Origin of the sequence: Psychrobacter sp. APC 3426 (assembly GCF_030408035.1) — a bacterium.
In the GTDB taxonomy this organism is placed as follows: domain Bacteria; phylum Pseudomonadota; class Gammaproteobacteria; order Pseudomonadales; family Moraxellaceae; genus Psychrobacter.
Genome location: NZ_JASDCF010000001.1, coordinates 115,344 through 173,014, shown reverse-complemented (window position 1 = coordinate 173,014; position 57,671 = coordinate 115,344). Strand labels below are relative to the sequence as shown.

Here is a 57,671-nt window from a genome sequence, read left to right as displayed (position 1 = left end):
ATGTGCAGCGCTTAACTTATATACCTTCCTTTATAGCGATACCCTTTTATGTCTGATGTTACGCCTAATTTTTCTAGCGCCACTTATCAATTGACGTCTGACGCAGTAGCAGCGACGTTTCATGCCACCGGCGAGCACACACAGCCACTGAGGGTCGCTATCAATGGTTTTGGTCGTATAGGGCGCAATGTACTGCGTGCATTGATAGAGCGCTTTGAGGTGTTAGGTAGAGCCATTCATGTGGTGGCAATTAATGATTTGGCACCGCCTGATATTCTGCTGCATTTGCTAAAATTCGATAGTACCCATGGTCGTTTAACCAGATTGGGTGTTAGCGCTGATCTTGTGATGAGTGACGTCAATGCTAGTAAAGATGATAGCAGCACCATTATTAATAACGACACTCAGCTGTGTCTGACGAACAACAATTTAACGTACTGTATTAAGATGCTCTCAGAGCCCGATCCAAAAAACCTACCGTGGCAGGAGTTGGGCGTGGATGTAGTGCTAGAGTGTACAGGGCACTTTCGCTCTTATGAGCAAGCGCAGCTGCATATTGAGGCGGGCGCTCAGCAAGTCATCATCGGCGCAGCGCCCTTTGATGATGTTGATGCTTGTATCGTCATGGGCGTCAATACCGATGAGCTCGCGCGTGAGCTGCCGATTATATCGAGCGTTTCTTGTACCACGCAGGCATTGGTGCCGCTGATTGCTACCCTTGATAAAGTGTTCGGCGTTAAGTCAGCGATGATGACTGAGATTCATGCCGTCACCGCTGATCAGACCGTGCTCGATCAAGCGCATCGCGACCCAAGGCGGGCGCGAGCCTCTGGCCACAATATTATTCCTACGACTTCCAGCAGTATCGCGGCCACTGAGCGCGTATTGCCAGCGATGGTCGGCAAGATAAACGGCCACTCAATCAGAGTGCCAACCATTGATGTGGCCGCTATTGATGTCACTTTTGTCTTTGATATCCCTGATGTCAGTATAGAAGCAGTTCGAGACGTGCTTAAAGCGGCGAGCAAGGGTCATTTGCTCGACATCATGGCCTATACCGATGAGCCATTGGTCTCAAGTGATTTTATTCATCAAACAGAGTCGCTCATCATTGACGGGCAACAGCTTATGCACGTGGGTAATCAGTATAAAGTTTTTGCGTGGTATGATAACGAATGGGGCTATGCCAACAGGTTGCTTGATATGTGCTTACATTTAGCTTCGAGTAAATAATACGGCTTCATGTGAATAGGTTAAGCTGAAAAGCTGATTAAAAAGTTGCGAGCAAACGGTAAGTCATTGATTTAAAACCATCGGCAAATTAATTTCATTTTTTTAATATGAATCGCTTGCATTATGAGATGATATCTATATAATGATGCACCAATGGAGACGTGGCAGAGCGGTTGAATGCACCGGTCTTGAAAACCGACAAGGGTTCATAGCCCTTCGAGAGTTCGAATCTCTCCGTCTCCGCCAAATTCGAAAAAGCCCCAATCAGTAAATGATTGGGGCTTTTTTTATAGATGTTTTTTAGCGGCTTGAGCGAGTTGATTTACTTCATTAGTGACTCATCAAATTCAACTCGTTGTCCGTCTTCTAAAACGAGCATGCCTTCGCTAATATTTATCGTCACGTCGTGGGCGTTTCTGATAGCGCGCATGACGTTGATGTCCTCAATACTACTTTCGATAACTATCTTGCCAGATTGTTCAGGCTTTATAGCTGGCTCGAATTGTGTGAGCGGTATATTGAAGCGTTTACCTTTTTCCAGTTTTGCATCTTGCATGGTCAATGTGCCTTTGAAACTTTGAATAGCAACCTTGCCATGATTTGAGAGCATAAATTGTAGTTTTACTTGGTTTAAGCTGTCGCTATCACTGGTTTTGACAGGTAGTAGGGCAACCGGATAGTTCTGTGCATTGGCTGATGCAGCTTGCTGACTTTTAATAATAGGGCTTTTTTTACCAGTTGGATTATTGGGATGTAAGCGCTCGTATTCACGTTGTTGTATCAGCGCTTGCTTGATAGTAATACGCGGCATAGCACCTGATTCATAAGCGCCGCTCAACTTCATACGTAGCATATATCGGCTCAGCAGTTGTTGGTCGGACTTTGGTAGCTCCTCAAAAGTCGCTCCAAGTTTCTTTTGCCATTGGTCAGAGTTGGTCGGAATGGTTTTTTTACTGGGATCCGCTTGCGGCGCTGAGCACCCAGCGAGTGGCAATGTTAAAGACAGGGTTAAAGGCAGTCCTAATAGCCAAGTGCATAAAAAGGCTTTGCTGAAATACTGATGTAAACCACTCATTGTGTACCTCCTTGTCGGCCATAATGAATAACAACGAATAATGACTATTATTAATATACCTCGTTTAATTGTCTTTTGTGTTGAATTATGGCTAATGACTGTATTCAAATTCACAGACAGAAAAATAGGGATTTATCAAAGCCAAAAAAAGACTGAGCGCTATTAAGCAGACTCAGTCTTTTTTTGGAAATCAGTAAACTTTAACGGTTAAGAGTCACGCGCTTAGTCGTCGTTTTGCAGCTCAGACAATGGGTGAGTGATGTTATTGTTATGGGTCACCACAATGGCTTCATCGATGATGCGTTGGCTCACACCGCGCTTACGTAGGCTTTCGATAAACACTTCGTCATGCGCTAGGGTATAGTCCTGATGGTCACGGTCAAGCCCTTGACGAATGTATAGACGAATAAGTCCCTGAATGCGTTTAAAACCCAACTCTTCTGACGTTGTTTCTAATAGCGCAATCATCTCTTCAGACAAACGAATACTGACCGGGCGCATGATTTTTTGCGGATGGTCAGAAAATTTATTTTTTACACGTACAGGTATCATAATAAACCATTACTTTTAGTGAGTAGGAGTAAAGCACTCAGACGAAAACTAACCCAATCAAAACTATCCTTACCATACAACAAAATCGCCCAAATGAACACCACGGCCGCACTAATATCTAATATTGTAATCATCAAACACAAAAGCGGCAACCATAAAAAAACCTTCATCAAATAATGATGAAGGTTTTTAGTATATGGCTCTCCAACCTGGGCTCGAACCAGGGACACACGGATTAACAGTCCGTTGCTCTACCAACTGAGCTATTGGAGAATAAGCTGTCATAACGGTAATTCTGCAAACTTTATAAGAGTTGATTACTTACGTTGTTTGCGTTATGTGGGGCACATTTTAGCCAAGTCGCCATAGGCTGTCAACCTTATTTTGACATTAATGACAAATATTGTTTTAGCTGACCGAAAATCGACCGCTATTCTACGTGAATCGGGCTGTTTCAGTAAATATGCTTATATTAAGTTGCTCTTGGTTCAGACTTTAGCTTTCTAAACATGAATCCATATCCACTCAAAAATGCATATCGGCTTACAGACAAGACGACTTAGTCTCCAACTTTATAATCAGTAGCCTGCAGTTACTTAACTATAATCATAGAAGCAAAAATATTTAGAGTATGAGTCACATCCAACCGTTACTTTGTCTTATGGTTAGTGCAATCACTTATTACCGTTGGTTATCAAGCTCTGTAGCGATATTTGGTTAAATAGATAGGCTATGCTTTGAATAATAAGACAATCATTTGTATGCAATGAAACAAAATAGCATAAACCAGCCCTTCACATTGCTAGAATATTTCTATACAATACCGACCGTATGGTTTCTTTACTACGTACTTTAAAACTTTATTCTTATTAACTTATGCTTAATCAAGAAGTTATGCTTGATTTGAAAAAACTATGTTTGTTTTGAATAGGTATCCTAAATATGAGTCCTACTACTATCGCTTACGGTTACCTAGCCATTGCTATCATTTGTGAAGTGATTGGCACGACGTTTTTAGTAAAGTCAGAGCAGTTTACGCGTTTGGTGCCGACCCTGATTATGGGCGTGCTTTATGCGATCTCATTTTACTTGTTGACGCAAACCATCAAGACCATACCGCTTGGTATCGCTTATGCGCTGTGGGGCGGACTAGGTATCGTTTTAACTTCGCTTGTGGGCATCGTGTTATTCAAGCAAAGCCTCGATACAGCAGCGGTAGTGGGCATTGCGATGATTGTTGGCGGTGTCATTGTAATGAACTTACTGTCTAATTCTGTGGTGCACTGACAGATAGGTAAAAATGAACATGGAAATAAAGATGGAAACAGAAAACCCTTATAAACGTAAAAAACAGCCAGAAGTAGTACGTCGTGCACTACTAGATCAGGCGGCACGAATCACGCTAGAGCAGGGGCTGTCAAAGGTAACCTTTCAAGCCGTTGCTGATGCGGTTGGGGTGACCAAAGGTGGCGTCATGCATCACTTTACTACTAAGAACGCGCTCATCCTTGAGGTGTTTCATGATGCGATGGCCAAGTTTGAGGCAGAAGTGAATCAAGCTATGGCGAGAGACCCTGTGCGTTATGGCTCTTTTACCCGCGCTTATATTGATGCCACGATTAGTTTAGGCGAAAAAGGGCAGGAAGAGTTTGATAATCAAGCCACTTTATATGTGTTGATGCTAGGTGATAGTGAGCTGCGTCAGCTATGGGCTGCGTGGTCGAATGAGCAATTGGAAAAGCATAAAGCAACCGATAATACCGAAACGCTATGTATGGTGCGTTTGGTCGCTGATGGGATTTGGCTCTCTGATTTTTCAGGAATTAATATATCGGACAAAAAATCATTACGCGCGCGTTTGATAAAAATGACGCAACCTGAGGATGATTAAAACGCCGCTCTCAAATAACTCATTAAAGAAACCTTAAGAAAGAACCACGTAAATTTTATTTTTTGAAACTTAAACCATGACGAAATTATTCGGTATTAGCTTTTGTATAAAGCTGTTGCCAGTCGTCGATAGGAGAACTCATGACAGATTCAAAGACAAACCCAAACCCAAATCCGAACCCAAATCTAAATAACTTAACAGACATTATCGATTTAGAACAAGTACAAACTGCCTATATTAACGGGCGTTATCTGGCTGTCGATGATTCATTAGCTACCTTTGAAGATATTAATCCAGCGACGGGTGAAGTGCTTGCCACCATTCAGCAAACGAGCACTGAGCAGATTAACGAAGCGGTAAAAGCGGCGCAAAAAGGTCAAAAAGTTTGGGCAGCGATGATGCCAGTTGAACGTAGTCGCATTCTACTAAACGCAGTAGCCATCCTGCGCGAACGCAATGATGTACTGGCATTACTTGAGACCAAAGACACGGGTAAAGCTTACTCTGAGACCAAATATGTCGATATCGTCACTGGTGCCGATGTCGTTGAGTATTATGCAGGTCTGGCGCCAATGATTGAAGGTCGTCAGATTCCGCTGCGTGATAGCAGCTTTGTTTATACTCGTCAGGAGCCGCTTGGCGTAGTCGCTGGTATTGGCGCGTGGAATTATCCTATTCAAATCGCTATGTGGAAGGCGGGTCCTGCGTTGGCTGCGGGTAATGCGATGATTTTTAAACCATCAGAAGTCACGCCATTAACCGCCTTAAAACTGGCGGAAATATTTACCGAAGCGGGTTTGCCAGATGGCGTCTTTAACGTCGTGCAAGGTAATTATGAAGTGGGCGAAGCATTAACCCAGCATCCTGATATTGCCAAAGTATCGTTTACTGGCGGTGTGCCGACTGGTAAAAAAGTCATGTCGAGCGCGGCATCATCGTCTCTTAAAGATGTGACCTTAGAGCTTGGTGGTAAGTCGCCATTAATCATATTTGATGATGCCGATATCGATACCGCTGCTGACATTGCGATGATGGCGAACTTCTATAGCAGTGGTCAGGTCTGTACCAATGGCACGCGCGTGTTTATTCCTAAAGCGCTACAAGCCAAATTTGAAGAGGCTATCTTGAAGCGTGTGGAGCGTATCAAATTGGGCGATCCAATGGATGAGAACATCAATATGGGTCCAATGGTCAGCTTTACGCATATGGAAAGAGTGCTTGGCTATATCGAGCAAGGTAAAGAGGGCGGCGCGCGTCTATTGACTGGCGGCGAACGTATCACGTCAGGCGAACTTGCCAATGGCGCGTTTGTCGCACCGACTGTGTTTACGGATTGCAGCGATGATATGACTATCGTACGTGAGGAAATCTTTGGCCCAGTGATGTCGATATTGACTTATGAGACCGAAGAAGAAGTCATTCGCCGTGCCAATGATACCGAGTATGGCTTGGCAGCAGGGGTCGTGACCGCTGATTTGACTCGCGCGCATCGAGTGATCGGTCAGATTGAAGCGGGTATCTGCTGGTTAAACACGTGGGGTGAATCACCAGCGCAAATGCCAGTTGGCGGCTATAAGCATTCGGGTATTGGCCGTGAAAATGGAATTGAAGCCCTTGAGCATTATACTCAGACCAAATCTATTCAAGTAGAGTTGGGCGCGTTTGAGTCTGTATTTTAATAATTTGTATTGAGAAGATTCTTAATCAGTAAGATTGATTCATTTGGGCTAATTTGTCCTTTTGATTCAATCTTACTGATATTAAATGATTTATTTTCAATATTATGGAGCATTTTATGACAACAACCACACCTGAGTATGACTACCTCATTGTTGGTGCAGGCTCAGCAGGAAACGTGCTGGCCACGCGCTTGACCGAAGATGCCAACATTAAGGTGTTGCTGTTAGAAGCGGGTCGTCCAGACCATCGCTTAGACTTTCGCACCCAGATGCCAGCGGCGCTCGCCATGCCGTTACAAGGAACGACTTATAACTGGGGATACAAAACCGATCCCGAGCCGAATATGAATAATCGCGTGATGGACTGCGGTCGCGGTAAAGGACTTGGCGGCTCATCGTTGATTAACGGTATGTGCTATATCCGTGGCAATGCGTTAGATTTTGACGATTGGGCGAAAATCAAAGGCTTAGAGGATTGGACTTATTCGGACTGTCTGCCTTATTTTAAAAAGCTAGAAAACTGCGATGCTGGCGAAAACGATTATCATGGCGTCGGTGGTCCGGTTGAGATGACCACTTCAAAGCCAGGAGTCAATCCGCTGTTTGAAGCGATGATTGAAGCGGGCGTACAAGCTGGCTATCCAAGCACAGATGACCTAAATGGCTATCAGCAAGAAGGATTTGGGCCAATGGATCGCTTTGTGACACCCAATGGTCGCCGCGCATCAACGGCTCGTGGTTATCTTGACCGTGCCAAACCGCGCAGTAATATCACCATTTTAACGGGTGCATTGACCGATGTGATTCTCTTTGATGGTAAGCGCGCTGTCGGTGTCAAAGTAGAACACCAAGGTCAAACCAAAAAATTCTACGCGTCTCGTGAAGTGATTGTTTCATCGGGCGCGATTGCGACACCGCAACTATTGCAGCGTTCAGGTATTGGTCCTGGTCAATGGCTTAAAGATTTGGGTATCAACGAGGTTTTAGAGTTGCCGGGTGTCGGTAATAATCTACAAGACCATTTAGAGCTGTATATGCAGTACGAATGTAAGCTACCGGTCTCAATTGCGCCTGCCAATAAATGGTGGAATAAGCCAGCAATTGGTGCTGAATGGTTGTTTATGGGTACCGGTCTTGGCGCGTCTAATCAATTCGAAGGCGGCGGCTTTATCCGTACCGATGAGAAGTTTACCCATCCTAATATTCAGTATCATTTCCTACCATTAGCGGTGCGTTACGATGGTCGCAGTGCGGTGAACTCCCATAGCTTCCAAGCACATGTCGGTTCATTGCGCTCGCCAAGTCGTGGTCGCGTTAAGCTGACCTCAAAAGACCCAAGCGCGCATCCAAGTATCTTATTTAACTATATGTCGCATGAGCAAGATTGGCAAGAGTTCCGCGCGGCGATGCGTATCACGCGTGAGATTATGCATCAGCCAGCGCTTGACCCTTATCGCGGTCGTGCTATTGCGCCGACCGATGATTTGGTGACCGATGCGCAGTTGGATGAGTACGTTCGTAACCACAGTGAGACGGCTTATCATCCTTCTTGTACTTGTCCGATGGGCGAAGACAATGATTCAGTGGTTAATGGTGAAGGGCTGGTACATGGTATCGATGGCCTACGCGTGGTCGATGCTTCGATTATGCCAAATATCATCAGCGGCAACCTAAACGCCACCACCATTATGCTGGCAGAAAAAATCGTTGATAAGATGCGCGGTGTGCAGCTGCCACGCTCAACAGCAGACTATTATGTTGCCAATGGCGCGCCGCTCAGAGCGGAGCCGATGCGTAATTACAGTTCTGTTGTCTAAACGACTGTCTAAGCTATTGGACAATGAATAATATAAGACAATTTCAATAAGAAGGCCTTTCATAGTAAAGGTCTTTTTTATCAGCACTACTCTGCTCACGCTTTATTTCTTCTATCTTTATCGGATTATAGCGTGACAGTTATCTCAGTTTGTATTATTGGTTTTTGAGGTTTTGCTAAAGGTAGATTTCATTGCTTAGCAAATTGTTATTGATTGGTACTGCTTTGTGCGTCATGCGCTCATGTATATATGACGTGGTGCTCCTTCATCATGTTATGACGGACAAAGCAATATCAGACTGTGTTTCATTTACCTATTGAGGTCTTTTATGTACAGTTCGCCATCAGAAGATGCGACGAAATCCCTGACTCTAAATAAGACGGTTTTTTTAGGCTCAGCTATTATTTCTATTTTATTGATAATCTGGACGATCATGTTTCCAGATTATAGCGAGACATTATTAAGCGCTGGCATGGCATGGGTATCAGAGAGTTTTGGCTGGTACTACATGCTGGTGGTAGCCGCTTATAGTATTTTTGCCTTGTTTGTTGGCTTCTCTAAATATGGCGATATCAAGCTTGGGCAAGACCACGAAAAAGCCCAGTTTCCTTTTTTAGCATGGGCAGCAATGCTGTTCTCTGCTGGTATCGGTATTGATTTATTGTTCTTTGGTGCATCTGAGCCGTTGATGCATTATTTGACGCCGCATACAGGGCTTGAGCCTGGTAGTGAGGCGGCAATGCGTGAAGCACTGTCGCAGACCTTTTTACATTGGGGTCTACATGGTTGGGGTATTTATGCCTTAATCGGTATGGCATTGGCGTACTTTGCTTATCGTAAAAACATGCCATTGGCGCTACGCTCACCGCTGACGCCTATCTTTGGCGAGCGCCTAGTCAAAGGCTGGCTGGGTGATGGCATTGATACCTTTGGTGTAGTCTGTACCTTGATGGGGATTGCCACCAGCTTAGGCATCGGGGTGTTGCAGGCCAATGCAGGCTTAACGCATGTCTTCGGTATCGAGTCGAGCAAGATGGTGCAGAGCTTGATCATATTAGGCGTAGTAGCTGCTGCGGCTATCTCTGCCATGACCGGTGTAGAGCGAGGGGTGCGCCGCCTGTCTGAGTTCAATATGCTCTCGTCGATATTGCTATTAATCGCGATACTGGTGATGGGCAATACGGTGTACTTGCTCAATACCTTTACCCAAAGTATCGGTCAGTATTTCCAAACCATCGTTTTCAAAACATTCGACGTCTATGCCTATGACGGCAGCGCTGGTGCCGATTGGAAATCAGGCTGGACGATATTTTTCTGGGCATGGTGGGTGGCTTGGGCACCGTTTGTCGGTTTGTTTATCGCGCGTATTAGCCGTGGCCGTACCTTGCGTGAGTTTGTCTTTGGTGTGATGTTTATCCCGCTGGGCTTTATCTTTGCTTGGTTTTCGATCTTTGGTAATTCAGCGATAGACTTAGTCGCCAATGGTGCGACAGAGCTTGGTGAAATCGCTATCAATGACGCGGCGATGGGCATGTTTGCCTTGTTTGAGTACTTCCCTTTTAGTGATGTTTTATCATTCGCTGGCGTGGTCATTGGTCTTATATTCTTTGTGACCTCAGCTGACTCAGGCGCTTTGGTACTCGCGAACCTAAGCTCAAGAGGCATGACCAATGATACTGACGCGCCTGTATGGCTGCGTTTGTTTTGGGCGGCAGCAACGGGTTTGATTACCCTAGGCTTGCTGTTCGCAGGTGGCTTTGCATCACTACAGTCAGTATCTGTGATTGCCGGTTTGCCGTTCTCGCTTATTTTAGTGCTTTACATGATGTCGATGTGGAAGTCGCTAAAAGAAGAGGGTAACAAACGCAAAGCCAGCACCCTTGGCACTGCAAACGTGCTCGATAGCGGTAAGAGCTGGAAAGCGCGTCTGCAACGTATTGTCAGCTTTCCAGGACATGCACAAGTGGAAAGGTTCTTGCAAAATACTGTCATGCCAGCGATGACCGAGGTTGAAAAAGAGCTGAAAGCAGGCGGTCTTAACACTTCTCTAGACATTCGTAATCTTGATAATATCAGTGAAAGTATAGATGCTGGTAAGGGTCAAGATGAGGGTCAGATAGATGGCGTAAAACTGCGTGTCGGTCATGGCGATGAAGATGACTTTGTGTATGAAGTTAATCTCATCAAAGCTGAGCGCCCTAACTTTACGCTAAATACTTCGACCAAGCATGCAGAATTTTACTACCGTGCTGAAGTGTTCTTGAGTGATGGCTCGCAAGAGTATGACTTGGTTGGCTACACCAAGGAGCAAGTGCTGGTCGATATTCTACATCAGTACGAGTGCCATCTTCAGTATCTACATTTAGAGCGTTAATTGATTCATGAACATGCTAGCGTTATATTGTGCGAATGATATTGAGCAATCGCTTTAAGCTTATAAATAAAATTTTCATAATCGAAAACCCCATAAGTTACATATAACTTATGGGGTTTATTTATGAACTGGCTATAGGTCAATAGGAGATATAAGATAGAATCGATAAAGACAAGCTGCAGAATAGTGGCAAACAAGGTATTAGAAAAATAAGCATTAGCAAAGGATAAATTTGTGACCACACTCAAGTACATCGCTCATTACTCTGAGCAAATTCAAACTCAAGCGGCACTGCTCATTAATGATGGTAGGCTAGGAGAGTATCTAGAAAATAAATACCCTGATCGGCACCAAGTGCAAAGCGATAAGGCGCTGTATCAATACATAAATGACATAAAAAACCAATCCATGCGTAAGATTGGTCCATTATCGAATGTCAGTTATAGCAGTAAGTTAAAAGTTCTTAAGCATGCGCTGGGCATTCATACTACGCAATCTCGTGTACAAGGCAGTAAGCTAAAATCCCATAACAGCATCACCGTGGCGAGCTTATTTAAAGAAGCGCCGCCTGAGTTTTTACGTATGATAGTTGTACATGAATTGGCGCATTTTAAAGAGCATGAGCATAACAAGGCTTTTTATCAATTATGCTGTCACATGGAGCCAGATTATCATCAGTTTGAGTTGGACACACGCTTATGGTTGCACTGGCGAGAGTTGTGATTTGGTTAGATTAGCTTAAGTAATTTTAATTTAAGAAGGCAAATAATAATAGCAAGGAAGCAAGTTATGAAAGTATTAGCAATTGGCGGTAGTGGCGGTATGGGCCGTGCCACTGTGCGTGCAGCATTGACGTATGACTTTGTCAGTGAGATTGTCGTTGCAGGGATTGATAAGGAGTTGGCTGAGCATTTTGTTGATTCGTTAAATGATGATCGGGTGCGCTCGATATATTTAGACGTAACAGATGATAATTGTTTGCGACAGGCTATTCGTGACGTGGATGTGGTGCTAAATTCAGCAGGGCCTTTTTTCCGTTTTGGTGTGCCAGTTTTGACGGCAGCGATTGATGAAGGTAAGCACTATAGTGATATCTGTGATGACTGGCAGCCTACTGTTGAAATGCTGAAATTAAGCAGCCGCGCCCAGCAAAATAATGTCACGGCAGTCATAGGGTTGGGTGCCAGTCCAGGCATTGCAAATTTGCTTTGTGTAAAGGCGGCCACTGCGTTAGATGAGGTTGATACTATCGTATCTGCATGGAGGCTTTCTGGCGCAGTTAATGCCAACGATGGGTTTAACCGACCCGCTAAATCAGGACAGGTGGATGCGGCAGCGGTGCACTTAGTACACTGTTTGTCAGAGAAGATCAGAGTGTTGCAGGATGGCGAGATAATTGATACGACACCCTTGGAACATTCACAAATCGCTTTCCCCAACTTCGGTGCTCTCGATGTTTGGTCATTAGGACATCCTGAAGCCATCACACTCAGGCGCCGTTTTCCTGCATTAAAAAACAGCTACAACGGTATGTTGGGTATGCATAATATTGTTGACAGTTTGCAGCAGATAGCGGGTGCGGTGGCAGCGGGGCAAATGAGTGTCGATGAAGCCGCGCTCATGTTGACTAACAAAGGCGATAAAAAGGACAGTAATGAAGGGTCGGTTAACAATGAGTTGGTTAATAAGGAGTTGGCTAATAGACAAGTCCAGCAATCTCATGATACTGAAGTTAATATAACAGAGGGTTTTCACGAAGAGACTCCAGCTCTCTTGGCTTATGCTAAGGGGTGTAAAGACGGTCAAAACATGACATCTGGCGCTTTTATTAGACACTATCCGACGGGCGGTATGGCGACAATCACAGGGATACCACATGCTTTGTTTTTGCCACTATTACACCATGGTCACTTAAAAGAAAACGGCGTATTTGCGCCAGAGGAAGTGATTGACCCTGATGTATTTTTTGAATGGTTTGATTCCTTTTGCGGCGCTAAGGGGGCTGGTTTGACGGTATTAACATCGAGTTAGCGATGGCCATACTATCCAGTCATATCTTGACTATCTGACGTGGGCAAAAAAGTATTACGGTGATTGTCTGTCTAGGGCGTGTCCTCAATTCAATCGATAATAACCTAAATGGGTTAAAAATGACTAATTCTTGCCAAATAGCGTCAAATAGCTGACTAATATATCGATATTATCTGCGCTATTTTTCTTGTTTGACCGCAATTTATCTCATTTTTATCACCATTTTTAACATGAGGACACGCCCTGGGTCAAAGGTTAAAAAAGAGGACGTGATGTCGATTATCGTGTCCTTTTTTTGTGCCAATCATTATAGCTTATCGATTTGCGTTATAATCCCAATCAAGCACTATATGCCCTCGTAAATAAAAGGTTATAAGCAATGATTAATACCAAAATTTATAAAGCCATTTACACCTTAGCTGAAGACTTGCTAGAGGCTGACCGTAAAGGCAATCAAGAAGAGTTCGATGCACTATATGCAGAGCTAAAAGCAATCTGTACCGATAATGAAAATAGCGATAAAGACCATCCAGAGCAATGGGAAACACTGGCTGATTTTACGGTGGATTTAGATGAAGCCCTAGTTATTTACGAGAAGGCGCTCGCGAAAGCCACTGCCATCAATTCAAAAGACCATATGTCATCGATTGCGTTCTCTATGGCGGTGTTACAAGTTGAGATGGGTGAAAAAGACGCTGCTATCCAAAACCTACAGAATGCCAAGATCACAGCCAATAAAATCGAAGATAAAGAGTTTAAGGTTGAGATAGACGAATTGCTTGCTAAGCTTTTGGCTGAATAACCTTTATGATGAAAGTCAGTATTGTTAGCAAATGGCAGCTTAAGCGGTAAAAGAGGGTTTTGACATGCAACAGGTCCCTGTGGTGATTGTCGGTGGTGGCTTAAGCGGCTTATATGCAGCGTTTTTGTTGCAGCAAAAAGGTATTGATTATATCTTGCTAGAGGCTCGTGATAGATTGGGTGGACGTATCGCTACTGCCAAGTCGTCAGTAGATAAGGCAATAACCGATAAGTCGTCAACAGAGATGCCTATTAAAAGCTCGAGTTCTGGTGAGCAAAAAACAAATGAAGGCTTTGACTTAGGACCATCTTGGTTTTGGCCAGAGTATCAGTCGCAGTTAAGCCAAGTTATTGATGCGCTTAATCTGTCATGTTTTGCGCAGTTCGAAGAGGGCGAGATGATGGTTGAACGCACTACCCATCAGCTGCCGATGCGTACGCAAGGTTATCAGAGTGCGCCACCTTCTATGCGTCTTGAAGGTGGTATGGCATCACTCATTGACGCTTTATATGCTCATTTGGATGGGAGGCGTATCATGACCAATCAAACGGTACGGCGTTTAACATTTTCAGCGCAGAAATCCCCTACTTCTAAAGTAGAGGGATGAATGCGTCAGACTTTTGATATGGTACAATAGCTTCATGCCAAAACAAATCCTAAAAGCCCATAAAGTAAGATTATACCCCAATGAAGAACAGCAAACATTCTTTGCTAAATCATTTGGTTGCACACGCTTTATTTGGAATAAAATGCTTAATGATAAGATTGAGCACTATAAAAAAACCAAGACCGAATTAAAAAATACTCCTGCTCACTATAAAAAAGAATTTGAATGGCTCAAAGACGTCGATAGCTTAGCACTGGCTAACGTCCAGCAAAACCTAAGAGCCGCTTATAGTAAATTCTTCAAAGGCTCAGGCTTCCCTAAGTTCAAGAAAAAAGGCCATCGTGACAGCTACACCACCAATAACCAAAAGGGCACAGTAGCGGTCACAAACAATACCGTTAAACTGCCTAAAATTGGTCATATCCCCGCTAAGTTCCCAAGTAAGGTAAGTGGCTTAATCAAGTCAGCGACAGTATCCAAGACCACATCAGGCAAATACTACGTCAGCCTATTGGTTGAAACTATCGTAGAGCCGTTGCTAAAAACCCACTCTAACATCGGCATTGATTTAGGACTGACAGACTTTATCGCCCTATCGGACGGTACAAAAGTTGCCAATCCTAAGTTTCTATCGAGGCTACAAGATAAGCTTGCACGTGAACAGAAAATACTGGCCAAGCGTAGAGCAGTGGCCAAAGCGAATCAACGCAAGCTGTCTGACAGCCGCAACTATCAAAAGCAAAAAGTTAAAGTCGCTAAGGTCTATGAGAAAATAACCAATATCCGAAAAGACTTTCTACACAAACTCTCATTCACTCTCATCAAAAACCACGATGTGATTGCGATTGAGGACTTAAACGTCAAAGGCATGGTTAAGAATAGAAAGCTTGCTAAAGCCATATCAGACAGCTCATGGTCAACCTTTGCCGCCATGCTGAACTACAAGGCTGAATGGTACGGCAAAACGCTTGTCAAAATAGACCGATGGTATCCATCTTCTAAGACCTGCTCAGGCTGTGGGCACTTACTGACTAAGGCTGAGCTACCATTACAGGTGAGGTCATGGAATTGTCCGAGTTGCCAGCAAAAGCATGATAGAGACATCAACGCCAGTATCAACATCCTCAACGAAGGACTAAGGCTGGCAACAATCAAAACCGTCGGTGCGACGGGGTTAGCTTAGTCCATTTGCCTAACCGCTGATACAAAACATCGTATCAAGTATGGGTATTACCTAAGAAACCGCCACCTCTTTAGGTGGTGGGTAGTTCATACAAGACTGAGCACTATATAGAAATCGAGAGCGAAAACAATTCTACAGATATATCAACTGGTCAAATGACCGCTTATCACGCGCAGCATATATTGCTGGCAATGCCGCCGCGCTTGGTGACTCATAGTATAGCGTTTGAGCCGGCCTTGCCGATTGATTTAGCAAAACAATGGCAGCAGACGCCCACATGGATGGCGCCACATGCCAAGTATGTGGCGGTATATGAAACACCGTTTTGGCGAGAAAAAGGATTGTCAGGATCAGCGCGCAGTGGGGTGGGGCCTTTAACAGAGATTCATGATGCCTCGGCACTGTATGGAGAGGGTGCATTGTTTGGATTTTTTGGTATTCCTACTCACGTGCGCCAAAGTGTCTCTGCAACAGGGCTAAAAGCCCATTGCCGCGCGCAATTGGTGCGATTGTTTGGTGAGGCGGCAGCTGCGCCAACCGCTGAATATATTAAAGATTGGGCGACTGACATATTCACAGCGACTCCTGCGGATGCCAACGGTGATGGTCAACACGCCGTAGCACCTGCTACTATGCCAGAGACAGGCGTCTGGCAAGATTGTTTAATAGGTAGCGCAAGTGAGTGGTCAGTGGCCTTTCCTGGCTATATCGCAGGTGCCATCGATGCAGCAACGGTTGCAGTCACCCGCTTACCTGAAACAATCAAGCCGCGCTGAAGCAATGAGTGAATGAAAGGCGAGCATAGCCAAAAAACGGTTTGGTTTTTCATATATACGTTTGAATTAGTTTAGGCAGAAATCTCCACCTCTATAGGTAGTGGGCGGTTTATTTTTGTTTATATCATAACAATCAATAGGTGAAACATGGATGTGTTCTCATATTGGCAAGGGTTTTATAATGACCCTTGGTTTTGGCAGTTTCCGATGGCGACACTTGCCATCAGCATGGCAGCTTTTTTGACAGTGGCGATTCCATGGACGGTGGTTGCTTGGTTGGACCCTGTATCGTTGCGTAAATATAAGATTCAACAAAAACCGTTTGAGATGAAGAAGTTTTTACTGCCTTCTATCGGACGCATTGTCATCAATAATATTATTTTGGCATCCTTGTTGGTTATTGGCTGGCCTCTGCTAAAGCTGACTGGTGTGCACAACGGGGCATTGCCCGCTTGGTACATTATCATCGCGCAATTGCTGTTTTTCGTGCTGCTAGATGATTTTTTGTATTATTGGATGCATCGGTATATGCATGAAAATAAATGGCTGCTCAGAAACATTCATAGCGTACATCACCGTATCCGCAACACGTGCGGTATCAATGGTAACTATATGCATTGGGTAGAGTATTCGCTAACGGCGACCCTTACCTTGGTTGGGCCAATCGTCATCGGTGCGCATATTTATGTGATTTGGATTTGGGTGATTTTGCGTCAAATCGAAGGCGCGGATGGGCATATCGGCTATGACATTCCATGGAATCCTGCGCACTTATTCCCCGTCTATGAGGGCCCTGTCTATCACGATTTTCATCACGCCAAATTCAAAGGCAACTATGCTGGGTTTTTACCTTATCTCGACAAGTATCTGGGTAAAACGCATATACCTGCTTACTTGCGCTATCTTCAGCAAAAGAAAAAAGGACTGACGCCACTAGAGATAGAACAGATTGAGCAAAATGAGCTGCTGGTTCGTAAGCGAAAAAAGCAGCCAGGTAAGCCAACATGAGTATCGCCACTGCATAGAATCCTCTCTATAGAGCTACCCCTCATAGGACAGTTAATGAGTAAATCCACAGTGCAGCAGGTATTTCATAGTAAGAATGCATGGTTCATACCCATTGCTTGCTTGGTAGCTGGGGGAGCACTGATTGGCATATCTACCAACTTAGCAAAGTATGCTGGTGACATTGGTTTGACACCATTAGCGTTTCTGTTTTGGTCGATTGTGGGGGCTGCCATTATATTATTGGTTGTCGCTCTGATAAGACATGAGCTGCCCCCTTTCAACAGACGCAGCGTTGAGTATTACTTTGTCGCCGCCTTGGTCAGTGTGGCTGGTTCCAACTTATTGCTGTTTTCTGCTATTCCGCATGTAGGTGCAGGTTTTGTCGCGCTCATTATCTCGCTGCCGCCGTTACTTACTTATCTTGCTGCACTGACTTTGCGGATGGAGCGCTTTACCATCATTCGTGCTGCTGGTGTAGCAGCAGCGCTGAGCGGGGCAGGTGTATTGGCGGTGCATAAATTCTCTGCCCCAGATGCCAGTATGTTTTGGATTTTGATGGCGCTTTGTGGTCCCGTTTTATTAGCCATTGGTAATATCTATCGAACCCTACGCTGGCCTAAGGGCGCATCTCCCAATGCACTTGCACCGGGGATGTTGATTGCAGCGGCGTTACTGTTATTGATGTTTGCTATATTATCCAACTTCTCCGTGGCTGTACCGCGAGGAGAGTGGTTACCGATTGCTGTGATTGTCATGCAAGCTTGCGTATTTGCTGGGCAGTTTTTGTTGTTGTTTTTGCTACAAAAGACAGGAGGGCCTGTACTACTAAGCTTGCTGGGGGCAGTAGGTGCAGTCGTCGGTGTGCCAGTGGCTATCTTTTTGCAAGGTGAGGCGCCACCTGAGGGATTATTCTTGGGTGCCTCGTTGATAACGGTTGGTGTCGTTTTGGTGACTTATGGCGGCGTAAAAATGACGACACGAGCAATAGAAGGTGACTCGCTATAGAAAATAATTAGCTATTAGCTATCGTTTTTAAAATGAGCACGCGCCCTAATCAGAAAAGTGGGTAAGCCAATAATAAGGACAGTTAAATACAAGGAGTATGTATGTCGGCAACTAAAGAAGAAATCATCGCCTTTATGGCAACAGAGTTTCCCCAAACCAAATGTGTGGTCGAGGCAGTAGACGATAAGGGTGCGACCTTATCCCATGATATTGGCATAGATGAGCTGCGTCCAGGCGGTACAGTATCTGGACCTGTGTTAATGAGTATCGCTGACGTGGCTATCTATGTGGCAATTCTAGGCAGGATAGGCATAGTGCCATTAACAGTGACGACCAGTCTGACGATTAATTTTTTACGTAAGCCCTCAGCGGACGCACGCATCATGGCTGATTGTACATTGATGAAAGTAGGGCGCACGCTGATAGTAGGTGAGGTTTCTCTCTATTCGGAAGGCACAAGCGACATAGTCGCTCACGTGGTAGGAACTTACTCTGTGCCGCCTGCACCTAGAGAGGCAATATAAAATAGATTTTTAGTATATTATTAATCTCATATACAACCACAGTTATATATAGTCAGTGAAAAGCAGTATCAATACATCACGCACTGCTGATATCAATTTTCCTTGCTTGCTGTGCCTGCGCAGACAGAGGCTACAAAAAATTGATATCAGCAATACTGTAGCGTTTGAAGGGTATTTTGACTATACAAGCAAAAAAAGCAGATACTGTAAATAGTATCTGCTTTTTTACAATCTAAAAATCTATTATTTCTACAGCCACTAGCTTTGTGGGGTGATTAAATATTTCTCGCCTGTCGCTTGTTTAGAGTAAGCTGCTATCGAATCTAATTGTAGCGCCTCTGCCAATGACACTTCATGGGTGTAGCGACTAGCAAAGGTGGTGGTGATTTCTTCTGCTACACGTTTACGCATCGACATGACCGTTTCAGTGCCTAGTTTGCCTAGTGCATTGAATAACAAGAAGCCGTTAACACCCCAAGCAAAACCGAAGTTACGATTTAGCGTAATAGGGCCACGGTTTAATCCGCCATAAACATAAACTTGTTTGAATGTATTAGAGCCATACACATTGTATTCTTCGACATCGCGAGTGATTGCCGCTTCCATACAGTTCAGGATATCGCTGGCTAGTTTACCGCCACCGATAGGGTCAAATGCAATCGTGGCACCTGTTTCAACAATTGCTGCCGTTAAGTCAGCAAGGAAAGAATCTTTGCTTGAGTTAACCACGTATTTTGCGCCCATATTACGTAGCAAGGTTTCTTGTTCTTCTTTGCGTACGATGTTGATTAAATCAATGCCATCAGCCATACAAATACGGTTGAGCATTTGACCCAAGCTAGAGGCAGCTGCCGCATGAATGATGGCTTTGTGACCTTCGGCACGCATGGTTTCAACCATTGCCAGTGCAGTCAGCGGATTCACAAAAGAGGAAGCGCCTTCTTTAGCGGTTGTGCCGTCTTTTAATACTAAGCAGCTTTGTACATTAGCAGATAAATATTGACGATAAGTACCGCCGCCAATCACCGCTACTGTTTTATCCATCAATGCTTGTGCTGCAGGTGATGAGCCCGCTGCAACCACGGTTCCTGCGCCTTCATTGCCCACAGGTGTGTCTTTACCAACACGCGTTTTCAGCGCTGGCATGAACTGCGCGGGAACGTCCGCTGTGATAACGGGACGCTCTTCTGTACCTAACTGAGTCGCTGTGGACATATCAGCGGCACTAAACAACACCGCTTGGTCAGACGGGTTTAATGGCGCGGCTTCAATGCGTACAACGACTTCGTCAGCACTTGGCTGCGGCATATCGATGTCTTGCAAAGATAAGGTTAATTTATTGTCTGCGCTGATGGTTGAAACCAGTTGGGTGTTTGTATCTGACATTGTGTTTTGCTCCTGCAAATAATTAATGATGTTAAACCAATCACTTTTTATATTGGTCAAAGTATGTGTTGTTGAATTTAAATAAAGCTTAGTTTGAGCTTATTCTTTTAATGCTAAAGCTAATCGGCGTTGACTGCGTTGACTGCTTGAATTTGCTCTTTCACCTTTTGCATAAACTCAGGCATGTTTGCCAAGCGATCTGCTTCTACTTTTTGAGCAATAGCAGATTGACTCATCGCTTCGTTCCACTCTTTCATACCTGCTATCTCTGCTAATACATCCCAGTCAAGTTGCTTTGAGGCAAAATTGCTAACAATGGTGCTAACGTAATAAACGTAGATATCTGCCATGGTAAATTGCTCGCCAGCAATCCAAGGTGAAAACTGACTTAGGCGATTTAAAGCAACAATGCCACGCTCTAATACTTGACGTACTTCCGCTGCAACAGGCTTAGGAATAGCCGTACCTGAAAAGGCAAAAGGAATCAGGCGTCTGCTTGGCAGCTCTAAATAAAGCTCTGCTATCTTCATGATTTGACGCACAACCGCACGTTCGCCAGCATCTGTAGGGTATAGAGGAGTGTCAGGGTAACGCTCTTCGATAAAGTCACAAATGACACTCGATTCTGATAGATTAAGGCCCTCAGGCGTTGTGATAGCAGGTACTTTGCCAACTGGACTAACTGCCAGTAACTCGTCACTACCACCGTAGACTAGATTTTCTTGAAATGGCAGTTGTTTATATAAAAGGACATGTTTTACTAGGTTGTAATAGTTGCTAGCAGCAAAACCGTGCAAAGTAATCATCAGTCAGTTATCCATTATTAAGGTGGTTGTTGTTTTTATTGCCGAAGCATTGCCGGAGAAACGAAACTAAAGCTGCAATGTCTAAGTTGAATCTATTATTACTGGTTTTAATTGGCTTGTATATAAGGGTAAATGTGAATCACTATTGCTTTTAAGACAATAATAGAGCGAAAATGCGTAGGTGTTTCTTAAAGGGGGAAGTGAGTTGGATCAATTACGGGCAATACGCTATTTCAGTAAAGTTGCCGAAACGGGTAGCTTTACCAAAGCGGCAAAAGTGTTTGATGTGCCGCCCTCATCGCTCTCAAGGCGAGTTGCTGATTTGGAAAAGAGTTTGGATGCGACGTTATTAAAGCGTTCGACCCGCATCGTCAAACTGACAGAAGTGGGGCAGATTTATTATAACGATGTACAGCAAATACTAAGTCAGTTAAAGCAAAGCCATGAAACGGTGCGCAGTTACCAAACCACGCCAATGGGACGTTTACGTATTAGTTCGATGGTGGGCTTTGGTGAAAAAATCCTATTGCCATTGTTGGATGAATTTAGCGCGTTATACCCTGAGATTGTTCTAGATGTTAGCTTAAGTGATGAATTATCAACGCTGGGACGTGATGATGTTGATATCGCTATTCGCGGTGGTTACGCACCTAATGAGCGTGTATTAGCGATAAGACTCATGGATAATGAGTTTATCCCTGTCGCTTCACCAAGCTATTTAGAAAAATACGGTATGCCTAAAAATGTGATGGAGTTAAAGCAACATAACGGTCTGTATTTTAAAGCGCCGACAGGGCCGACGCCTTGGTTATGTCATGTGGATGGTCAATGGCATGATGTCTCAGGGCAAGCGGTCGCAATTTCCAATAATGGGCCATGGCTGGCGAGAAAAGCCTGTGAGGGTGAGGGCATTCTGATGTCAACTCGCTGGGCGTTAGCGTCATATCTTGAATCAGGGCAGTTGCAAGCGCTTAAGTTTGAGCATGAATTGGCAATCACGCAACATGCTGATATGGCCGTTTATTTACTATATCAAAAACAGCGCTATTTAGTGCCAAAAGTAAAAGCGGCCGTAGACTTTTTGGTTGAGAGGATAAAAGAGGAAGCATCATGAAAATAGTTATTAATCAGATTGATATCACTGATTATCAAGTATCAGTAAATAACGCCTTGATATTGAAGTCAATTGAAGATCATAAAGGCTGCGAGGGTTTTATGATTTTCCCCGAGCTCGCGCTTACTGGTTTTCCAACACAAGATAATATCAAAGAGTTGTGGCGCCAGTCAGAAGCGCATTTTCAAGACATACTGATAGCAAGCAAAAAGACCGCTTCGACAATAATCATTGGCCATATCGAGAGACAAGGTCAGTCTTTTTATAATTCATGTTTTTTATAAAAAATGGAGAAGTCATTCATAAGCATAGAAAGTCAAAGCTCTGGCTAGATGATGATGGCGTATTTACCAAAGGTGATGCTTTTTCAGTCGTTCAAATTGATGACGTGGTGTGCGGTGCTCAGATATGCTTTGAGCTAGAATTTCCAGAAGGTTCGAGGTCACTGGCAAAACAAGGTGTAGAAATTATTTTTATGCCCAACGGCAATATGTCTCCCTACGCAAATGCACATTATGTACTGACTCAGGCGCGTGCCATTGAGAATCAATGCTTTGTAATTACCTGTAATACTGTGGGCGTAGGGCATGGGGGAGAGTTTGTTGGCGAAAGCCTTGTTGTCTCTCCAACTGGAGAGATTATTAAAAAACTTGGTTCCACACAAGAAATCGTAGAAGTGGATATAGACTTAAGAGATATAAAGCAGGCTAAAAGCAATTATGACTATATAAGTTTGGTGTAAAACCGTTAAGTTAAGCACAAGCTTGAGTGAGGTTTGGACTTCATAAAAAATTGTGATTGCCTCTCAAAATCGAAGCCTATCTTTGATAAGTAAAAATAGCCAGATAGGACTAAAGCTCATTTGATTGATTCAATAAAAAGCCCAATATTAACTATTATGGTAATAAGTTAATATTGTGATAGAAAAGGCTTGCAAAGTTTTAAAAACTTGCTAAAATGCATGACCTAAATAGGCGTATAGCTCAGTTGGTTAGAGCGCTACCTTGACATGGTAGAGGTCGCTAGTTCGAATCTAGTTACGCCTACCAGATTCGAAAGCCCCAATCTTTATGATTGGGGCTTTTTTTATGCCCATTTTATAAGGGTTGTAGCGCAAAACTTCTATTTGATTCGTGTTGTAGCTGCTCTATTTTTATCAGTATTCTTTTTTCTTAAAAAAGCTCGGTGACCAAATGGTGACTAAAACGTGACCAACCTAAAATATCACTATCTTGTCTTCTCCGATATTTGACCTCTACTCCAAACTTTTCTTTACCACCTATTTAACTTCTTCTGATGCCTTGTTAGGGATATAAGTAAATAATTCACCCACACCCACATCTAGTGCTTCACAAATCTTATCCATGGTTTCAAAATCTATTCGCGAAGTCTGTTCATTATAGATTTTGTGCATTGTAGATTTACTAATGCCTGTCATCCTTATCAAATCAGCAACCTTCATTCTGCGCTCTGCTAATAAAACTGGCAAATTAGACACAATCATAATAAAAACCTTTATTTCATAAAAAGTACTTGTATCGAATAACAAATAACGGTATATTAAGCGTATCGAAGTACTTTGTTGTTTTATAGAAGTACATTAATGTTCGATAGACTCGTAAAGTAGCTTAATTAACTTACAAGGAATCTATTATGTCACATACTTACCTGACAACCCAAGAGCTTTCTGAGCGTATCAAATACAATCCGCGCACGATCCGTAATGAGCTTAAGGATAGCGTACTTATTGAAGGCATTCATTACATACGTCCTTTTGGTGGTCGCAAGATTTTATACGTTTGGGAAGAAATTGAAAAAGACATGCGTACTGGTATCACCGGTAGCATCAACGCCATGGCATTGCAATAAGGAGAAATATGATGGCTAGCATTAGAAGCAGAAATAAGAGGCTTATAGTCGATTTTTATTATATGGGCAAACGCTGTCGGGAGACGACAAACCTGATAGATACTCCGGCAAATCGTAAAAAGCTTGAAAGTATTATTTTGAATATGGAAGCCGAAATTAGGTTAGGTATTTTTAATTATGCTAAATACTTTCCGAAAAGTGATAAGGCTGCAGAAATGGTGGCTTTGAACGATCGTAAGGAATGTATTAATACCAACGTTCCTTCCTTCAAGCAGTTCGCAACACTGTGGTTTTCTGAAAAAGAAATTGAGTGGCGCGATACTTACAAGCGCAAAATACAGGAGATTATTGATATGTATTTGCTTCCTGAGTTTGGTACTAAACCCATTCATCTCATAAAAAAGACAGATGTATTAGCCTTCCGTTCATCGCTCGGCAAAGTAACGTACGGAAAAGCTAACAAACATCTGTCAGCGGCACGCATCAATTCTATAATGGTACCTTTAGGTATGATACTAAAAGAAGCCGCTAAACGCTATAAGTTTGATAACCCTTATTATGATATCAAGGCACTCAAACAGCCTAAAACTGATATTCAGCCTCTCACACTGGAGGAGGTTTGGACGTTTATTAATGGCGTGAGGGAGGATTATCGCCATTATTATCTGGTGCGATTTTTTACAGGTATGCGTACTAGTGAGATTGATGGGCTGACATGGGATAACGTTGATTTTAATCGTCGTGAAATTGTCATTAAGCAGGCGTTAGTCAAAGGCAAGATTGTTCCTCCTAAAACACAGGAGTCTTATCGTGCTATTCAGATGTCTCCATGGGTCTATGATGCGCTGAAAGAGCAAAAAGAAATCTCCTATAGGCGTTCGGATTATGTGTTTTGCTCACATACGGGTGAGCCATTGGATTATAACAATGTGAATAAGCGTATTTGGCATCCCACACTTAAAGTTTTACGGTTGAAGAAGCGTAACGCCTATCAAACACGCCATACGGCAGCGACTTTGTGGTTGGCGGCAGGTGAGAGTCCTGAGTGGATAGCCAGTCAAATGGGGCACTCAACGACTAAGATGTTATTTAACACTTATAGTCGCTATGTACCAAATATGACACGGCAGGATGGTAGCGCTTTTGAGGCGCTCGTAAATCGAAGCCAGATGGCTCAATTATCTACTGACAAGGAGACGTAAAAATGAAAATTATTGATTACGATAAGCTATTTGCCGAGTTTAAGCCTAATGGCTATGTCAGTGAGGATGCCCATACTATCGCTAATATGTTGATTTATGATTTGTGTATTCAACCTGGTTATAATCTAGCACGCTTTTTAGAAATCAAGCCTTGCTTTGATAACCATATGGCAATACGTATATGGGTACAGAAGCGCTTGGATGCGAGTCTTGGATATTTGGTTGATGATATGTATGTTCAACTACAAAGCGAGATTTACGAGCTACTACCGCCGTCTGGTTATGGCTACTAACGAGGAGAATATCATGAGTGTTAACTTTGTGTTCGACTCAAGCCTAGATGATGTAGCAAAGCGTTTGTGCTATCAGTATTGGTCATACGTATCACCCAATGACTATATCGCTCATCTAAAGATACTTTGCTACGATTACAATATAAGGTCTGATGAGTTGTTTGCTACGCTTGCAAAATGCCAGGTTTATTTGGGTGATATACATTGCGAGTATTGCGGTCGTCCTTATCAACTCGATGTGCCAGCAGATATCCCCCATGCAAGACAACATAAATCTTGGTTTTGTGATGGATGCATCAGTTTTTCTGGGGGACAGCTTACGGTTAGTAGGTAGGTATTTGATAATACTTGATAACCAGATGGCCTAGGCTGTCTGGTTTTTTATTGTTTGTTATTTTTTTCTATGTCAAAAGCTTAGCGTTTAATCAGTCTTTTTGCGAGACTTCTAAGTCACCTATGCGGTGATGAAGTGGGAATGTCTGTTACTGGCGGCGAGGACAAATTTCTAAGTCACCTATGCGGTGATGAAGTATTAGTAAGTGACTTAACTATATCAATACAATTTCTAAGTCACCTATGCGGTGATGAAGCTGTTTGCATAGCTCGCTTTCTTGTTCAGCATTTTCTAAGTCACCTATGCGGTGATGAAGTATCATTAGCATAGGGTTGTAAGTCTGCTAATTTTCTAAGTCACCTATGCGTTATATCTAGTAGATAGTATATAAATAATGTATAAGGTATATAGAGTAAGGTTTGGTAGGAGAAAAATTTTTTATATATATAATATATACTATATAAAATACATGTTGGTTCAAGAAATTTTGCATAATTTATAATTTGATCTATAAGGATTGCATGAGTTGCTTCTGAAAGTCTTTGATATCATCGAAGCTGTTAATGCTGCTAGCCATTTGCTCAGCCAGTTTCTTGATGTCAGATTGGTTAGTCATTGCTTATTCTCCTGTTAGTGGATTATAAGCAGTTACACACTTTTTAGGAAAGGCTCGGCCAATATGGGAATGCCCATCGCTTTTGATAGTCGTGCTAACTACAGCTTGTTCAATGACAAGCTACCGTTAAAAGTAGATTCTGTTATCCATAAAGCGGTGGTTGAAGTTGACGAAAAAGGCACGGTTGCCGCAGCAGCAACGGGGATTGGTGTACAACTTGTTATGGCGACTCATAAAGCCGAAATTACAGCCGACCATCCCTTTATGTTTATGATTAAAGACAATAAAACCGATGCTATATTGTTCTTAGGGCAGGTAAATAAACTTTAGTAGGAAACAGCTCAATAAGGGTATGCCTATTGTGAACCAATCAGGCGCTCTAACTGGTTCGGTTCCCTAGTGAGGACTTGAATATTCGGTTGTACGCTATTGTTATCATCACTCCTAGTTATTTATAGTAGCTCCGTGTACACAGTAGTGTCCTTTTTAACATGAAATGGCGGTATATCCATTTCATGTTAAGTCACTGTAGACCATTAAGTATAAGACGGCCTTTAAACCACCAGGCTCCTGATCAACGTTCGATGACTTAAATTAATCTGTATACCATTGTCGTTCGCCTACTTAGCACTAGCACCGATGACTTTATGACTTGAGCCAGCGTGCCATTTGTCTTATTGGGTTTGTGTTAAGCACGGCAAATTGTACGTGTTCTAGCGAAAATCAAAAAACTCATAATGAATATTTTTGGCAGGAATACCATTTTCTTTCATTAACTCTTGTACTTTTCCTAAAAGCCCTTTTGGACCGCAAAAACTAATCTGAATCTGCTTTGGATTAACTTCACTGGCGACTTGCCGAATGGTTTCAGCCATGGCATTACTGCCACTTGGGTTGGCTACGAAATCTACTCCAGACTGTTCTGTCATCTCCTGCATACGCTCAACACTTGGAAAAACACGCGCAGGATCGAAGCAATATATCAGAGTGGCACGTTCAAAATGACCGATAGTTTTATCCTCTTGCCAAGAAATAAAGGGAGAGATTCCTACTCCGGCACCAATCCAGATTTCACGCTCTGCATTTGATATACGTTTAAAATTACCATGAGGCGCATAAATATCAGCCAACATACCCACTTTGGCTTGTTCATTTAGCTTTTTTGTATAATCACCCAATGCTCGAATCACAAAATGGATGTGTCCAGTATCAGAAGGTGCGTTAGCTATGGTAAAAGGATGCGGCTCGTGCAAACCTGGTTCTTTAAGAGAGATAAAGGCAAATTGACCAGCCTTAAATTGAAACCCTTTACGGACTGGCTCAAACTCCAAGTGTACCGCCGCTTTGCCCTGGGATATAGCGACTAACTTATACTCTCCGGCTTTGGCAATGAATGGGTACAATATCATCTTGTACAATGCTGCAATCACGCCTACAGAACAAAGTAGTGCTAACCAAATACCTGCTGGACTAGTCAGTGTGATGGGAGACTCAAAGCTCAGCCAATGTAGTATAACGATTAAAAAAAGTGGGCCTGAGAACTTATGCAACCAACGCCAGTTGCCATACGGGATTTTGCGATTCAGCGCCAGTAGTATAATCAGACCTAACGCGACAAGGCTGAGTTGACGCATCAAACGCGTCCAATATTTGGACAACTCCAAAATGGGCGCAAGATCCCAAGCGTCTAGCTTGGCTTTGAAGACAAAATGATAGACAGCGAAAATAAGTGCCCATATAGCAATCCACTTATGCGCTTCATAAACCCTGTCCAGACCGCCAAAGAGCCTTTCAATACCGTGCCAACGGCTAGCGAGTATGCATGAGCTTGCCATGCACGCTAAAGCCGAAGCACCCATTATCAAACTGACTGTTGCTGATGTGATCCACGTTTCAGAGGAAATTTGCATGAGTACAGTGATTGAAGTGATCAGTACGACACTACCGATCACTTGCCATGACTTTAAAGCCATAAGAATCTCCCGAAAAATTATTTTATTGCCGTTAAGAAAGCTTGATTTAACAAGTAGGTATTTATTGAGAAGTATGGCTAATAATACAGCCTGATTCTTAAATAATTCTTAAGTGGTGTATATGGCACGACGTAGGCTACCGGTTCGCTGCACAATGATTTACCTGTTTTAACGTCCTAAGCTCACCTTAAGATTTGTTTGTTGTAATAGCGATAAGGCAGATGATGTGATATCTCGTCTGCTTACGATATCTTGCTGATTTTCAGTGTTTAGCAGCGGGTGTTGTCAATAAACAAACAAATGATTAAGGAGTGACAACCATGAGCCAAAAAGACATCATTAATTGGGACGACTCTTCTGCACATGTACCGAACATGCCTAAAGCGAGGCAAGTAAAAGTTTGGGACCTATTAGTAAGAGTGACTCATTGGACAGTCGCAGCTGGTATTATTGCTAATCTGTTTTTTACCGAAGATGGTGGTGAGTGGCATGAGTATGTCGGCTATACCGTTTTGGGACTGGTGGTCATACGTTTACTTTGGGGTCTGGTTGGCACGCGCTATGCACGCTTTACTGGCTTTTTCCCCACACCAAAACGACTCAAACGGCATGTATCAGATTTAAGCGTTCGACGCGTTGATGAGCAGAATCTTGGTCATAACCCCTTGGCCGCACTGATGATGTTATCGTTATGGGCTGTGACTATAGGGTTAGGACTAACCGGTTATCTGATGGAAGCAGGGCTGTTTGGTGATAAAGAGGTGCTTGAAGAGATTCATGAGTTATTAGCAAACAGCTTATATCTACTGGTTCCTCTACATATCATCGCAGCGATTGCCATGAGTTACTGGCAACGCCAAAACCTCATTAAATCAATGATAACGGGCAAAAAAACGGTGACAGACAAGCCGACTACTATGAAATAAGTCAAGCGATGGAGCACTTATGGCACGCATATTATTGATAGAAGACGACAGCACCATCGCTGATGGAATTGTCCTTGGCTTAAAAAGTCATGGCATGATGGTGGATTGGTTTGGTGATGCCAAGCAAGGTGAGATGGCGCTGCAAGATGGCATGTTTGATGCGGTACTGCTGGATTTGACCTTGCCAAAAGGTGATGGCATGACCGTCCTAAAAAACTGGCGGGAAAAACACATAGATACGCCAGTATTGATTATCACCGCTCGCGATGCGATTGCCAATCGTGTGGCAGGACTCAATGCCGGCGCTGATGATTATTTGGTGAAGCCATTTGCATTAGATGAGGTGATTGCCCGTCTACAAGCATTGATGAGACGCAGCCAAGGTCGGTGTCAACCTGAAGTCCGTTATGGCGAAGTGGCCTATCAGCCTCAGAATCAGCAAGTCTCTTATCAAGGCAAAATGGTAGAATTAACCATCAAAGAAGTGGCAATCTTAGAGCAAATGCTGACCCACCCTAAGCAAATCCACAGCCGCGCAAGCTTAGAAGACAAGCTATATGGGTGGCAACAAGATATCGAAAGCAATGCCATTGAAGTACACATTCATCATTTACGTAAAAAACTGGGCAATGATTTTATCTTGACCAAACGCGGTATTGGCTACTATCTCAATCCAGTCCATAACCACCATTAACCACCGTTAGGCATTCAACGGTCTGTTTTTGGTGCCTCCACTTTGTCTGCTACTTGGTGAGCCTATGAAAAGTATTCAGCAACGGCTATTAACATCGCTACTGATTGGTTTACCTTTGCTGTGGGTGCTTACCTCAAGCTTTATTGCGTGGAAGCTTTGGCACGAAATCAATGAGATGAATGACACCCAAATCACTCAAGTTGCCCGTTATTTAATAGGGGTCGCCCCCAAAGAAGAGGACGATAAAGACCATCATAGGCAAAGGGATGATAACAAAAAGCACACGCCCAAAATCTATGCGTTAAAAAGTAAGCAGCTATCAGGTGATCTTGGTGAGGCTGAGGATGACTATATGGGCTTTGCCATTTGGGATAAAAAAGGCCGTCTATTAATGGCTGATGAAAATGGTCAATCATTTGCTTTTTTGCCAGACCAGCATGGGTTTTTAGAAGAGCATGATTCTGCCTATCAGCGCCTCAACCCTTTTAGTAAGCGCTGGCGTTTATTTTACGTCCATGATGATCATGACTATGAAGGTCGGGTCATTGCCGTCGGACAGAACCTCAAATCTCGCCGAGAGATGATTACTGATGCCATGTCCGTGCAAGTGCTGCCGATGTTGATTGGGCTATTTGCATTTATGGGTTTGGTGGTGTGGCTGATCCGGCGGGGGTTTATGCCGTTAACTCAGATTAGTAGTGCGCTTGAACAGCGTCAACCGCAAGATGATAGCCCCATCACAGCGGACGTGCCCAAAGAGATCCAACCGTTAGTGAGCGCCTTAAATGTCTTGTTTGTAAAAGTCGCGGATACCCTAGCACGTGAGCAGCGCTTTACCGCCGATGCCTCACATGAGCTTAGAAGCCCGCTTGCGGCGTTAAAGCTACAAGCTGATTTGTTACAGCAGCAGATATTGCAGTTATCTGGCGTAGAAGACGATAATCAGCTATTCTATCATGCCCAAAACATTAGCAATGGCATTGAGCGGGCCACTCATTTGGTCGATCAACTGCTGATTTTAGCCAAAATAGAACCGCAACAACAATTACCTCCTGAGCAATTAGAAAGTCCGGATTGGTTGATGCTAACGGATATTGTACTCAGTGATGTCAATCGGCTGGCTCGTGAAAAGCACATGCAATTAAAACGCACTGTGAACTGTGACAATCCTGCTGATATTCTACCCATCCTTATCAATCCAATTTTATTCAAACTGCTCATCCGTAACCTGTTGGACAATGCCATTCGCTATTGTCCCGAGGGCGCTTTGATTGAACTTCAGCTCGACACCAATGCTATTAGAGTGGTCGATAATGGCAGTGGCGTCGAGCCAGAACAACTGACGCGCTTAAGCGAGCGCTTTTATCGCCCAGCAGGTCAAAGCCAATTAGGTAGCGGTCTTGGGCTATCCATTGCCAATCGAATAGCAGAGCTGCACGGTCTGACGTTAGAGTTTGCTAACCGCTCTCAACCAGAAACTGGCTTTATCGTCACGATAAGACATAAAAAAGCGATATCAAGCATCTGATAAAACGATAAAAATTAATCGGCGTGGGCTTAAGGTTGAGTTAATATTTACCCCGTATGCTAGTTGTATTCCCTAATAATATAGACGGAGTACAATCTTATGAGCCTACCTCTATTAAAACCCTTATTATTGACTGTTGGTGCAACCTCATTAGTGTTTTTTGGTGGCGTTATCGCCTTATCTGTCCAGTCGCCCAGCGCTGATGACGCACTATCAGCTGCGAATGCCATGAGTCAAAATACTGACATTACCTCTATATCCTCTGATTTATCGTCCTTTAAAGCCGTGGCAAACCCTCTCACGCAATCCCCATTTGCCAATCCATCACCTCTGGCGGCACTCACAGCCACGCAAGCAACTGCGCTTGCGCAGCAAGACGCGCCCAATTCAGTATTGCAGGCTTCACCCGAGCTCGTCAATTATAACGGCACCGTCGCTTATGAGGTGCTATTAGACAGCGGCGCTACTTATATTGATGCCAGTGTCGGCACTGTACTGAATCCGGTTGCGACCAATGACTATCGTGCTGAGAGATTTGACGATGACGATTATGAAGATAAGCACCACGATGATGATAAACGTAAAGAGGATAAACATCGCAAAGCACACGATAAAAAATACTATAAAGAGAATGATCGCCTAATCGCCATGAGCTATCAGCAACATGATGAGGAGGAATACGATGACTAATACCAAATCACATTCGACACCAGCCGTCAAAAAAACGGCTAAAAAAGCAGATCCTTTCGCCGCTCTTAAAAGCAGCATTATGATGGTCTCGATTGCAGGTACTATGGCAGGATGGCTGGTACTACTCAATCAAGAACAAAAAACTGCCCCTGTGAGCACTGCCATTATAAGCACTGCTGTTGCTGAGTCTGATGAAAGGGCAGTCACGCCAACGCCCATCGCTGATATCAATCAATTGCGACAGGTCAATGCAGTCGCACCTGTTGAGGTAATAAGGGTTGTCGCTCGTACGCGATCTTCTCAATAAATAAGAAAAACCACAGATTATTTAGTTTGAATGTTTAGTCAAGGGAGGGCTTTGAATGCACACAAATATGTCCAATCAAACAACACCGCAACTGGCAACGATTAAACTGTTTGCCATGGGTTGTCACATTCAAATTAGCTTAAATACCACAAGACTGAGCGCGCAACCTTCACAAATGAGAATAGACCAACAAGTCGCTTTTTTGACAAACGATATTCAGCAGCGCTTAGCTGACTGGGAACATATCTTCAGTCGTTTTGATGACAGCAGTGAGCTTATGAGACTGAATAACCGTGGCGACCAATGGTCTGAGGTGAGTTCAGAATTATTTGAGGTGTTGCAGCGTGCCATTCACTTTGTCTCAAAGACTCAAGGCTTAGTAACACCAACGTTATTGCACCCTCTATGGGACGCAGGCTATAAGCATTCATTTGAGACCTTGCCCAAAATGTCTGTGCCATCATTACCTGTTACTAGCGTAAGCACCCCTACAAACGTGCAAGACACGACAAGTGCTAACCATGCCAATCAGCAGATAGAAGGTATTCAGCTTCGCCAGTTAGCTGACAGACAACATCAAGTATATCTGCCAGCTGGCATGGCACTGGATTTGAATGGATATGTCAAAGGGTGGTGCGCCATGCAGTTGGCGGAAAATATTAGCCGAGTTCATGACTGGCATATTCCCTGCTTAGTCGATATGGGTGGGGATATCGCGATTGGTGTTCCAAAAAACCCAACAGATAAACCGGTGTCTTGGGGAGTGGCTGTTGCCAAGCCGTATTTTGCCAATAGTGAGCACGTTCACAATGATGAAGATGTGGCGATCCTCAAGCTCAGCTCTGGGGCTGTCGCCACATCTGGGCAAGATTATCGTCGCTGGTTGCACGACGGCCGCTGGCAACATCATTTGATCCATCCGCATGACTTGCGTCCAGTAACAAGTGACGTCCTAACTGCAACGGTACTGGCGAAAGATGCGATGACGGCGGAGGTATACGCCAAATACTGCGTGCTTCTTGGTGTTAAAGCAGCCGTGGCGTGGCTCAACAAACACCATATTGCGGCGTTGTTAATAGATAGGGATAACAAAGTGATGGTGACTTCTGCCATGCGTCCAAACCTGCTTGCTAGTTAATTTATCACGCGACATGCGCTAGATATCAATACATTAAGTAAAGCCATTCATAGGAGCATAGTCATGCATACAGACCATCCTACCAGCAGTCATACTGCTTCCAATACTAATGTTCTCACTCAGGCTCTATGGGTTGGCTTAACGTTAAGCATTGCTATCGGAGTTGGTGGTTATGCGTCGTTAACTTGGGGAGAGACGGTATCTCAGCTACTGACCAGCACAGATAAACACTTTTGGTATTTATCACGGGCAAGCGGTGTTATCGCTTATACGTTATTTTGGTTGGCAGTCATTTTTGGCTTGTTGTTAAGCACTCGTTTAGGCAAGCGCTTTAATGCAGCGCGGGTATTTGTCTTACATCAGTATCTAAGCCTGATTGCCGTAGGCTTTGCCGCGTTTCATGCTGGTATCTTATTAGCAGATAATTTCTTAAATCTGAACTTATGGCAGGTGCTAATGCCTTTTGGTTTTCAGACTGAGCGTGTGGGCGTGGCCTTGGGGCAGTTGGGGTTTTGGTTCTTATTTATCTGTGCGTTTAGTTTTTATATTAAGCAGTATATTGGTCAATCAGCATGGCGCTGGCTACACTTTTTGACCTTTATGGCGTATATGTTCATCAGTATTCATGTGTTTATGGTGGGCTCAGACAGTCGCGCGCTGCCTTTGTTATTATTTTATGCCGGCAGTCAAACAATAGTCTTTTTACTAATAACCTATCGAATAATCGCTTTAAAGCAAGCAAGGTAACTATGTGGAAATTGGTGTGTCATTATAGGCTACACTGACATATTCTAATTTATGTCTAAATCGTTTGAGGGTATCTATGCTATGCATCATTCTATTCACGACGAAGCTCATCTAAGCAATCGCAATCATTGGCTTAGGGCAGCAGTACTTGGTGCCAATGATGGACTGATTTCAACCGCGAGTCTATTAGTCGGTGTCGCTGCAGCAAGTGCAAATAGTCAAACACTGCTATTGACAGGGATGGCCGCGTTAACCGCAGGTGCTCTATCGATGGCAGCTGGTGAGTATATTTCAGTATCGTCTCAAGCTGATACCGAAAAAGCGGATCTGGATAAAGAGTTGCATGAACTGACTCATAATGCTGAGCGCGAGCTATTTGAGCTCACCAAAATTTATGAGAAACGTGGACTGGATCATGTCTTAGCGCATCAAGTTGCCATAGCTTTGACTGAGCATGATGCACTAGAGGCGCATGCCCGAGATGAGATTGGTTTGACAGATCTGAGTCAAGCTAAGCCGATTCATGCGTCAGTTGCTTCTGGATTGTCATTCATTGCGGGCGCCATATTACCGATTATTGGTATTTTACTTTTGCCAGCACAAACACTGGTTTGGTCACTCGCGACTTTAACGATAGTAGGCTTAGCGCTACTTGGCATAATATCAGCGCGCTTGGGCGGTGCCCCTGTTATTCCTGCTACGTCTAGAGTTGTGATATGGGGTGTGCTCGCTATGGTCGCAACATCATTGATTGGTCGGTTGTTTGGGGTGGCAGCATTATAGGGGCCTCATAAAACTGGTCAGTAAATAAGGGTATACCCCAAAGGAACCAGCTATTTCACCCTTTAAACCTATTAACAGACTACTCAAAATAGACTGTTAATATGGAACTATCTATAACAGGCTTTTGAATTATGGGACTGGTCGCCGCGCTTTTGCCCTATCATTAGCCTATAGTGTGATGTGCATTTCACTATTTTATCAATTTCTCAGCCTGTTTTTTTCCCAGCCTACTTTTTGAACCACCACCTGCTCGAGGTCTCATATCCTTATGATGTTTGTTTCCTTCAAACCTAGCTACTTTACACTTAGCGGTTTGATTAAGCTACTTACTTGGGCTATTTGCTTGAGCTACTAGGCTCAGCTATTTACTTAACTTTAGTATTCTAAAGGCGCCTTGAATAACTAAAGCAAATACGATGCTCCCAATAATTAAATCAGGGGTACTCGAGTTTAACCAATTCACCAGAACACCTGCAACAATCACCCCTAAATTGATAATCACATCGTTTGAAGTGAAAATCATACTGGCTTTCATATGAGCCTCTTCTTTACTCTTCGATTTTTGCAATATATAAAGGCAGATTGAGTTTGCAATCAGAGCAAGAATCGATATAACAATCATGGTAGAAAAGTCAGGTAACTGCTCATTGCCAAAGAAACGTCTTATTACTTCTAAAAAGCCGAGAATCGCTAGCGTGATTTGAAAATATCCAGCAATTCTAGCAATACGTTTTTTCTTTACAACCGTTCCACCAACAGCAAACAAGCTGATTCCGTACACGAAGCTATCTGCTAACATGTCTAAGCTGTCGGCAACCAATCCCATTGAACGAGAAATCAGCCCAGTGCTCATTTCGATAATAAAGAAGGCAAAGTTAATAACCAGCACTATCCACAGTAGCTTACGTTGCTCCGCGTCTTTTTCATGATTAGCGTTAGTTTTGACTTCGATATTATCATTTGAATTAGAGGGGTCAATAGTTTCGGTTGAAAGTAGGGTGTCGCCTAAATTTAGGTCATGAATAGCATGCTGTATATTTTCAACATTACCATGATGAAATACGGTTAATTGACGATTAGGAATGTCGAATTCAAGATATTCAATATCCGAATTGCCATCTAGCTTCATTCGGATTAGGTTCTCTTCCGAAGGGCAGTCCATTTTCGATATTTTAAAAGTTGTTTTATTCATAAAGGTATCTGAATCCGGGTGGTGGTTCAAAAAGTAGGCTGGGAAAAAAACAGGCTGAGAAATTGATAAAATAGTGAAATGCACATCACACTATACATCAAATGCCCAGCCTGTCTAAGTGACAATATAAAGAAAAATGGCTTCAAAAGCTATGGTAAACAAAACTATAAATGCAAAGACTGCAAACGGCAGTTTATTGGAGACCATGCCTTAACGTACCAAGGATGTCACTCCCAAAAAGATAGCAAAATACGATATCTTATGGTTCGAGGCAGTGGCATAAAAGACATCGCTTGCGTTGAGAGAATCAGCAAAGGCAAAGTACTAGCCACCCTAAAAAAGTGTCACTACCCAATAACCCCCAAGCAAAGGCAATACGACTGTCTTGAAATTGATGAGCTTTGGACATTCGTAGGTAAAAAAACCAACAAACAATGGCTAATTTATGCCTATCACCGTGACACAGGTGAAATTGTTGCCTATGTGTGGGGAAAACGAGACCTTAACACTGTCAAAAAGCTTAAAGCTAAGCTGAAAGCCCTAGGCGTAAGTTGTGCTAGAATCGCTAGTGATACCTGGGATAGCTTTGTTACTGGTTTTAAGGGCTTTACCCAAGTCATTGGCAAGTTTTTCACGGTCGGCATTGAAGGTAATAATTGCACTATCAGACATCGAGTAAGGCGAGCATTTAGGCGAAGTTGTAACTTTTCTAAAAAACTGGAAAATCACTTTAAAGCCTTTGATTTAGCTTTCTTTTACATCAATCATGGGTATGTTTAATTTAGCCTACTTTTTGAACCACCACCTAGTAAATCAGCCTCCGATAAAGTCGGGGCGGTTCAATTTGAAGATGCCTAGGTAATTACATGAAAGTCTATGACGAATTATTAGAAACTGTAAACTGTCGAATCAAACGTATGTGATTATTAGTAACTTGCTACATACTGACCGTCTGAATTAACCAGACAGTATAGCCGACGAAAAATAGTACTAAGGTGGTGCCAGAAGTACGACCGAATGCACGCTTGGTTTTAAATGCAAATAGGCACATCGCAAACAGTAGTAAGGTTAAGAGACCCATCGCTAATATATCACGCGACAGAATAATGCTACTCGGAGTAATAGGCGCAATGAGTGCTGCTACACCTACGACTCCTAAAGTATTAAAAACGTTAGAGCCTATAATATTACCCAAAGCCATATCATGCTCGCCTTTACGTGCGGCCGACAAGCTCGCAACTAATTCAGGCAGTGACGTACCGATAGCGACGATAGTGAGACCAATGATAAGCTCACTCAAGCCCCATAAAGTAGCAAGTTCGATAGCGCCCCAAACGATAGCGCGCGAGCTTAGTATTAATACGAGCAAACCAAGAAACAACCTACCTAAACCTTGCGCCATACTGTGTTCAGCTTTTGCAGTTTCTTCTACAGTATCGCCTTCATGTTCGTGGTTGCCTTCACGCAGGCTCAAGATAATTTGTATGCCTAAGACAACGACTAGAAGTACTATTAATACTATACCGTCGGTATTACTTAAGACGCCATCGCTTAATTGCCAAGCAGCTACTGCCGTCACCAACAGTAGTAAGGGCATATCACGATTGATAATACTTTTTCGGATAATAATTGGACTTATCAATACCGTTGCGCCTAATACTAAGGCGATATTAACAATGTTAGAACCATAAGCATTACCCAATGCTAGCTCAGGGCTACCTTCTAAAGCAGCTAACATGGACACTATCATCTCTGGTGCTGAAGTACCTAAACCTAGAATGATGACACCAATCAAAAAACTGGGTACATTCAACTTATTAGCTAAAGCGACGGCACCATCAATAAAAACATCAGCACTCCATACCAAAATTGCTAGTCCTACGACTACTGCAAGTATTGCCAACCACATCAGTGTCTTTCCTTATAAAAGTTAGAGTAATCGTTAAGAAAAATGGGCATAAAAAATTGAGCAATAGAAGGCTCAGTTTTATAGTAGCATAAGCAACCAGCGCAATTATGAGGAAAGGTATTATTATTTTCTATATTTTGAAGTCCTTAACCTCCCATTCAGCCTTGAAAGCATGATTAATGCATTTGCGATTACCAATAATGTGATTGTCATCATATTAAGCCTTGTAATTAATACCATCGAAAACCTTAAGAGATCCCTATGCTAAAGAAAACTGAGCAAAGATTAGAGAAAATCATATTTAATAGCCGTTGGCTACTAGCCCCATTTTATTTGGGATTAGTACTCGGTATTATTTTATTATTTATCAAATTTTTCCAAGAAATGTGGCATATGATCACCCATGTGCTCAGTGCGTCTGAAGCCGATGTGATCGTTGGTGCGTTAGCTCTTATCGACATGTCATTGGTCGCAAGTTTGTTACTCATCATTATATTCAGTGGTTATGAAATCTTTGTCTCAAAAATTGATACAGGGGATCATGAGGATCGTCCTGAATGGATGGGAAAAATTAATTTCTCTGGCCTAAAACTTAAAGTCATCGGTGCTATTGTTGCCATTTCTGCTATCGATCTTCTTAAATCATTTATGGATATACCCAAAGAGATGAGCGAGAGTGATGCTGATAGGTTGATGTGGAAAGTGATTATTCATATGACGTTTGTACTTTCAGGCCTGTTGTTTGCCTTGATGGACAAGATTGTTGGTGATACTAAAAAACATTAAAAAAAGTTCAATAGAAATCTATTTATTAATTTACGCGAATATGCGCTAAGGATCTTAGATGGCTTGAGCCAGTTTATTGACCTTATTCGATGACATCAGTGTGATAAGTGATTTGTGCATTAAAATCCTGATGGTAATCTAATCAAGATCTATGAACGTCTAACAGAAATAGAGCTTTTAACAAAACTTAAAAATAAGCAGCCAACCTTTTTAGTAGCAGGCACTGAGGGCCCCCTGTGGTCAGGGATATCTGACTAACTTAGAATTCTCGAGTATATTGATTTTTCTTTGGTCATACTGTTTTTTTACGATAGAGAGTAAGCTTTATAAGACTAGCTCATAACTCGTACTGCGCCCTTAAGCAGTAGACTTCTCTAATATGCTTTTTTCTACCAAATCCTTAATAGCTTTCAATTCAGTATTCGCCGAACACTTCGTCATTATCCCCCCCCTTTTTTTTTGATCATGAGTTTGCCTTAAACACTAATCAACAGTACATTGACCATATTTACTTGCCTTGGATTCAATAGTTGCTGACGGTGGGTCTGCCAAAAGCTGGCTTTACTGATGATTTTATCCGTGGTTTTCTGTGCGCATAATAGTGTTTACTCTAAAGCTTGTAAAAACCAAATCAACCATTCAGTAACATCTGCATTCCCTTTTTGAGTACGCTCTAATATTTTGTAGTAATCATTACGATGTTTAAGTATTTGAGCCGACACGCTATAAAAACGTTGCATGCTAACATCACTTTACGCTACCAGCCCTGTTCCTCGTGAGTAAGGGGATTAACTAGAATACAAGTCATTCTCATCCACTTTAGCATCAAAATCAGAATTAATTATATGCGACACCAATTGACGCTTATCTCTCAGAGCAGCTTTTTTAATATCCTTTAAGGTTGTAAGGTATTTAACAAGGGTAGAGGTCAAATTTTAGAGGAATATAAAATGGATAATGTCACTATTGCTAAGTTACAAAAGACTTCAGTCGTGATTGTTAATGACATCGTCAAATTGTTTGAAATCTATAATCAGTTCATTCGTCCGCAAATTAAATCTTCGAACACATTTATAGCTTATCAAAATCTGACGCTAGCCAAGCCTATACTATTTATAAAAACCGGCGAAGTAATACAATTAGTGAATAACTTTGAAGTTTTTTATCTGTTAAAAACTGTAGATCTTAACCAAGAGTTGTGCGCAGAGAAAGTATCCATAGTAAAAATTAATGAAGCGCAATTCGAGGTTAAATATGCATTTTATGAATTGATTGACATTATATGTAGATATCAAAAATATTTAGATATCAGGTTAATTTATATTCATTTAAATAGATTTCTCACTGCTGATATAAACCAGCAGCTTTTTAGCTCAAAAAAATTCTCTATCGGTACTTTTTGTAATCTTATTAACATTCATGAGCAGACTTATTATAAACGTTATAAAAAGGACAAAAATAATGTCAACTATTAAGTCTCACTACCATCTTCGCGATGTACCGAGTCTCGACGTTATCAAACAGACCATCAACCACCAAGGCGATCATGACGATTTTAAGAATAGAGAAAGGGCAGTAGCAGCTATTGGTGATATCGTAGCAGTGGTTCAGGAAGGTTATTGCAATGCTGATCACCAAGAGCAACTGATTAATAAAGTGATAAAAATATTGCATGAGAGACCGGTTGCCGAGCGTGATATGCACATTGGCAGATCTGAGCTCAGTGAAAAGCCGCTTATAATGCAAGTCTTAATTTTGATGCAAAATATCATGTATAAGCGTCGTCAAACCGTTCGTCTTCGGCAGAAGCTGTATTGGCTTGCAATTGCGTTACACACTGCGGTTTTGCTTATATATCATGGCAAAAAGACGCATATGCACAATATTTTGATGCAATTTAAACTGGCTCAATTCTCAAAGGCAGCAACACGAACCTGGATTTGGCGTGAGCTTCCTGAGATACCAGAGCAAAAAGTAGATAATATCTTGATATCACTACAAGATGTGTCAAAGCGTTTAGCGATTAAGTATGGTGATCGTACACAAAAAGAGTTTTTAAAGCTTCCTGATGTCAGACAAATTAATAAGATCATAGCGTCTTATCAAGATGCTCACTATGTGAAAAAACGTCTAAAAATAGAACCCAATAACCAGATAAAGCCTATTAGCCTAGCCAATCAACCTGTATTGTTAGCAGTCAATAATGTTCAAAATGACCTAGGGTCGAATGATGAACATTTTGAAGATTTCGTATTAGAGTCGCAATCGCAGTTTTATACGGCGATGACTGAGAGTTATGAGGGCTTAACCACCACATATGAAGAAAGTATTGATCATTATGACCCGCCCTTTATAAGTTATGAAGTCACTACTGACTTGCCAAAAGGGCTGTCTTTTCCGCTCCAAACGATAGACTTATCGCTGCAACAAAACCACATTTCTCAACAAGAACTCGCGCTCAATTCAAACGTTCGGGTACTACCAAAGTCCAGCTATCAGCGGATATTTTCAGCGCTTTGCCAAGATACTCAGTTTTCAACCAACACTTCCAATCGGGACTGTGCTTACATTTTGTTGCTGTCTATGATTACAGCGTTGCCCATTAAATCTTTAACTATTGCAGGATACATTGGTCATCCGAGTATTTTTAAAATTGGTTTGAATCGAAGCTACATTCATCATTCGCTTGGTATTACCAAACGGCAAGAAGCGTTTAATGGTAGTAAGTATGAAAATCAGCTTGACATCATTAAAATTCCTGTCCCGCAATGGCTTATCGATGAAATATTAACAGGTGAGCTACCATCAGATAATGGTATTCAAGAATATCTTACCTATCTACGCGCTAAAATAAGTTTGCCGTACTTATCAACGAATCGTATTGAGACTGCACTGCATGTGGTGCTTTCTCGCTACACGCCAAACAGCAATGCTCACATCGCTGACCTGATTTGCAGAACGCCTGCCTCTCAAGCTCCAGCCATGTATTACAGCAGTCATCTTAGCGAAGAGATTTTGTCTCACTATAAATTAGCGCTGAGTATATTTAATCAAGACAATCACTTTGATATGTCATATATCACCCCTTGGCACAAGTACACGTTAGGTTCTGGATTTGCATTTACGCCAAATTATGTTCGTGAGATTATCACTGAGCTGCAAGCATGGGCGGACAGCAGTACTGATGCCAATACACATTTTAATCGTATCAGCATTTTCGTATGGTTTGTACTTTGTTTATTAACGGGTGTACGACCAAATAACGGTATCGGACTGATGAGCGATATCGATCTTGAGGCTGGCTGGCTAATGATTGATGACAAACCCAATCGAAAATCAAAGAGTCATAGACTCATACCTTTATGTTCGACACTCATACGCTTACTAAGCGATTACCGGAGCTATTTAATTGGTTATCAGCTTAATAATTTATTGAAACAGGAAATTAGCGAATGTATTGATGAGATACGTCTAGGTAATGAGATCGCATTATTGCGACTGCTATCAGAGAACTTCAGTACACTTGATGTCATCAAACGAGGCGACGCTTATCATATGACCAAAGATATTATTGACACTGACCCTTATTGGACCCGTCATTTTGTACGGACTCAACTTGAAAGACTAGGCGTTGATATGGTGCTCATCAATGCAGTTGTTGGTCATGAAAAAGCGCGCCAACATGCATTAGGACGTTTCTCATCACTTAGTAAGCATCAGATTAAACAAGTGGGTGATCAGTTTGAACAGCTGGCAGAGACATTGGGTTTAAAAGAAATTAATATCAAAAACAATCATGATGAATGGAGCATGTCGTGCTCGTAAATGAAATCAAGCCGCCTAAAATTATAGATACACTGGCAAAATTTGATGGAAGAAAAAAGGCTTATATCCCTGACCCTCAAATACTAGAAGAGGTAGGGAAGGCCAAGCAGCTTGAAATTGGATTGCTTGCTAAGTTTCAAACCAAATGGGAGCAACTACGTCAAGCGTATCCTGATAATATCAAGATACTAAAAGATACTAAAAAATACTCTCGTAAAGCTTGTGCTTATCATAGCCATACTTTTTTAGTAGAGAAGCATAGATGTCGCATTATATATTTTGATAAGCGCTGGTGGCGTTGGGATTTGCTGTTGCAACAGTTCAATATTGTTTTAAATCAACAAATCAGGCCCATAGATGCAGAAGGGTTTTTAGAGTTTCAAAGCTATGCTCATCAAACCATCACGCAGACATGCCAAACAGAGAAAAGAGTTAAACAAGCCTATAAAGTGGTAAATCGTTTTATTGACTATCAAAACAAGCATTTTATGCTTAATGATTATCGCTATCCTAATATCAAGACTGTATTGCCCACAAAATTTAATCCGCTCCTCATTAATAATGATTGGATCACTAAAGGTAAGCAAATTAATGAGATGGTACGAGCGGTAAGTCACCACTGGACACAAACGAGTGAGTATAGCTTAGAAGAAATATTAGGATGGCTGGTTTACTCTGGCATCATGTATGGTGGCATTAATAGTAAAGCCATACTTGAAAGTTGGCTTGAGGCTCTAATAAATGAAAAATACCAGCCATTTATCAATAAGCGATTACTAATATCAGTCCGGTTTCTACAAGCGTATTATGGCAATGAGCGTAGTAACACGCAAAATCAGCTTTACAACACTCAGCAAATTGTTCTAGATATGGTCAGCCAATGCTGGTTGCTACGATATCGCCAAGCAAAAAATAAACTGGCTATCAATGATGAGGCTGAAAAAAGTTTAAAAAAAAGTGCTGAGAGTTACTTGATAAACGCTTTAAAACCAGTGCTTAACAATGGGGGTTTGACGATTTTAACTTTTCCGCAGATGCTGTCTTACGCAAGTTACCATTGGGAGATGCTTGATGGTGCTGATATTGATCAAGCTTCCGTAGCGGTACTGAGTAGCAAGCAAAATACAGCAGGGCTGACCAAAGAGAAGTTTAAAGAATTTTTAGAAGGACAATATAAGAAATCGGTAAAAAATTACGACTTAGACGATATTCTAAAGTTGTCAATAAAAGGATCAGAAAATATATTAGATAAAAGCACGACTCCAAGCCTACATGGTAGAAAAGTACGGCGCTCAGAGCTGATTACGGATATCGCTAGTGATTTTAAAATTGTAGGAAGTCTAAAAAGTAAGAGATTAGGCTATAAACCGCTTACTTTGATCCAAAGGATAGAAAAAAGGTATGAGCAATACACTGCAGTTAATGAGAGGGTGTTTTTAGATTGGATACTGGCTCTTTTAAAAGATGAGTTGGACAATTCTATTAAAAGTACTTCCGTGTTGCAATACATTAGAAGCATTGGCTATGAATGGCTGTATTTTTCAATGAATCAGCCTATTGATGGTTGGGATGAAGAGGACTTTGAGGTGCTCTATGAGGATATTTTGGAGTACAAAACCACAGTTCGCCGTCACATAAATATTTCTTATTATGCAAAGCTGTTACAACGCCTTCATAACTTTGCTCATGAAAATTACGATCTACCACAAGTAACGATTGCCTATGAAAAAGAGGGTCGACGCGTTCGTGCTGAGTTGATTTCCCTTCATATGTATCACGCGATTATTACACAGATTTTGCATAGCGTGGATATTCTAGAGCGAGAGATGTTTGCTTTGATGTTTATGCTGGTCTATCGAACAGGAATGCGTAAAAAGGAGCTGTTAGGATTACGGTACATTGATATAGAAGGCCTAAATTCACCGTCTCCGTCACTTGTTGTTCGTAGTAATCCTTATCGTGATTTAAAAACAGCTGGCAGCAATCGTAGAATCCCTATTTATGCTTTGTTGCAGCCAGACGAGTTGGCATTATTTATAAGATACACACAAAGTACTGTCGGTCTTAATCCTAGAAGCTTTATATTCACACTATCTTCTGAAAAGACGCCAATTGATGATCACGTACCGCTACAACTGCTAAGACGTATCTTACAGGACATCCCAAAAAAGCCAGGTAATAAGCCGGAGCAAACCTTTCATGCGTTTCGACATACGGCGGTTACTAATTTATCACTTGTACTATGTGGTGATACTGAGCTTGTTAAAGCTTTGACTGATTATAACGAAGAAGACATTAAACGGATCAAATATGGCGTTCTTGGTGAGCATCTTAATGCGCAAGATCGCTGGTACGCTCTATCTGGAATCATGGGTCATTTATCACCGCAGCGCAGTTTTGAGTATTACAACCATATCGCTGTTTTAATGGCAACTTATGCGCTGAGCGGCGCTAATATTAAGCTACCAGTTGTTGCCATTAACAACGTCACTGGCATCAATAGAAAAAGGCTTAAAGAGAATGATGCCATTATCGACCATAACGACGTCAGCCTAACTAGCGTCCGAAAGTTGTTGTTTCGAAGTCTTAGTCAGCGCAAATATGAAGCGCCTCGCTTATGTATTAAAAACACGACCCTTTTAGTCGATTCACAAAGTAGGACAGAAACGTTATTTATGCGCTATGGCATGAATAGCATTTGGTTCTTATTACAGCAAAATGCTTTAGGCATAGCTTTAAAGCAGGCTGCAATAATGGTTAATATTGATTTACACGACGCAGATATCATTATAAATCGAGCGCGAAAAGTAGCCAATGTGACCTCGAGCCATGATAACCCTAGATTCATTGGAACAAATGGCCTTCCAAAAAGTATTCAGTACAAAAGTGATTATAGATTACTGTCTTCACTGCAAAGCAGTGCTCAAAAACTACGAGATAACTCATTAGATGATTGGCAGTGGTTTATAGCTCTATGCCAAGAGCATCTATCTTACAGTAAGGCGTTTGTTCCTTTTTCAATCAAAGAAAAGAAAGCGTTACGACGTTTTATCAAAATTGCCAAACAATTACTGCCAGCGAAAAATTGGCTAGTTGCTCATCCTGCGGCATCACAAGTCCATCTTAATTTAGCTGATATGAAGGGATTGCGTAGCATCAGTAAAGATAGTATGGGTACGTTCAACATTGGAATCGCTTTGATTGATAACAGATCCTCTGTAAATGATAAATGGCAATTTTCTCCGTTGCTGCGATTTTTTGTTTATATGGTATTGATTACGGATGAAGAGTTAGTGATTTTAGATAATGCGTCATAAGTTATTTAAGTTTGCTTCGGTGTTCGACAGCGACGCCTAGAATTTAAAAATCAGTGAATCTACTATCAATAATGGGGTAACCCCAGTTCGGGATAAGCCACATTGTAACTCATTGATACTATTTACAATGTCGCTACCTGTCTCTGCTGAGGCATATTTTTGATGGTGGGTTTATAGGGAAACCAGCAATAAGCAATCAAACCTGACAGCAAGTTTGTAATAAAACCCGTGACACTACGATGGCGTGAATGCTCAATCTGACACAAGTTTTTAAGCTCCCCAAACACCGTTTCAACCAAAGAGCGATGATTGAGTAGTGCCTCATCCATAGGCTTGAGTAATTGGGGTTTCATATGACGCCGAAGTTTAGTGATCAACGTAGTATCACTGTGTTTTGTGAGCCACGCGTTTAGGGCTTTACTGATATAGCCTCTATCCCCAAACACAGGTGTTGCCATATCCTTAACAGGCACTCTGTCATCCGTATTACCCGCAGTGACTTTAACAGATACAAGCTCGCCCTTATGATTGATAATGGCATGCAGCTTAAAGCCATAGAACCAGCCCATGCTGCTTTTGCCTCGGGTTGCAAGTCCCTTAAAGACTTTATGACGGTAGATACGTTTGTTATGACAAACTGCTATCTTGGTTGAATCAATATAGCTGATACCCGTACAGTCGCCCATCATGCTTTGCAAGTAGCTGCACAGTGGTATGATACTGCGCGGCACAAGCTCTATAAATCGCGAGTAGCTCGGCAGATTTGGAAACGCCCGTTTCATCATGCCAAGCATGTGATGGTAGTAAAACGCCTTAAACTGTCGATACCGCAGTTGATGAAACAGTACCAAGATGGTCATCATCTCTGCTACACTTATCTGGCATGCTCTTAGCCGTTGACGGCCCTTTGCGATTAAATGAGCGTCAAACTCAGGTTTGAATTGCTGATAAAAGTCGTCAATATGGCAGTATAGTTCGGTTAGGTTGTCCATGTAAGAAGTCCTTGTTGTGAAGTTTGTCTTGGTAAACTTACTTTAGCAACTTTGGACTTCTTTTTTTATCTTTTTTTTGAGCCCTTATCCCGAACTGGGGTTAGGTATTAATTCTGCAAATGGAATGTATCTTGTTAGAACTGCATTTATATTTATTTGTTCATGCACCTCGACACTTATTTCTAATATGCAGACTGCTTACCCCAATCATAAATACCGCGTTTGTAAGCATAAATCAGCATGATTAAGCCGGCGATAATCATCGGCGCGCTTAAGATTTGCCCTTTGGTCATCCAACCTAATAATATGAATCCTTGGTCAGCATCTGGCTGGCGGAAGAATTCAATGATAAAGCGGCTGATGCCATAGCCTAGTAAGAATACAGCGGAGGCGGCCATACGTGGACGTGGTTTTGATGAATACCACCATAAGAATATAAATAGCAGCAGACCTTCGGCAAAGGCTTCATATAGCTGTGATGGATGACGAGGCAATATGTATTGACCATTGACTTCAATCATCAATTCTTGCAATTGTGGATTGCTCTGTAATTGCTCCATATCAAACGCCGCGGCTTGCGGAAAGTAGGTCAGCCAGTTATAGCCACCGTCTGAGACGCGACCCCATAATTCGCCATTGATATAGTTGCCGATACGCCCAAACAGTAAGCCGGTTGGTACACAAGGAACGATAAAATCGAATACTTGAAAGGTAGTCTTTTTATATTTACGGGCAAAGAACCACATACCTAGCATGACGCCGATAAAGCCGCCGTGGAAAGACATACCGCCTTCCCAGACTTTTAATATATAGGCAGGGTTTTGGAGTAATTCACCGAACTGATAAAACAGCACATAGCCAATACGACCGCCTAAGATGACACCAAGCGCGCCATAAAAGACTAAGTCAGAGACCATGTCGGTGGTCCAATTGTCGCGTTTGGTACTGCGATACCAAGCCAAACCGTAAGCGGCAGCAAAGGCTAGCAAATACATTAGCCCATACCAGTGCACTTCCAATGGACCCAAGGAAAGCGCTACGGGATCATACTGAGGATGAATCATCATAAAGGCATCATAATTATTGGTAATAGAATGTATGAAATAGGCTTATATAAGAAATTTTTTGTCCAACAATTGAAAAGTACAACTATCGCAAGTCAGAATCTCATCTTATGGATAGAGAGACCTTCCAAGTAAACTCGCCTTCGATCTAATCTGAGCGGTTCATAGACAGTATGAAGGTATTTACTACCTGGCAATCAACAACTTTACAGCAACCTCAAAAAGACACTCATCTTTGATAGTAATACTAACTTTGCCATTATGAGCATTGGCGATAGCTTGCACAATAGATAAGCCTAAGCCTGTTCCTGAATGCATCGTATTCGTTTTATCATGACGATAGAATCGCTCAAACAGTTTATCGGCTTCAATCTGATTTAATGGTTTGTCTAGACGGTTGGTCATAGTTATTCTTAACCAGAGCTGCTCTGGGGATTGAATATCGTCTTTTGGCGCATTAAGCGAGGTGCTTGAAGTGAGGACAGTAGCGGATATCATAATAGTGCTATTACTAGCCGCATAATAAATCGCATTTGACATCAGGTTGGCAAACAGCCGTTGCAATAAGCCTTTATCACCTAGTACTGTTTTAAAATCACCCGATTTTTCAAAGATTATCTCACGATCCTCAGCAATCATCTCATAATAATCTATAAGCTTTGTGATCAAGCTCTCTATATCGACATGACTGATTTGCGAATCACTCAGCTCTTTTTGAGTTTTTGCCAGTAATAACATATCGTTAATCATGGCGGATAACTGCTTTAACGTATCATGCTGATGATGCAATTGCTCAATGTATTCGTCGCTTTCTCTTGGCTTAGTTAACATGACTTGCGTTTGCGTACTCAGCGTCGCTATTGGCGTACGTAGCTCATGGGCGATATTGTCTGAAAACCGTGATAATGATTCAAAGTTACTTTCAAGCTTGACCATCATAGAATTATAAGACTCCGTTAGTGGACGTAATTCTAACGGCATATCGCCAACCACAATTCTTTCATCTAACCTTTGAAGATTAATGCCTTTCATCTTTTGTACGATAGTAGCTAGGGGAGCAAAACCCCAGTGTACACTTAGTGCTGCTACTGAAACCAATAATAAGGTAATGGCGATAAGTATCAAGCTCAGCTGGCGATTAAACTGGATAAGATATTGATGATGCACATCGATAGGTAGAGCAATAAATGCCAAAACCTCTTGATGTGTAATGATAATGGCTCGGTAATGCCTATTATTTATCTTGATCATAAACTGCTGATCGCGATAGTCCTGCAATAGTTGTAACAAGCTAAAATCTGCCGGTAGATCATTGATGAAATTACTGGGATCGCTGGACAATAAATTGCCGTTTTTGTCTGATATTAACGTTTTTAAATCATAGTCTAACCAAGAAGAATGTAGATGATTGGCATCAATTAGCGCTTGCGACTTTGACACTGTAAAAGGTTCTATGTGATCGTTAAAATTCACCATGCGTTTACGCAGGTTAAAAGCTGCATGGGTAATAATCTCTGAGTCCATTTGCTCAAAGTGCTCGTTAACAGAGCGCTGAACCCATATATAAATAACAACTTGAGAGATAACAACAAATATTGTCAGTAAAAAAACAGTACGCCATAACAAAGGCCAGCGTCGATTCTTAAATTTATCTCTCATTTTATTTTAGATCATCTTTGTTGGTGTCATCGTCGCCCATGCCACTATCCACGTCGACATTCAGTGGCTCTAACTTGTAGCCCATTCCGCGTACCGTATGAATCAGCTTTATATCAAATCCATCATCAATTTTTATCCGCAAGCGCCTTATAGCGACGTCAATGACATTTGTATCACTGTCAAAATTTATGTCCCATACTTGTGAGGCAATCACAGTGCGTGGCAGTACCTCACCTTGACGTTCTAAGAAAAGTTGTAATAAAGCAAATTCTTTAGCAGTCAATTTTATGTTGGTATCGCCTCTATATACAGTGCGTTTAGCAATATCCATTTTTAGGTCAGCCATATGTATGACAGAGCTTTTATAGTCTGATTGATTGGCACGCCGCAATAGGCTTTTTATTCGGACAATTAGCTCGGCAAAAGCAAAAGGTTTGGTCAGATAATCATCGCCACCAATTTCAATGCCCTTAATCCGATCGCTTAAATCATCTTTAGCGGTTAAAAATAAAACAGGCGTATGCTTTCCAGCAGCACGGTAGCGCTGTATCAGCTCAAAGCCGCTGACGTCAGGCAGCATCACATCCATCACCACCACACTAAAATCTTCAGTCATTAACGCATGATAGCCATCTAAACCTGTCATGTGATGATCCACGATGAAACCGGCCTCAGTTAAGCCTTTCTTAATATATTCTCCAAGGTTTTTCTCATCTTCTACTAACAGTACTTTCATCGTTGCTTACCTTTATATCATTATAGTTGTCAACAGCGTATCACTAACATTGTTAGCTTATCAGCCATATATTTATCAGGAACCCTTGTTATAACAGTGTTCTTTGGATAGAGACAGATGCTGGTATTTGGTTTTAATGACAAGAAGATGACAATATTATGCTGTTCCTAACGAACATGTAATATCCGTGTCATCTAGCTGTCAGCCACCATTTAGTATTCTAAATCAACTCCGCATATTGGCTTGTCTCTGATACAGACTGCCTCTACGAGTAAAGCAATTATCCTACTTAAACAGTTTGTTATTTATCTTTAAAGGGTCTTATATGAAAAATTATAGTTCATTAAAAAAAGCAGCTTTGCTTTCAGTATCGATGTTAGTGGGCATGTCAGCGGCCAATGCGCATACCACAAACTTAGATGCTTCTGTTCTCGGTAATTGTGATGCGCTCACTAGTTTTGCAAGAAACGCAGATCATAATGATGCACAAATGTCCAAAGAGCAAAAGAAAAGTTATGTCGACGCCAGAGTGGCTTGTCAGGTTCAACATCAAGATCAACATTTGCAGTCTGAAAAGTATTTTGTAAAAAAATATGGTAGCGATCGTGATAGAAATGCTGAAGCCATATTAAATGAATATATCGCGCATTAGAATCTAAAACAGTGAGAATGACAGCATTGTAATCTAAAGCAGTGAGAATGACAGCATTGTAATCTTAACGTCATCTACCAGTCAGAATGATTAATGTATCATTTAGGCTGGTTTAACAGCTATTGAACTCAATAGCCTTTAATCCAAACAATAGGAGTTAATCATGTCACAATTTAAATTACTGTCTAAATCAATCGCAATGACGGCCATCGCTCTTGTCGTATCGACCTCAGCTATGGCGCATGACCCTAAAATGCATGCTGAAAAAGATCAAATGAACTGTGAAAAAATGCAAAAGCATATGGATATGATGGGAAAAATGGATCATAGCAAGATGGACATGAGCGATCCTGCCATGAAAGCGATGATGGCTAACATGGGTAAAATGAAGCAAATGTACCAAAAACACTGCGTTACTAACGACAGTAAATCTTAAAAATTTTAGCTCTGTTAAATAGCAGTCAACACTTAACGGAAATAAATTGTTAGGAAAACATATGAAATTTTTATTGGGTGCGCTCTTTACCGTATTTGTGGCAATCGTTGGCGTGTTTGCGGTTGTTACTAGTGGCGTTGTCAATGTGGGAGCTGACCAAGAGCATAGCCCAATGATGTTTAGCTTTTTAGAAACTGCTCGCAATCGTTCCATAGAAAATGCCAGTAAAGATATTGTGGTACCAGATTTAGAGAAGGCTGAGCTAATCAGTTCTGGTGGCGCGGACTATAAGGATATGTGTGCAGTCTGTCACTTGTCTCCGGGAGTGGCACAAACTGACTTTAGTGAGGGCTTATATCCAAAGCCGCCCAACTTTACCAAGGCTGATATTGTCAAACGTTATCAAACAGAAGACGGTGCAAAGCAAAGCTTTTGGGCAATCAAGCACGGTATTATGGCATCTGGAATGCCTGCGTGGGGCGCGTCCCATGATGACGCTAGAATGTGGGCAATGGTTGCTTTTATCAGATCGTTACCTGAATTAGATGAAGCTCAGTACACGATGCTAACCACTAGGATAGATGGCGATATGATGGACATGTCATTTGATGGTGATATGAATATGTCGGATGATGGATCTGGAATGCAGCATTAATACTTTCTAGATATGAAAGCCTCCTAACTCACGGTTGTCGCTATCACCAATGTAGTACTGAACAGTGCTGCATTTAATGTTTTTAGTTAAGTACATAAGAATTCAAATATAGGGTGTAAGTTTTTAGAATAGCGAGCATAACAATAGACGTTTAGGAGTAATTTAATGAGACATTACACACATGTGCTTTCTAATGGACATAGCTGGTTATCCGGTCGTGTCCTTTTATTGGTGGTGACATCGTCACTCTCGTTAACGCTAGCCGCTTGCAGCCAATCTAATACCAGTGGCTCTGATTCTCAACCAGTAAAGGTTGAACAGTCTGCTACCCAGAATGCACAAGTACAAAATGAAAGTTCTGCTCCTACAAATGCTCCCGTTAACAGCTCGTCATCATTACTCAAAAACGTCTCAGCCACGGTTTATAAAGATGCCAACTGCGGCTGCTGTAAAGAATGGGTAGGCTATGCAAAAAACAATGGATTAAGTGCAACCACGCACGATGTGGAAGATCTATCCTTATTTAAGGAGCGTTATGGCGTACCACAGCAAATGCGCTCTTGTCATACCACCGTTACCACCGACGGTTTTGTCTTTGAAGGGCATGTCCCTGCTAAACACATGGCTGAATTCTTAGCAAATCCTCCTGCACAAGCTATTGGACTTGCCGTACCGAGTATGCCGGTTGGTAGCCCCGGTATGGAGTATGAAGGTAAATTCATGCCTTATAAGGTAATGCAGCTTAATAAAGACGGCACCACAGAAGTCTATGCTGCTATTGAGTCTCCTCAGCAGCAGCTGTAGTGTTGGCTTAGATGTGAATAGATTCTGTTAAATATCGAAAATGTTATAACTATAAGCTTAACCACCATCTCTCAAATTAAATCAGGTTATCATTATGAATAAAAAGAACATACTGAACCGCCGACGTTTTTTAACCGGATCCTCTGCTGTCCTTGGTGCCTCCTTGATGCCGACTATTGCTAGTAGCGCATTGGGACAATCGAGTCGCTCAGGCAGTCAGGGCGCTACTATTAACAGTGATAAACCCGATCATAAAGTACCCATACTGACAGGCAAAGAGTTTGATCTTTATGTCAGCAAAAAACCCATCATTGTTGATGGCAAGTCAAGCACGGCGACGCTCATTAATGACTCATTACCAGCGCCAACGCTAAAAATGCGCGAGGGCGATACGGTAGTGATACGCGTCCATAACCAAATGAATGAGTCGACCTCTATTCATTGGCATGGTCTACTAGTACCGTTTGAGATGGATGGCGTGCCCGGCATTAGTTTTGATGGTATACCAGCAAATAGCACCTTTACGTATAAATTTACGCTGAAACAATCTGGCACTTATTGGTATCACTCGCACACTGGATTCCAAGAACAAACCGGTATGCGCGGGGCCATCGTCATTGAGCCGAAAGGGCGCGAACGTCATCCTATCGAGGAAGACCATGTCATTTTGCTCAGTGATTGGACGCACCGTGACCCGCACAACTTGGTTAAACTATTAAAGCAACGCGCAGACTTTGATAATTATCATTTACCAGATTTTAAAAAGCTACTGTCCGATATTGCCGCAACAGATCTAAAAGCTGCTTTTGATAAGCGCAAAATGTGGAATCAGATGCGCATGATGCCGACAGACTTTACTGATCTGTCTGGTGAAAAAACCTTTACCTATCTGATGAATGGTAAAACCACAGCGGCTAACTGGACGCAACTTGTCAAGGCTGGACAGCCTGTCAAACTACGTTTTATTAATGGTTCAGCGCAGACGATATTTGATGTACGCATCCCCGGCCTAAAAATGAAAGTCGTCGCGACGGATGGGATTGATGTCAGTCCCGTCGATATCGATGATTTCCGTATTGGGGTGGCCGAGACTTATGATGTCATCGTGACGCCCACTAAAGACGCGCATACCATATTTGCTCAAAACATAGATCGGTCAGGCTATGTTGCGACAACGCTTGCTACCAAAAAAGGTGCTCGTCCTGCGATACCTGCTATGGACAAAATCGAATGGCTGACGATGGCCGACATGATGGGCGCCATGGGATCGAATGGCTATAACGCTAAACATGCCAAAACAGAATATGACTTTAAGTCCGATATGCGCGTTGATAGTCCGCGTATGAACCTTGATGACCCTGGTATTAATCTACGTAACATTGATAGAAAGGTTTTGAATTATAGTCAGTTGCGCTCTGTCGGCGATGAGATAATGGCAGAGCAGCGCAAACCCACCAGAGAGATTGAAATACATCTGACGGGAAACATGGAGCGCTATATTTGGGCTCTAGACGGGGTTATGTTCAAAGATGCCGCACCGGTCAATATTAAGCCCAACGAGCGCGTACGTATTACCTTAGTCAATGACACCATGATGAATCATCCCATGCATTTGCATGGTATGTGGAGCGATCTGCGGATGCCTTCAGGTGAGTTTCAAGTACGTAAGCATACGATAATGGTACAGCCTGCACAAAAGATAAGCTTTGATGTCACCGGAGAAGCTGGCAGATGGGCATGGCATTGCCACTTGCTCTATCACATGGAAGCAGGGATGTTTAGAGAAGTTGCCGTTGTTTAATAAACCTTCGAATATGAGCCTTATTATGAAAATATATAAAGTAGGTCTACCGTTTATTGGCATGTCATCTTTGATGCTACTAATGTCACCTTTAGCAAACGCTGCTGAGATGTCGAACATGGATCATGGCAGTATGGACATGTCTGGTATGGATATGTCAGATATGGATCACAGCAGCATGGATATGTCGGGCAATATGTCAGATATGGACCATAGTAGTATGGACATGTCGGATATGGATCATAGCAAAATGGATATGTCTGGTATGGACATGTCGGATATGGATCACAGTGGCATGGATATGTCAGGCATGAACCATGGCAGTATGGATATGTCAGGCATGGACCATGGCAGTATGGATATGTCAGGTATGCAAGGTGGTAAAGCTCCAGCTGATGCTCGCAGTCCTGACTATTCAAACGGTGTTCCCTATGGTCGCTTTGGTAAGCCTGTGATGATGGGTAGCTTACCGTTATGGGGCGTATCAGTAGACGATCTGGGCTATCAATTTGACGATGATCAAATCAATTATGAGTTTGATACGTGGTACGGTACAGACAGCAACCGCGTAACGCTACGTAGCGAAGGTAGTATCCAAACTAAAGATGATAAAGAAATTGATAGCTTAACCTCACTATCTTACTGGAAGCCACTTAGTATTTTTTGGAATGGGGAAGCCGGTGTTGCTTATGATACCGAAAATGATAAATCTGCCGTGATGGCTGGTATTGCAGGCACTGCACCTTACTTCATCGAAACCGATGCTAGAGCTTATTTATATACTGATGGGCAAGTTCGTCTAGATCTAGGTGCGGAGTATGAGTGGCGCTTAGATCAACATTGGGTAGTGATTCCAGAAGTAGAGCTGACGGCATTTAGCAAAGATGATACAGATAACCATATTACTAAAGGCTTTAATGAGTTTGGGGCTGACGTTAGGCTTACTTACGAGATGTTAAGTCGTCAGCTCGCGCCTTATGTGGGTATCAGCTATGAGACCGCTTTAGGCAACGCAAGAGATTTGCGACGTCAAGAAGACGAAGCTGTTGATTCTAGTAGCGTTACAGCTGGTGTGAAATTTTGGTTCTAGTGTTAACCATGTAAGTAACAACAGTTTATAACACTAGCTCTAAAAAAAGGCACCTCTTTATTTAGGTGCCTTTTTACTAAATTAAGGACAAGAATATGAATAACCATATGGATAATAAACAGAAGCAAATGAACCCTTATGTAAAGTTCACAATCATGATTTTAACATCGACAGTCGTGATGTTTATCATGATGTATTTTAATACTTATCAATGGGATCACGTTTATTTTAGCGAAACCAGAGCTTATATGGCGTTATATATGGGCGCTATGATGGCTATTATTATGCTCGCCTTTATGACCAATATGTATAAAAAGACTAAGGTCAATCTAATGGTTTATGGGATTAGTGTCGTGCTATTTGCCTTTGGTTTATGGGGCGTTAGATCACAACAAACGGTCGATCAAGTGGATTGGATGCAGGCGATGATACCGCATCACTCGATTGCTATTTTGACCAGTTCGCGTGCTGATATCGAAGATCCACGTGTACGTCAGCTTGCTGATGACATTATCGAAGCACAAAAGCGTGAAATCGCTGAGATGCAAGCACTTATTGAAGAGCTCGAATAGACGGCTATATATAGAGGTATGGCAAGCTAAGAAATTGATTATGAAAAAATGGTGATACCTGGTATCAGCGCTATAGTCTTCGCTGGTACCTTTACCTTAAAAGGACAGATTGCACAGATAATTAATGTGATTTTTTACCTACCCCTTCAACTGCAGTAACTGTTCTTTGTTTTACTGTTCTTATTTCAAAACCTCTTATTCCTATATCGAAATGTTCAATATCTGTCGATTGCTATTCTTGAGTGATAGTAAGCATCTAAAAGTATACGCTCGCCCACCACTGTCAATATGAGTGCTATGAGTCTTGGAGAAATACTATGATGGAAGGCATGGGTTGGGGTTGGATGGCTCTCTGCTTGTTGTTTGCGCTACTATTTTTCGCAGTACTAGTACTAACAATCATGGCACTGCTCAAGTATTTGCGTGATAAAAACTAAATTCCAATTGAAAAGTATAGAAATTATTTTTTAGAGGTTTTTAGATTAATGATTAGATGAATAGCAATCGAGGATTGATGATAGTGCTTTAAGAGTTGTACTTATTATAAATATTTATTGTCTTCAAGGAGTGGTTTTATGAAACATATTGCCGATGAAAAATCTATCAAAGGTGGTCAGTACGATAAAGTGCCAGAAAACTATAGTGGTACGGTTTATATCTGCCCGATGCATCCTGAGGTTAGAGATACTGAGAAGAGCGATTGTCCGATATGCGGCATGTTTCTCAAACCTAAAGACGAGGTTGCTGAATCCAACAATAATGAGGGCAGTCATGCGCATTGTCATAAAGCGGATGCTAATAATAGTACTGAGTTAAAGTCTGTCGAAGGCAATAAGTACGACAAGATACCAGAAAATTATAACGGCACGATTTATATTTGTCCTATGCATCCAGAAGTAAGAGATGTTGAAAAAAGTGACTGCCCAATATGTGGCATGTTTCTTAAACCTGAAGACGAAGTTGCTAAAGATGATAGTCACGCCAGTTGTCATGGAAAGGATACTGATAGTAGCGGAGTAAAATCTGTTAAAGGCGGTAAATACGATAAAGTACCTGCTGATTACGATGGCACGGTATATACCTGTCCTATGCATCCTGAAGTGAGAGACGTTAGAAATAGCGGTTGTCCGATATGTGGTATGGCGCTTGAGCCCGAAACGCTTACTATCGGTGAAGAGGACACCTCAGAGCTTGACGACATGACTCGTCGTTTTTGGA

At 42.2% G+C, this 57,671-nt stretch carries 54 protein-coding genes, 3 tRNA genes, 1 pseudogene and 1 CRISPR repeat array (1 of these 59 only partly in view); of the genes and pseudogenes, 45 read left to right on the top strand and 13 right to left on the bottom strand.

The window, feature by feature from the left end:
- Window positions 1–48 precede the first annotated feature (48 nt).
- Complete coding sequence (locus QL919_RS00805) at window positions 49–1,233, top strand: type I glyceraldehyde-3-phosphate dehydrogenase (protein WP_290187706.1); 1,185 nt, start codon at window positions 49–51, stop codon at window positions 1,231–1,233.
- Between the two features lie 155 nt (window positions 1,234–1,388).
- Window positions 1,389–1,479, top strand: a tRNA-Ser gene (locus QL919_RS00800).
- Between the two features lie 76 nt (window positions 1,480–1,555).
- Here the strand turns inward: QL919_RS00800 and QL919_RS00795 are convergent.
- The 3 genes from QL919_RS00795 to QL919_RS00785 all read right to left on the bottom strand — a co-directional run bounded on the left by QL919_RS00795 (window position 1,556) and on the right by QL919_RS00785 (window position 3,133).
- On the bottom strand, window positions 1,556–2,308 hold the full coding sequence (locus tag QL919_RS00795) for a hypothetical protein (RefSeq protein WP_290187705.1): 753 nt from the start codon (window positions 2,306–2,308) through the stop codon (window positions 1,556–1,558).
- Between the two features lie 222 nt (window positions 2,309–2,530).
- A complete protein-coding gene (locus QL919_RS00790; RefSeq protein WP_290187704.1) occupies window positions 2,531–2,860 on the bottom strand; it encodes a CopG family transcriptional regulator in 330 nt (109 codons plus the stop codon).
- 197 nt (window positions 2,861–3,057) lie between these two features.
- Window positions 3,058–3,133, bottom strand: a tRNA-Asn gene (locus QL919_RS00785).
- Window positions 3,134–3,802: 669 nt separating this feature from the next.
- On the opposite strand from QL919_RS00785, the gene QL919_RS00780 reads away from it, so the two are divergent.
- The 14 genes from QL919_RS00780 to QL919_RS00715 all read left to right on the top strand — a co-directional run bounded on the left by QL919_RS00780 (window position 3,803) and on the right by QL919_RS00715 (window position 18,557).
- Window positions 3,803–4,147, top strand: coding sequence for a multidrug efflux SMR transporter (locus tag QL919_RS00780; RefSeq protein ID WP_068037193.1), 345 nt, complete (start codon window positions 3,803–3,805; stop codon window positions 4,145–4,147).
- A gap of 31 nt (window positions 4,148–4,178) precedes the next feature.
- The gene (locus QL919_RS00775; protein WP_290187703.1) at window positions 4,179–4,751 is read left to right on the top strand and encodes a TetR/AcrR family transcriptional regulator; all 573 of its coding nucleotides are present in this window, start codon (window positions 4,179–4,181) and stop codon (window positions 4,749–4,751) included.
- Window positions 4,752–4,957: 206 nt separating this feature from the next.
- Entirely contained in the window at window positions 4,958–6,430 is a 1,473-nt protein-coding gene (betB, locus tag QL919_RS00770; RefSeq protein ID WP_290187966.1) for a betaine-aldehyde dehydrogenase, read from the top strand.
- A 116-nt stretch (window positions 6,431–6,546) separates the two neighbouring features.
- Window positions 6,547–8,247: a choline dehydrogenase gene (betA, locus tag QL919_RS00765; protein WP_290187702.1), complete on the top strand. Its 1,701-nt coding sequence runs from the start codon at window positions 6,547–6,549 to the stop codon at window positions 8,245–8,247.
- A 328-nt stretch (window positions 8,248–8,575) separates the two neighbouring features.
- Complete coding sequence (gene betT / locus QL919_RS00760) at window positions 8,576–10,621, top strand: choline BCCT transporter BetT (protein ID WP_290187701.1); 2,046 nt, start codon at window positions 8,576–8,578, stop codon at window positions 10,619–10,621.
- A gap of 234 nt (window positions 10,622–10,855) precedes the next feature.
- Window positions 10,856–11,344: a M48 family metallopeptidase gene (locus tag QL919_RS00755; protein WP_290187700.1), complete on the top strand. Its 489-nt coding sequence runs from the start codon at window positions 10,856–10,858 to the stop codon at window positions 11,342–11,344.
- 66 nt (window positions 11,345–11,410) lie between these two features.
- Window positions 11,411–12,652 (top strand): saccharopine dehydrogenase NADP-binding domain-containing protein, encoded by a 1,242-nt coding sequence (locus QL919_RS00750; protein WP_290187699.1) that lies wholly within the window; start codon window positions 11,411–11,413, stop codon window positions 12,650–12,652.
- A gap of 379 nt (window positions 12,653–13,031) precedes the next feature.
- Window positions 13,032–13,454, top strand: coding sequence for a tetratricopeptide repeat protein (locus QL919_RS00745; protein WP_290187698.1), 423 nt, complete (start codon window positions 13,032–13,034; stop codon window positions 13,452–13,454).
- 64 nt (window positions 13,455–13,518) lie between these two features.
- Window positions 13,519–14,061 (top strand): FAD/NAD(P)-binding protein, encoded by a 543-nt coding sequence (locus tag QL919_RS00740; RefSeq protein ID WP_290187697.1) that lies wholly within the window; start codon window positions 13,519–13,521, stop codon window positions 14,059–14,061.
- A gap of 34 nt (window positions 14,062–14,095) precedes the next feature.
- Window positions 14,096–15,244, top strand: a complete 1,149-nt coding sequence (tnpB, locus tag QL919_RS00735) for an IS200/IS605 family element RNA-guided endonuclease TnpB (protein ID WP_290187696.1) — start codon at window positions 14,096–14,098, stop codon at window positions 15,242–15,244.
- Window positions 15,245–15,321: 77 nt separating this feature from the next.
- Window positions 15,322–16,020: an FAD-dependent oxidoreductase gene (locus QL919_RS00730; protein ID WP_290187695.1), complete on the top strand. Its 699-nt coding sequence runs from the start codon at window positions 15,322–15,324 to the stop codon at window positions 16,018–16,020.
- 147 nt (window positions 16,021–16,167) lie between these two features.
- Window positions 16,168–17,028 carry a sterol desaturase family protein gene (locus QL919_RS00725; protein WP_290187694.1) on the top strand — a complete coding sequence of 287 codons (861 nt, stop codon included), beginning with the start codon at window positions 16,168–16,170 and terminating at the stop codon, window positions 17,026–17,028.
- Window positions 17,029–17,082: 54 nt separating this feature from the next.
- A complete protein-coding gene (locus QL919_RS00720) occupies window positions 17,083–18,033 on the top strand; it encodes a DMT family transporter (RefSeq protein ID WP_290187693.1) in 951 nt (316 codons plus the stop codon).
- A gap of 101 nt (window positions 18,034–18,134) precedes the next feature.
- Window positions 18,135–18,557 carry a PaaI family thioesterase gene (locus tag QL919_RS00715; RefSeq protein WP_290187692.1) on the top strand — a complete coding sequence of 141 codons (423 nt, stop codon included), beginning with the start codon at window positions 18,135–18,137 and terminating at the stop codon, window positions 18,555–18,557.
- A 258-nt stretch (window positions 18,558–18,815) separates the two neighbouring features.
- On the opposite strand, the gene QL919_RS00710 is transcribed toward QL919_RS00715, so the two are convergent.
- Window positions 18,816–19,943 (bottom strand): zinc-binding dehydrogenase, encoded by a 1,128-nt coding sequence (locus tag QL919_RS00710; RefSeq protein ID WP_290187691.1) that lies wholly within the window; start codon window positions 19,941–19,943, stop codon window positions 18,816–18,818.
- Between the two features lie 119 nt (window positions 19,944–20,062).
- A complete protein-coding gene (locus QL919_RS00705) occupies window positions 20,063–20,749 on the bottom strand; it encodes a glutathione S-transferase family protein (protein ID WP_290187690.1) in 687 nt (228 codons plus the stop codon).
- 205 nt (window positions 20,750–20,954) lie between these two features.
- On the opposite strand from QL919_RS00705, the gene QL919_RS00700 reads away from it, so the two are divergent.
- The 3 genes and pseudogenes from QL919_RS00700 to QL919_RS00685 all read left to right on the top strand — a co-directional run bounded on the left by QL919_RS00700 (window position 20,955) and on the right by QL919_RS00685 (window position 22,912).
- A complete protein-coding gene (locus QL919_RS00700; RefSeq protein WP_290187689.1) occupies window positions 20,955–21,863 on the top strand; it encodes a LysR family transcriptional regulator in 909 nt (302 codons plus the stop codon).
- Window positions 21,860–22,605, top strand: a pseudogene (locus tag QL919_RS14135) (carbon-nitrogen hydrolase family protein). The gene QL919_RS00700 and the pseudogene QL919_RS14135 overlap by 4 nt, the downstream one beginning before the upstream one ends.
- 230 nt (window positions 22,606–22,835) lie before the next feature.
- Window positions 22,836–22,912: transfer RNA gene (locus QL919_RS00685), tRNA-Val, on the top strand.
- A gap of 230 nt (window positions 22,913–23,142) precedes the next feature.
- Here the strand turns inward: QL919_RS00685 and QL919_RS00680 are convergent.
- Window positions 23,143–23,367, bottom strand: coding sequence for a helix-turn-helix transcriptional regulator (locus QL919_RS00680; RefSeq protein ID WP_041773282.1), 225 nt, complete (start codon window positions 23,365–23,367; stop codon window positions 23,143–23,145).
- A gap of 149 nt (window positions 23,368–23,516) precedes the next feature.
- Here QL919_RS00680 and QL919_RS00675 point away from each other — a divergent pair, with 149 nt between their 5' ends.
- From QL919_RS00675 to QL919_RS00660, 4 genes are all read left to right on the top strand, one after another.
- Window positions 23,517–23,732, top strand: a complete 216-nt coding sequence (locus tag QL919_RS00675) for a hypothetical protein (RefSeq protein WP_011959964.1) — start codon at window positions 23,517–23,519, stop codon at window positions 23,730–23,732.
- Between the two features lie 11 nt (window positions 23,733–23,743).
- On the top strand, window positions 23,744–24,934 hold the full coding sequence (locus tag QL919_RS00670) for a DUF3596 domain-containing protein (RefSeq protein ID WP_041773283.1): 1,191 nt from the start codon (window positions 23,744–23,746) through the stop codon (window positions 24,932–24,934).
- A 2-nt stretch (window positions 24,935–24,936) separates the two neighbouring features.
- Window positions 24,937–25,227 carry a hypothetical protein gene (locus QL919_RS00665; protein WP_011959966.1) on the top strand — a complete coding sequence of 97 codons (291 nt, stop codon included), beginning with the start codon at window positions 24,937–24,939 and terminating at the stop codon, window positions 25,225–25,227.
- Window positions 25,228–25,668: 441 nt separating this feature from the next.
- A CRISPR array of direct repeats spans window positions 25,669–25,937; the repeat unit is 28 nt; unit sequence TTTCTAAGTCACCTATGCGGTGATGAAG.
- 303 nt (window positions 25,938–26,240) lie between these two features.
- Window positions 26,241–26,507, top strand: a complete 267-nt coding sequence (locus QL919_RS00660; protein WP_011959968.1) for a serpin family protein — start codon at window positions 26,241–26,243, stop codon at window positions 26,505–26,507.
- Between the two features lie 383 nt (window positions 26,508–26,890).
- Here the strand turns inward: QL919_RS00660 and QL919_RS00655 are convergent, their stop codons facing one another.
- Window positions 26,891–28,150, bottom strand: a complete 1,260-nt coding sequence (locus QL919_RS00655; protein ID WP_020444588.1) for a ferredoxin reductase family protein — start codon at window positions 28,148–28,150, stop codon at window positions 26,891–26,893.
- A gap of 320 nt (window positions 28,151–28,470) precedes the next feature.
- Between QL919_RS00655 and QL919_RS00650 the strand changes: the two genes are divergently transcribed.
- From QL919_RS00650 to QL919_RS00615, 8 genes are all read left to right on the top strand, one after another.
- Entirely contained in the window at window positions 28,471–29,076 is a 606-nt protein-coding gene (locus QL919_RS00650) for a cytochrome b/b6 domain-containing protein (RefSeq protein ID WP_020444589.1), read from the top strand.
- Window positions 29,077–29,095: 19 nt separating this feature from the next.
- Window positions 29,096–29,770, top strand: a complete 675-nt coding sequence (locus QL919_RS00645) for a response regulator (protein ID WP_020444568.1) — start codon at window positions 29,096–29,098, stop codon at window positions 29,768–29,770.
- A 64-nt stretch (window positions 29,771–29,834) separates the two neighbouring features.
- Window positions 29,835–31,298 (top strand): ATP-binding protein, encoded by a 1,464-nt coding sequence (locus QL919_RS00640; RefSeq protein ID WP_011959972.1) that lies wholly within the window; start codon window positions 29,835–29,837, stop codon window positions 31,296–31,298.
- 99 nt (window positions 31,299–31,397) lie between these two features.
- On the top strand, window positions 31,398–31,988 hold the full coding sequence (locus QL919_RS00635) for a PepSY domain-containing protein (protein WP_011959973.1): 591 nt from the start codon (window positions 31,398–31,400) through the stop codon (window positions 31,986–31,988).
- Complete coding sequence (locus QL919_RS00630; RefSeq protein ID WP_020444569.1) at window positions 31,981–32,295, top strand: hypothetical protein; 315 nt, start codon at window positions 31,981–31,983, stop codon at window positions 32,293–32,295. Before QL919_RS00635 ends, QL919_RS00630 begins: the two co-directional genes overlap by 8 nt.
- A gap of 55 nt (window positions 32,296–32,350) precedes the next feature.
- Window positions 32,351–33,433 (top strand): FAD:protein FMN transferase, encoded by a 1,083-nt coding sequence (locus QL919_RS00625; protein WP_011959975.1) that lies wholly within the window; start codon window positions 32,351–32,353, stop codon window positions 33,431–33,433.
- A 63-nt stretch (window positions 33,434–33,496) separates the two neighbouring features.
- The gene (locus QL919_RS00620; protein ID WP_011959976.1) at window positions 33,497–34,180 is read left to right on the top strand and encodes a hypothetical protein; all 684 of its coding nucleotides are present in this window, start codon (window positions 33,497–33,499) and stop codon (window positions 34,178–34,180) included.
- Window positions 34,181–34,261: 81 nt separating this feature from the next.
- On the top strand, window positions 34,262–34,963 hold the full coding sequence (locus QL919_RS00615) for a VIT family protein (RefSeq protein WP_011959977.1): 702 nt from the start codon (window positions 34,262–34,264) through the stop codon (window positions 34,961–34,963).
- A gap of 361 nt (window positions 34,964–35,324) precedes the next feature.
- On the opposite strand, the gene QL919_RS00610 is transcribed toward QL919_RS00615, so the two are convergent.
- Window positions 35,325–36,155 carry a cation transporter gene (locus QL919_RS00610; RefSeq protein WP_011959978.1) on the bottom strand — a complete coding sequence of 277 codons (831 nt, stop codon included), beginning with the start codon at window positions 36,153–36,155 and terminating at the stop codon, window positions 35,325–35,327.
- Window positions 36,156–36,233: 78 nt separating this feature from the next.
- Between QL919_RS00610 and QL919_RS00605 the strand changes: the two genes are divergently transcribed.
- Complete coding sequence (locus QL919_RS00605; RefSeq protein ID WP_011959554.1) at window positions 36,234–36,935, top strand: IS1-like element ISPssp2 family transposase; 702 nt, start codon at window positions 36,234–36,236, stop codon at window positions 36,933–36,935.
- A gap of 157 nt (window positions 36,936–37,092) precedes the next feature.
- Here QL919_RS00605 and QL919_RS00600 read toward each other — a convergent pair whose 3' ends face one another.
- The gene (locus tag QL919_RS00600; protein WP_068406836.1) at window positions 37,093–38,064 is read right to left on the bottom strand and encodes a calcium/sodium antiporter; all 972 of its coding nucleotides are present in this window, start codon (window positions 38,062–38,064) and stop codon (window positions 37,093–37,095) included.
- A gap of 172 nt (window positions 38,065–38,236) precedes the next feature.
- On the opposite strand from QL919_RS00600, the gene QL919_RS00595 reads away from it, so the two are divergent.
- The 5 genes from QL919_RS00595 (at window position 38,237) to QL919_RS00575 (ending at window position 45,992) form a co-directional block, all read left to right on the top strand.
- Complete coding sequence (locus QL919_RS00595; protein ID WP_227514060.1) at window positions 38,237–38,332, top strand: hypothetical protein; 96 nt, start codon at window positions 38,237–38,239, stop codon at window positions 38,330–38,332.
- A complete protein-coding gene (locus QL919_RS00590; RefSeq protein ID WP_068037376.1) occupies window positions 38,326–38,850 on the top strand; it encodes a TIGR00645 family protein in 525 nt (174 codons plus the stop codon). The genes QL919_RS00595 and QL919_RS00590 overlap by 7 nt, the downstream gene beginning before the upstream one ends.
- Before the next feature lie 950 nt (window positions 38,851–39,800).
- The gene (locus QL919_RS00585; protein ID WP_068037374.1) at window positions 39,801–40,325 is read left to right on the top strand and encodes a hypothetical protein; all 525 of its coding nucleotides are present in this window, start codon (window positions 39,801–39,803) and stop codon (window positions 40,323–40,325) included.
- On the top strand, window positions 40,312–42,675 hold the full coding sequence (locus QL919_RS00580) for a hypothetical protein (protein ID WP_201564459.1): 2,364 nt from the start codon (window positions 40,312–40,314) through the stop codon (window positions 42,673–42,675). Before QL919_RS00585 ends, QL919_RS00580 begins: the two co-directional genes overlap by 14 nt.
- Entirely contained in the window at window positions 42,666–45,992 is a 3,327-nt protein-coding gene (locus QL919_RS00575) for a site-specific integrase (protein ID WP_158511270.1), read from the top strand. The genes QL919_RS00580 and QL919_RS00575 overlap by 10 nt, the downstream gene beginning before the upstream one ends.
- 122 nt (window positions 45,993–46,114) lie before the next feature.
- Here QL919_RS00575 and QL919_RS00570 read toward each other — a convergent pair whose 3' ends face one another.
- The 4 genes from QL919_RS00570 to QL919_RS00555 all read right to left on the bottom strand — a co-directional run bounded on the left by QL919_RS00570 (window position 46,115) and on the right by QL919_RS00555 (window position 50,443).
- Window positions 46,115–46,984, bottom strand: a complete 870-nt coding sequence (locus tag QL919_RS00570) for an IS982 family transposase (RefSeq protein ID WP_290187686.1) — start codon at window positions 46,982–46,984, stop codon at window positions 46,115–46,117.
- Window positions 46,985–47,166: 182 nt separating this feature from the next.
- The gene (gene lgt, locus QL919_RS00565) at window positions 47,167–48,051 is read right to left on the bottom strand and encodes a prolipoprotein diacylglyceryl transferase (RefSeq protein ID WP_011959981.1); all 885 of its coding nucleotides are present in this window, start codon (window positions 48,049–48,051) and stop codon (window positions 47,167–47,169) included.
- Window positions 48,052–48,234: 183 nt separating this feature from the next.
- Complete coding sequence (locus QL919_RS00560; protein WP_227522958.1) at window positions 48,235–49,572, bottom strand: ATP-binding protein; 1,338 nt, start codon at window positions 49,570–49,572, stop codon at window positions 48,235–48,237.
- A gap of 136 nt (window positions 49,573–49,708) precedes the next feature.
- Window positions 49,709–50,443: a heavy metal response regulator transcription factor gene (locus QL919_RS00555; RefSeq protein ID WP_011959983.1), complete on the bottom strand. Its 735-nt coding sequence runs from the start codon at window positions 50,441–50,443 to the stop codon at window positions 49,709–49,711.
- 325 nt (window positions 50,444–50,768) lie between these two features.
- Between QL919_RS00555 and QL919_RS00550 the strand changes: the two genes are divergently transcribed.
- From QL919_RS00550 to QL919_RS00515, 8 genes are all read left to right on the top strand, one after another.
- The gene (locus QL919_RS00550) at window positions 50,769–51,095 is read left to right on the top strand and encodes a hypothetical protein (RefSeq protein WP_011959984.1); all 327 of its coding nucleotides are present in this window, start codon (window positions 50,769–50,771) and stop codon (window positions 51,093–51,095) included.
- A gap of 163 nt (window positions 51,096–51,258) precedes the next feature.
- Entirely contained in the window at window positions 51,259–51,531 is a 273-nt protein-coding gene (locus QL919_RS00545; protein ID WP_011959985.1) for a hypothetical protein, read from the top strand.
- Window positions 51,532–51,592: 61 nt separating this feature from the next.
- Window positions 51,593–52,186 carry a cytochrome c gene (locus QL919_RS00540; protein ID WP_290187685.1) on the top strand — a complete coding sequence of 198 codons (594 nt, stop codon included), beginning with the start codon at window positions 51,593–51,595 and terminating at the stop codon, window positions 52,184–52,186.
- 165 nt (window positions 52,187–52,351) lie between these two features.
- Window positions 52,352–52,990, top strand: a complete 639-nt coding sequence (locus QL919_RS00535; protein WP_011959987.1) for a DUF411 domain-containing protein — start codon at window positions 52,352–52,354, stop codon at window positions 52,988–52,990.
- 94 nt (window positions 52,991–53,084) lie between these two features.
- Complete coding sequence (locus QL919_RS00530; protein ID WP_011959988.1) at window positions 53,085–54,791, top strand: copper resistance system multicopper oxidase; 1,707 nt, start codon at window positions 53,085–53,087, stop codon at window positions 54,789–54,791.
- 25 nt (window positions 54,792–54,816) lie between these two features.
- A complete protein-coding gene (locus QL919_RS00525; RefSeq protein WP_011959989.1) occupies window positions 54,817–55,881 on the top strand; it encodes a copper resistance protein B in 1,065 nt (354 codons plus the stop codon).
- 95 nt (window positions 55,882–55,976) lie between these two features.
- The gene (locus QL919_RS00520) at window positions 55,977–56,453 is read left to right on the top strand and encodes a DUF305 domain-containing protein (RefSeq protein WP_011959990.1); all 477 of its coding nucleotides are present in this window, start codon (window positions 55,977–55,979) and stop codon (window positions 56,451–56,453) included.
- A gap of 575 nt (window positions 56,454–57,028) precedes the next feature.
- Window positions 57,029–57,671 carry the beginning of a copper-translocating P-type ATPase gene (locus QL919_RS00515; RefSeq protein ID WP_011959991.1) on the top strand. The gene runs 1,976 nt beyond the window's last position, so the window shows 643 of its 2,619 coding nt (coding positions 1–643); its start codon is at window positions 57,029–57,031; its stop codon lies beyond the right edge, outside the window.

What these genes read in the sequence shown, in the direction of transcription:
- QL919_RS00805 (WP_290187706.1), top strand. Translation starts at nt 49, where the DNA reads ATGTCTGATGTTACGCCTAATTTTTCTAGCGCCACTTATCAATTGACG.
- QL919_RS00795 (WP_290187705.1), bottom strand. Translation starts at nt 2,308, where the DNA reads ATGAGTGGTTTACATCAGTATTTCAGCAAAGCCTTTTTATGCACTTGG.
- QL919_RS00790 (WP_290187704.1), bottom strand. Translation starts at nt 2,860, where the DNA reads ATGATACCTGTACGTGTAAAAAATAAATTTTCTGACCATCCGCAAAAA.
- QL919_RS00780 (WP_068037193.1), top strand. Translation starts at nt 3,803, where the DNA reads ATGAGTCCTACTACTATCGCTTACGGTTACCTAGCCATTGCTATCATT.
- QL919_RS00775 (WP_290187703.1), top strand. Translation starts at nt 4,179, where the DNA reads ATGGAAACAGAAAACCCTTATAAACGTAAAAAACAGCCAGAAGTAGTA.
- betA (WP_290187702.1), top strand. Translation starts at nt 6,547, where the DNA reads ATGACAACAACCACACCTGAGTATGACTACCTCATTGTTGGTGCAGGC.
- betT (WP_290187701.1), top strand. Translation starts at nt 8,576, where the DNA reads ATGTACAGTTCGCCATCAGAAGATGCGACGAAATCCCTGACTCTAAAT.
- QL919_RS00750 (WP_290187699.1), top strand. Translation starts at nt 11,411, where the DNA reads ATGAAAGTATTAGCAATTGGCGGTAGTGGCGGTATGGGCCGTGCCACT.
- QL919_RS00745 (WP_290187698.1), top strand. Translation starts at nt 13,032, where the DNA reads ATGATTAATACCAAAATTTATAAAGCCATTTACACCTTAGCTGAAGAC.
- QL919_RS00740 (WP_290187697.1), top strand. Translation starts at nt 13,519, where the DNA reads ATGCAACAGGTCCCTGTGGTGATTGTCGGTGGTGGCTTAAGCGGCTTA.
- tnpB (WP_290187696.1), top strand. Translation starts at nt 14,096, where the DNA reads ATGCCAAAACAAATCCTAAAAGCCCATAAAGTAAGATTATACCCCAAT.
- QL919_RS00725 (WP_290187694.1), top strand. Translation starts at nt 16,168, where the DNA reads ATGGATGTGTTCTCATATTGGCAAGGGTTTTATAATGACCCTTGGTTT.
- QL919_RS00720 (WP_290187693.1), top strand. Translation starts at nt 17,083, where the DNA reads ATGAGTAAATCCACAGTGCAGCAGGTATTTCATAGTAAGAATGCATGG.
- QL919_RS00715 (WP_290187692.1), top strand. Translation starts at nt 18,135, where the DNA reads ATGTCGGCAACTAAAGAAGAAATCATCGCCTTTATGGCAACAGAGTTT.
- QL919_RS00710 (WP_290187691.1), bottom strand. Translation starts at nt 19,943, where the DNA reads ATGTCAGATACAAACACCCAACTGGTTTCAACCATCAGCGCAGACAAT.
- QL919_RS00705 (WP_290187690.1), bottom strand. Translation starts at nt 20,749, where the DNA reads ATGATTACTTTGCACGGTTTTGCTGCTAGCAACTATTACAACCTAGTA.
- QL919_RS00680 (WP_041773282.1), bottom strand. Translation starts at nt 23,367, where the DNA reads ATGATTGTGTCTAATTTGCCAGTTTTATTAGCAGAGCGCAGAATGAAG.
- QL919_RS00675 (WP_011959964.1), top strand. Translation starts at nt 23,517, where the DNA reads ATGTCACATACTTACCTGACAACCCAAGAGCTTTCTGAGCGTATCAAA.
- QL919_RS00670 (WP_041773283.1), top strand. Translation starts at nt 23,744, where the DNA reads ATGGCTAGCATTAGAAGCAGAAATAAGAGGCTTATAGTCGATTTTTAT.
- QL919_RS00665 (WP_011959966.1), top strand. Translation starts at nt 24,937, where the DNA reads ATGAAAATTATTGATTACGATAAGCTATTTGCCGAGTTTAAGCCTAAT.
- QL919_RS00660 (WP_011959968.1), top strand. Translation starts at nt 26,241, where the DNA reads ATGGGAATGCCCATCGCTTTTGATAGTCGTGCTAACTACAGCTTGTTC.
- QL919_RS00655 (WP_020444588.1), bottom strand. Translation starts at nt 28,150, where the DNA reads ATGGCTTTAAAGTCATGGCAAGTGATCGGTAGTGTCGTACTGATCACT.
- QL919_RS00650 (WP_020444589.1), top strand. Translation starts at nt 28,471, where the DNA reads ATGAGCCAAAAAGACATCATTAATTGGGACGACTCTTCTGCACATGTA.
- QL919_RS00645 (WP_020444568.1), top strand. Translation starts at nt 29,096, where the DNA reads ATGGCACGCATATTATTGATAGAAGACGACAGCACCATCGCTGATGGA.
- QL919_RS00640 (WP_011959972.1), top strand. Translation starts at nt 29,835, where the DNA reads ATGAAAAGTATTCAGCAACGGCTATTAACATCGCTACTGATTGGTTTA.
- QL919_RS00635 (WP_011959973.1), top strand. Translation starts at nt 31,398, where the DNA reads ATGAGCCTACCTCTATTAAAACCCTTATTATTGACTGTTGGTGCAACC.
- QL919_RS00630 (WP_020444569.1), top strand. Translation starts at nt 31,981, where the DNA reads ATGACTAATACCAAATCACATTCGACACCAGCCGTCAAAAAAACGGCT.
- QL919_RS00625 (WP_011959975.1), top strand. Translation starts at nt 32,351, where the DNA reads ATGCACACAAATATGTCCAATCAAACAACACCGCAACTGGCAACGATT.
- QL919_RS00620 (WP_011959976.1), top strand. Translation starts at nt 33,497, where the DNA reads ATGCATACAGACCATCCTACCAGCAGTCATACTGCTTCCAATACTAAT.
- QL919_RS00615 (WP_011959977.1), top strand. Translation starts at nt 34,262, where the DNA reads ATGCATCATTCTATTCACGACGAAGCTCATCTAAGCAATCGCAATCAT.
- QL919_RS00610 (WP_011959978.1), bottom strand. Translation starts at nt 36,155, where the DNA reads ATGAATAAAACAACTTTTAAAATATCGAAAATGGACTGCCCTTCGGAA.
- QL919_RS00605 (WP_011959554.1), top strand. Translation starts at nt 36,234, where the DNA reads ATGCACATCACACTATACATCAAATGCCCAGCCTGTCTAAGTGACAAT.
- QL919_RS00600 (WP_068406836.1), bottom strand. Translation starts at nt 38,064, where the DNA reads ATGTGGTTGGCAATACTTGCAGTAGTCGTAGGACTAGCAATTTTGGTA.
- QL919_RS00595 (WP_227514060.1), top strand. Translation starts at nt 38,237, where the DNA reads ATGATTAATGCATTTGCGATTACCAATAATGTGATTGTCATCATATTA.
- QL919_RS00590 (WP_068037376.1), top strand. Translation starts at nt 38,326, where the DNA reads ATGCTAAAGAAAACTGAGCAAAGATTAGAGAAAATCATATTTAATAGC.
- QL919_RS00585 (WP_068037374.1), top strand. Translation starts at nt 39,801, where the DNA reads ATGGATAATGTCACTATTGCTAAGTTACAAAAGACTTCAGTCGTGATT.
- QL919_RS00580 (WP_201564459.1), top strand. Translation starts at nt 40,312, where the DNA reads ATGTCAACTATTAAGTCTCACTACCATCTTCGCGATGTACCGAGTCTC.
- QL919_RS00570 (WP_290187686.1), bottom strand. Translation starts at nt 46,984, where the DNA reads ATGGACAACCTAACCGAACTATACTGCCATATTGACGACTTTTATCAG.
- lgt (WP_011959981.1), bottom strand. Translation starts at nt 48,051, where the DNA reads ATGATGATTCATCCTCAGTATGATCCCGTAGCGCTTTCCTTGGGTCCA.
- QL919_RS00560 (WP_227522958.1), bottom strand. Translation starts at nt 49,572, where the DNA reads ATGGACTCAGAGATTATTACCCATGCAGCTTTTAACCTGCGTAAACGC.
- QL919_RS00555 (WP_011959983.1), bottom strand. Translation starts at nt 50,443, where the DNA reads ATGAAAGTACTGTTAGTAGAAGATGAGAAAAACCTTGGAGAATATATT.
- QL919_RS00550 (WP_011959984.1), top strand. Translation starts at nt 50,769, where the DNA reads ATGAAAAATTATAGTTCATTAAAAAAAGCAGCTTTGCTTTCAGTATCG.
- QL919_RS00545 (WP_011959985.1), top strand. Translation starts at nt 51,259, where the DNA reads ATGTCACAATTTAAATTACTGTCTAAATCAATCGCAATGACGGCCATC.
- QL919_RS00540 (WP_290187685.1), top strand. Translation starts at nt 51,593, where the DNA reads ATGAAATTTTTATTGGGTGCGCTCTTTACCGTATTTGTGGCAATCGTT.
- QL919_RS00535 (WP_011959987.1), top strand. Translation starts at nt 52,352, where the DNA reads ATGAGACATTACACACATGTGCTTTCTAATGGACATAGCTGGTTATCC.
- QL919_RS00530 (WP_011959988.1), top strand. Translation starts at nt 53,085, where the DNA reads ATGAATAAAAAGAACATACTGAACCGCCGACGTTTTTTAACCGGATCC.
- QL919_RS00525 (WP_011959989.1), top strand. Translation starts at nt 54,817, where the DNA reads ATGAAAATATATAAAGTAGGTCTACCGTTTATTGGCATGTCATCTTTG.
- QL919_RS00520 (WP_011959990.1), top strand. Translation starts at nt 55,977, where the DNA reads ATGAATAACCATATGGATAATAAACAGAAGCAAATGAACCCTTATGTA.